Raw genomic sequence first — 57671 nt, forward strand, 5'->3', positions numbered from 1 at the left:
CGTGTGCGGTTTAAGAAACTCATGAAGGAGCGTTTCTTAAACCGAATTTGGGTTAACTGGGTGGAACGACTGAATAGAAGTTATAAGCGCACCTTACTCATGCGTGGAGCGATGCCTTCTCCTGCCTCTGTAGTTTATCTCTTGGGATCTGTTGCCAAGGAGAAAACGGAAGGGACGTATGCAAGACGGCTGCCGTATTTTGGGGAGTGGAAAATATGGTAAAATGGCAAAGAAATATCAACATCACAAATTGCCCTCATGCTTGGGTTTCCCAAGCATGGGGGAAAGGACAAGGAGAATCTTACACACTTTTTCAGACATTACCGAACCTCAATTTTCTTTGATAGTTTAAAATATTCTTATTATATTCTCAAATACAACAAGGATATCAGCTGATGCAATAAAGATATCGGCTAATACAATAAACCCCAATTCGGTTTAAGAAACGCTCTTTCATGAGTTTCCCAAACCGAATTGGGATTTATATTGGATGAAATATTTCTTTCTCAAATCCCTCTGCTATAGTCTAAAAAATCTCAAAAGAGAGTGCGAATGCGTGATGCAGAAATTGTTTCACAACAGTAGTTTTAGAATTTCAGTAATGCTTCAATAATAATGTTAAAAAGAAATCTTAGCGCATCTTATTATTATGCGCAGAATGATACTTCATAAGACCATCTAGAGGAGTTCTATATATACGGCCAATGCGATAACCCAAAGATTTTGCCACTTCTTGAAGTTCAATTCTAAAAAAGAAAGCTATACTTCCCACAAAGTTTACCGGAAGATTGAGACGATGATATTGATCTATATTTCTTCTAAAGAAAAACTTGAATTCTTTAATTATAAAATTATGTATATCAATATTATGCCTGTTCTCACCTATAAATAAAGCAAAAGAGGCTAAGAATCGATTAGGAAAAGGTTCTCTATATACTTTTTGAATAATTTGATCGGGAGTTAGTTGATACCTATCAAAGAATAGTTTGGATATATCTTCAGATATTTGGTGTTTCAGAATATCAGCTATAAGATGCTTTCCCATGACTGCTCCGCTGCCTTCATCACCCAGTATATAACCTAATGGAGATACATTTTCTACAATGATCTTGCCGTCATAAAGGCAACTATTAGAGCCCGTACCTAAGATACAAGCTATGCCAGGTTCGTTACCGCACACACTGCGAGCTGCTCCAAGTAAGTCTGATTCTACTTGAATATTCGCCGTGAGGAAAAGACTTTGTATTGCAGATTTTACAATAGCAGATAACTCTCCTCTGCATCCTGCTCCATAGAAATGAATAGATTCGACATTCGCTGGTAGTTGAGGTAGTTCAGTTGCTAATATAGTCGTTATCTCTGATTCAGTCAGCATAAAAGGGTTGATTCCTTGTGTGCTGAATCTAGAAAGTTCATCTTTGCCTTTTAGTAGCAACCAATCTGTTTTAGTACTGCCGCTGTCTGCAATTAGAACAATGTTGGTATTATTTCTCATCGTTTGATAAATTGACTATTAACTCATCGTTAAAGCCACCAGTAAACAAATTATTTCTATAGTTTTTAAATTTGCTTGAACCATGAGAGAATGAGATAGTACTCCCTTGTTTGTCCAAAGCATAAAGCACTTTTCCTACTGTCAGTAAAGATAGATCAGCTGCAGGAATGAATCCTTGATTAGAAGAATTAACCAATAAGATCTTAGCTGAAATTAATTTGTCCAAAGTGATATCAAGAATAAATGTTGGAACTTTAAACTTTTCTTGAAGTTCTACTATTTGTGGTGCAGTATTTCCATGCTTAAACCTTTGAAAAATAAATATACAAATTGAAATACTTAAATTATCAAATGAGGTCCTATTCCAAATATTATTGCGACTATGGGCATATTCTCCTATGTGTTGATCTGCATAACTTAAAGCCGTACCATAAAGAATGATATACCAAAGAATACGTACCCAAATCATGATGAGTGGCAGAGCTGCCAATGAACCATAAATAGCATTGTAGCTAGTCATCGTCATTTGTAAATAGAAATATCCATATACGCTACATTGTATGAGAATCCCTACCGGTAGGCCTGCAATGAATGCACTACGTAAACGTACACTCGTATTAGGCATAAAACTATAGAGTAGCGTGAAGAAGAGTACCATAAGAATATATGGCACACTCCAAAGAAGTGGAACCTGCTTGATAAAAGGAATATATCCTATTGCTGACTCTAAAGAATTACTTAAGAAGATAGATAATCCTGAACTGATAATCAGGAATATAGCAAGAAAAATAGCTGCAAATATGTAATCTTTGATTTGTGCAAAAATGCTTCGTTCTTGTTTTATTTGCCATATTTGGTTGAAGGTAGTTTCTATACCGCTCATTAAAGACCAAACGGTATAGAGTAGCATAAGAATACCAATACCGACAAAAACACCCTGTTGAGTATTTAATAAATAGCGATTTACAAAAGTTAAGAGAGCGTCAACAACTTGAGGCTGAGAGAAAAAAGTTTCATGTATTTGACTATCAATATAAGTATCTAAGCCGAAACCTTTTGCGATTGCAAAAATAAGAGCTAAAACTGGAACCAAAGCCAAAATAAAAACATAGGTGAGTGCACCAGCACGAAAAGTCATACGTTCGTTCCAGAAGATGCGTCCTGCCAAAAACAAACGTTGAAGCAGAGCCTGCCAATAATACTGAAGACGAGGATAGGATGCAAGCCACATACCGCGCACCAATCGGTTCTCAAAATCTTTCAAATTCACAATGATTTATTAAGATGTAGGTTGGTTTGAGCTGCTAAATTACGAATAAATTTGTAAGTTTGCATTCAAATTTCATAGAACATGCGACAGTTGTATTATTTCATACTTTTGGCAGTATCTATATTCCAGCCGCTTAAAAGTCAAAGTCTTAATTTTTCTCGTACACTTCGTGCAGATTTTATATTTTCAGGCACTGTTGAAAAACAATATATTTCTATTGAAGAACTAAGTACTTTCAATGGTTGGGCTGGGCGTCGTGGCCATTTAAATGCAGTACCTTTGCGAGGAAATGGTCAACTGTGTTTGCAAGATGCACGAACTAAAAAAGTTTTGTATCGACACTCTTTTTCAACGTTATTTCAAGAGTGGTTAACTACAGAAGAAGCAAAAAGGGTAAATAAAGCCTTCCAGAATGTGTTTTTGATGCCTATGCCTACAGACTCAGCTTTGCTCAGTATCGAACTATACGACACACACTCTAAAGTTGTATCAAGTTTTGCAATGACCATCCATCCACGGGATATTCTTATTCGCTCCCTTGATGGATTGCAAGTAGCTCCGCATAAGTATCTATGGAAAGCTGGCGTTCCAGATAAAAAGATCGATATTGCCATTGTGGCAGAAGGATATACAGAGGCAGAGCAAAATAATTTTTATTCCGATGCCATTATAGCGATGAAATCGTTGTTTTCGCATGAACCATTCAAGAGTAGAAAAGATTGTTTTAATATTGTGGCGGTGGCTTTACCTTCACAAAATAGCGGTATTAGTATACCCAAACGGGGATTATGGAAGCAAACGGTCTTGTCTAGTCATTTTGATACATTTTATTCCGATCGCTATTTAACAACATTGAATTTACGTAAACTTAGTGATGCTTTACAAGGTATTCCTTATGAACATATAATTATTTTAGCCAATACGGATAATTATGGCGGTGGTGGAATTTATAACTCCTATACACTGACTACAGCAAAACATAGTGCTTTTCGCTCTGTTGTTGTGCATGAGTTTGGGCATAGCTTTGGAGGTCTGGCAGACGAATATTATAATGATACGCAATTCTCTGATACATATAATGCAGCAACAGAGCCGTGGGAATCAAATATCACGACCCATCCTGACGATTCTAAATGGAAAGACGTGCGAGGTGCAAAGATGTATGAAGGTGCAGGTTATCAAGCTAAAAATGTATACAGAGGTTTTGAAAACTGCCGAATGAAGACAAATGAATATCCTGAATTTTGTGGAGTTTGTCAACGTGCACTGAATCAACTTATAGACTTTTACACGAAATAGAAATCATGGCAAAGAAGCAAGTAACTCGAAAGACTGCCAATAAAAATAAAACAAAAGATGGTAATGTGAATCTCAAGTCTATCTTCAGTCCTGAGGACGGATGGAAAGAACTGTTGCGTGGGGAAAAGCTGAAATTCATATTAGGTTTGATTACCTTTGCTTTGGCGTTGTATATGTTCCTATGCTTTACTTCATTTTTTTATACTGCAAGCGTTGATCAGACACAGCTAGAAAATAATATAGGCAATCAACAGTTTGTTAACTACGGAGGAAAGATTGGAGCATACATAGCAAATTATTTTTTCAACGAAGCCTTTGGAGTGTGTTCCTATTTTTTTCCCATCTTCATGATTGGGCTGAGTTTGAAGTTCATGGATACATATGGGATTCGTCTTCGCAAATGGTTTGTAAACTGTTCGGTACTTATGATTTGGGGGTCCGTTGTACTAACTCTTCTTTCTTCTAAAGAGTTTCTCAACGTTTTTCCAGAGAAACTTATGAAGATCCCTTTCCAGCCAGATTGGGGAGGAGGGCATGGCTATCTTGTTTGTCAATATCTCACAAGTAACATAGGATTGATAGGAACTATCATTTTGATGATAGTGATAGGTATTCTCTATTTGATTTACTTTTCAGGCCAAACGATAGAATTTATTCGCTTGCTCTTTAATCCGTCTAAATATAGAGTAGAACACTCTGTAGCAAACGAAGTTATAAAGGATGATGAAGGAAACGATGAAGACTTTCACGGCGAGTTGCTTGATTTAGACGCTAATAAGGGTGCAGAGAATGAAGGTGACGAAGAAACGATTGAAGATGAAACAGATAATCCATTAGATATTACGGACGAAAATCAGAAAGATGAAGAGCCGAATGGCGTGGCTACTACAATTGATTTAGGTGATTCTGAAACTGAAGTTACTTCTATTGCTGTTACTCCCTCTGTAGATGCATTATCTGTGATTGATACAGATATGAATAAAGAACTGGAAGTAACAAAGGCAGAAGATCCAGAGAAAGGTGCTAGTACTAAGACTGTTGCTTCTCCGTTAGAGGTGCTAGGTCCATATGATCCACGTAAGGATTTAGAACATTATAAGTTCCCCACTCTCTCCTTGTTAAAAAAGTATGAGAATGAAGGTCCAAGTATCGATATGGAAGAACAAAAAAGTAATAAGGATCGTATTGTTACAGTTCTTCATGATTTTGGAGTGGAGATTACTAATATCAAAGCAACAATTGGTCCAACAATTACGCTCTATGAAGTTACGCCAGCTCCAGGTGTACGCATCAGCAAGATTCGTAATTTGGGAGATGATATAGCTCTGAATCTTTCAGCAGAAGGAGTTCGCATTATTGCTCCTATGCCAGGGAAGGGAACAATAGGTATTGAAGTTCCAAATCGAAATAAGAAGATTGTTTCAATGGAAAGTATCTTGAACACAAAAAAATTCAAGGAAGCTGACTTTGCTCTCCCTATTGCGCTTGGTAAAACTATTACTAATGATGTTTATATGGTGGATTTAGCCAAGATGCCTCACTTGTTAGTTGCTGGTGCTACCGGACAAGGAAAGTCTGTTGGCTTGAACGCTATCGTCACTTCTTTGCTCTATAAGAAGCATCCTGCTGAGTTAAAGTTTGTTATCATCGACCCTAAGAAAGTAGAGTTTAGCATTTATGCCCCCATAGAGAAACATTTCTTAGCTAAAGTTCCAGATAATGAAGAACCGATTATCACAGATGTAAGGAAAGTCATTGAAACCCTGAAGAGTCTTTGCGTTGTTATGGATCATCGTTATGATTTACTAAAGAAAGCACGAGTTCGCAACATAAAAGAGTATAACGAGAAGTTTATTAATCGTGAGCTGAATCCTTCCAATGGACATGAATTTATGCCTTATATTGTAATCATTATTGATGAATTCGGTGATTTGATTATGACTGCAGGCAAAGAGGTTGAACTTCCGATTGCACGTATTGCCCAATTAGCTCGTGCGGTAGGAATGCACATGATTATTGCGACACAGCGACCTACAACAAATATCATTACAGGTACGATTAAAGCTAACTTCCCTGCCCGTATGGCCTTTAAGGTATCTTCTGGCATTGACTCTAAGACCATTCTAGATCGTACTGGTGCTCAGCAACTTATCGGTCGTGGTGATATGCTATTCTTGAGTGGTAATGAACCTGTGCGCGTGCAGTGTGCTTTTGTGGATACCCCTGAGGTAGAACGCATCAATGAATTCATTGCAAGTCAACAAGGTTATATTTCTGCATTTGAACTTCCAGAAGTTGCAGAAGAAAGCAATGGAGAAGGAGAAGGAAGTCGTGATGATAGTGGACAACGTGATTCTATGTTTGAAGAAGTTGCTCGCTATATCGTCATGAACCAAGCAGGTTCAACCTCACTCATTCAGCGCAAGTTCTCTATAGGTTATAATCGTGCGGGGCGTCTGATGGATCAACTAGAAAATGCAGGTATTGTTGGACCTGCAAGAGGTGCCAAACCTCGCGAAGTCTTGATACAAGACGAATTCCAACTTGACCAAATGTTAGGTAATTAAGACTATGATATATTCGAAATAAAATAAAAACGAAAGAATATGAAGAAGACGCTTTCTACTTTACTCTTATCCTTTGTGCTATTGCCATGTTTCGCACAGAGTGCTGGGCAGATTCTTAATCAAGTTGCAACTAAATTACAAAAAACGGGAGTTAAGGCTTCCTTTGAAGCTACAACTTTTAAAGGGTTAAGTCCTAATGGTACTGTTCTTGGTACTATTCAAACAGAGGGAAATAAATTTAAAATTCAGTCAGGTAGTATGACAACTTGGTTCAATGGTAAAACTCTTTGGTCCATGATGTCAGGAAGTGACGAAGTAAATGTGAGCACCCCTACTGAAACAGAGATTCAGAAAATGAATCCAACAGCGTTCATAAACCTCTATCGTGAAAACTGCAGCTATTATATGGAATCAGATACTTATGCTGGCAAGACATGCCGTAAGATAACTGTCGTACCTAAGGCACGCGCTTCTTTTCAGCGATTAGTTGTACTTGTCGACACTAATGGTAATCTTATGAACGTTCGATTGAAAGATGCGAAAGGCAACTGGATGCGCTTCCGTATTAGTCAGCTTCAGACGGGGATTAAGTTTAGTAAGAGCACATTTGAATTTAGTAAGAAAGACTATCCCAAAGTGGAAGTAATCGACTTACGATAAACATTTAAAATACATAATTAATGGAAACTATACGTTGCCTAATTTTAGGTTCTGGCCCTGCTGGCTATACTGCTGGAATTTACGCTGGGCGTGCAGGACTCAGTCCTGTTATTTACGAAGGCTTGCAGCCGGGTGGACAACTCACAACTACAAGTGAGGTGGAGAATTTTCCTGGCTTTCCTGAAGGTGTTGAAGCGTATGACTTGATGGATAATATGCGTCAGCAAGCAGAGCGTTATGGTGCAGAAATTCGTTCTAATATAGCCACTAAGGTAAATCTAGATAAAGCCCCCTACTCTGTGACGTTTGATGATGGTAGTGAGGTATTATGCCACACGTTGATCATAGCAACGGGAGCTACTGCTAAATATCTTGGCTTAGCTGATGAAGAAACCTATAAGGGACATGGCGTTAGTGCTTGTGCCACCTGTGATGGTTTCTTTTATCGTAAGAAGACTGTTGCCGTTGTAGGTGGTGGTGATACTGCCTGCGAAGAAGCAAGTTATTTGGCTGGTTTAGCAGATAAAGTCTATTTGATTGTGCGTAAACCTTTCCTACGCGCTAGTAAGACGATGCAGGACCGCATAATGGAGAATCCCAAGATTGAGATTCTCTTTGAAACCAATACAATAGGACTCTTTGGTGAAGGAAAGTTAGAGGGAGCCCATTTGGTTCACCGCAAAGGAGAAGCAGATGAGAAGCAATATGATTTGCCTATTGACGGCTTCTTCTTAGCCATTGGACATAAGCCTAATAGTGACCTCTTTGCACCTTGGGTTAAGACGAATGAGCAAGGGTATATTCTCACTGAAGGTGCTACACCTTTGACGGGGATACCAGGAGTTTATGCTGCTGGTGATGTTGCTGATCCGCTCTACAGACAAGCTGTTACAGCTGCAGCTAGCGGTTGTAAGGCTGCTATTGAAGTTAATCACTACCTCCAAGAAAATTATCTATAACAACCGCTCCATACAAGTCCTCTCCGTCATGGAGGGGGCTTTTGTTCCTTTATCGTGAAAGTTATCTTCCAAGTCATTACCTTTTTTCTGTTACTCGTTACATTTCACTCGTGCAGTACACAGAAGAACTTCTCCAATACCAACTTCCGAGCGTTGGCCTATGCCGATTCTGCTTTGGGTATTCGCATTGAAGAGCACGATGATCATGCACTTTTCTTGGAGGCTGCAACATGGCTAGGTACTCCCTATGTTGCTGGAGGTACTACGCGCAATGGTGTAGACTGCTCTGGGCTGACTATGGCCATTTATGCGCGGATCTACGATAAGCAGCTACATCGACGCAGCGTGGAACAATACGAGTGGGATGTCCAACTCAAAGAACGTTGTCAGTTGCAACAAGGCGACCTTGTATTCTTCCGCACTCCTAATAGTAGTGAGCGATGTGGTCATGTAGGTATTTTTCTGAAGGACGATAAGTTCATCCACGCTGGTAGTCGTGGAGTTGTTGTAGAGAGCCTTGAAGGCTCCTACTGGCAGAAATACTGGCTAGCTGGAGGAAAAGTGTGTGATAAAGAATAAGTAGTCTTTATATAAAGCTTTTATAGTTTATGACAGATAGTATCATTATTCCCATTGAGCGTCACCCGTTTGAACCTTTTTTACCTCCTCATGCCCGCCTGTTGATGATGGGAAGTTTTCCTCCACAGCAGAAGCGATGGAGCATGAATTTTTTCTATCCTAATTTCATCAATGATATGTGGCGCATCTTCGGTATTATATTCAAGGATGATAAGGATTTTTTTGTAGATGTAAAGCAGAAGACGTTCAAACTCAATGAGCTAGTCCCCTTTCTCACTGAGTTAGGGTGTGGCTGCTACGATACGGCCACAGAGGTGCGCCGCTTGCAGGACAATGCGAGCGATAAATTCTTAGAAGTCGTCACTCCCACTGATTTACCGGCACTCTTGCGTCGCTTGCCAGAACTTCAGGCAATCTGCACCACGGGGCAGAAGGCAACGGACACCTTCGTAGAGAACTTCTGTGGAAAGCAACCGGCTGTGGGTGACTACTCCACGTTTCAGTTTGAAGGACGCTCTCTGAGGCTCTATCGTATGCCTAGCAGCAGTCGGGCTTATCCGATGCGCTTAGACAAGAAAGCTGCCATCTATCGCCGTATGTTTGAAGAGTTGGGAATGTGCCCCACTCACTGACGGCGATATTTTTGCTTCTTGCCAAAGTAGAAGCCAGCATAGACATTGAGATAGTTCACAGAGTTCGCTATCGTCAAGTGTCGGCTATGATACCCATAGAGATGCGTGATATACGACACACCGGCAAATTTATCTCCTGTATTCCACACAAAGCCTGCACGACCTATAAAATCTACTGCTACATAACGAATGGCGTTATAGAGCAATTTATCGTACTTCACTTTAGTGCCTTTTTCGGCTCTATACCCCAATGCTGGCGTTGCCGAAATGGACAAGAGACAATTACGAACACACACCCAATTATAGGCATAGCCTGCGCTCAAGCAGAAGTCCTGATAACTAAGGCGTGAGAACTTCAACTCATCGCTCATGACAGATGCCACAGAATGTCTCTCACTCAGCGGAGAGAGTAGCTGAGTGTAATCGAATGTTAGCTTCTGTTTGTCGTAGCGAAAGCCCATGATAACGCTTCCTGCAGAGCGTTTCTGCAACGTACTCTGATTGTACGCTGCTGGATAGGAAAAACGGCGATGATTAAAAATATAATAGGCATTCAAGCTCAGCGTATTGACTTCTAATCCATGGAAGTTGGTGCCACTGAATTGGAACTTATCTACACCCTCGAATCCTTGCGTCTTACGCAGTCTGAACTTTCCGTTGTTATGAATATATACAATGTCTCCTCCCACTTTACTGCTATATACACTGAAATCAAATTCTGTTGATTTGCCAGCACTCGAGGGTCTACTGACATCTACGCTATATCCAAGGAATATCCACCGCCAACCAAGGTATGGTCCAATCTTAAACATGGGTTTAGGGCGGAACGAGAGCGTCTGATAATGCTGTTTCTCCGTTTTAACCGTCATAGTGATCACTTGAAAAAAATTGCTATTTTGTCCCATCACGGTCCAATCATAGTGGTTCGGTTCTATGTAGGTGCTATCTGTCTTATCCAAGAAGCGTATGCCACTCTTAATGCTCATCCTCATTCGTTTCAAGAAGTCGCCAAATGAGTGTTTCGGTGGAAAGAGTTGCTCCTCTGGTATGATGCCGATGAGCGCGGTGTCTGCACATACGCTATCCACCACCTGTTGGGCCTGCAACCCAACAGTCAGTAGCAATAAGCAAAGGATTAGTAAAACTCTTTTCATTCGTTTATTAGAGAATTATATTTTACCCAATATGCGATCCATCACCCAGTTCACTGAGGTTGCACTCACGCAGTCGCAGGTGCACACTCTTTTGCTTTGCAGATGCTCCACCACATTGCGTATCAGTGGCAACTGCACATATTCGGGATTCTCCGGGCTAAACTCTTGCCTACCCTGCGCATCATGCAGCACTATAGGCGCATAGGTAAATACTGAGAAATGCAATTTGCCTTTATCGCCAATGATTTCCACACTGTCCTCACGAGCGGAGTCGTGGGCTACAAAACACCAAGAGCCGCTACCTGGCAGCCCATCGGCAAAGCGGAAGCAAGCACTCACGCTGTCTTCCGTCTGATAGAGTCCACCGCGATTGCCTGTATAGCCTTCGGCATCAATGATAGGGCCAAACATCTCTTGCAGCAAATCGAGCTGATGAGGGGCTAAATCGTAGAAATATCCTCCTCCCGCGATGTCGGCTTGCACGCGCCATGGCAGGTTCTTATCGTTATAGTCGAGATCACGAGGTGGTACGGCAAAGCGTATCTGCACGTTGATAACGCGCCCCACTGAGCCTGCTTTTATCAGCTCTCTCACCTTCTGGAAGTAAGGCAGATAACGCCGATAGTAGGCCACAAAGCAAGGCACTCCCGTCTTCTCTGAAATCATATTCACACGGCAGCAGTCCTCGTAGTTGCTTGCCAGCGGTTTCTCAACATAGCAAGGTTTGCCAGCTTTCATGGCCATGATTGCATAAGTAGCGTGCGTACTGGGCGGTGTGGCAATATAAACTGCATTGACGTCAGGATCATGAATCAAGCTCATCGGATCGTCATACCATTTGGGAATGCCATGACGCAGAGCATAGTCGCGCGCTTTGTCTTTGTTGCGGCGCATAACAGCGACGACCTTCGAGTTCTCTACGAGGCTGAAGGCTGGTCCACTTTTCTTCTCTGTGACTTCGCCACATCCAATGAAGCCCCAACTGATATTTTCCGGCATGATAATGGTGTGTTTTATTCGTTGTGTAATACTTTCGTATAGGTGCTCACCACGTCTTCAAGAATTGTTGCTGGCATCCTCTCTTTCACATTTTCTCCTCGCTGGATTGCAGTTCTTATCTGCGTGCTGCTCCATGGAAACAATGGAGCGTTGAGCACATAGACCTTTGCCTTTTCGTGCCCTTTGAGGGGCTCTACTGTACTTCCTTGCCGGGGATAGACAATGATGTCTGTAGTAGCAAGAATCTCCTCATAATGTGCCCAATGGTCGAAGGATCTCCAATTGTCGCCCCCTATGAGGAGTTGTAGTCTACAATGGGGGTAGACGCTCCGGAGAGCTTCTAAAGTGCGCCATGTAAATGATGGGCGCGGGAGGGAGAATTCAAAGTTGCTTGCCTCAATATGGGGTTCTTCTCTCACGGCCTCAGAAGCCCACCACAGGCGGTCGGCCTCAGGGGCTAAGTCACTCTCCTCCTTCCAAGGATTCTGTGGCGACACCATGAGCAACACTTCATCCGAGAGACGCTGTTCCACCACGGCACGTGCTATGCCGATATGGCCTAAGTGAATAGGGTTAAACGACCCTCCAAAGATGCAGAGTCGCTTCATTGCAGTAGGTATTTGCTCACCACGCGGTAGATGTCGCTTTTTGCCTGTTCGAGGTTGTCGTTGGTCACGATGCAGTCAAACTCTGGTGCGCGACTTATCTCGTATTCCGCACGGGCGATGCGGTCGTTAATCACCTCTGGTGTATCCGTACCGCGTTTCTCCAAGCGTTCTCTCAGAGTTTCGACAGAAGGCGGCTGAATAAATACCGTCAAGGCGCGTTCGCCATAGGCTTGCTTCACATTGAGTCCGCCTATCACGTCCAAGTCGGCAATAACATTCTCGCCTTTTGCCAACTGCTGATCCACTTGGCTGCGTAGCGTGCCATAGAAGCGGTCTTTATACACCTCGCAATACTCCAAGAAATGCCCCTGATCGATGTGTTCTTTAAACTCTTCGGGGCTGAGGAAGAAGTATTCCACACCATGCAGTTCGGCACCACGAGGAGGGCGTGATGTGGCACTGATACTGAAATACAGATTCAGTTCGGGGTGCTGCTCAATGAGGTAGTGTATCAGCGTACTCTTACCCGTGCCTGAGGGGGCACAGAAGATGACCACTCGCCCTGGGCTCAACTGGTTTTCGTTTTTTTCTTGCATAATCTTCTCTGATCTGCCCCAAAAAGAGGGGAAACTGTTTGCGTTTATTTTACTGTTTTACATCACGTTGAGCACCTGTTCTTTGATTTGTTCGAGCTCATCCTTCATCATCACCACGATGTTTTGCATCTCGGCTTGATTCGACTTTGAGCCCGTTGTATTGATTTCTCGTCCCATCTCTTGTGCGATGAAACCGAGTTTTTTTCCCTGCCCTGCATGTCCTCTGTCCATTGTCTCACAGAAGTAGTGTAGGTGGTTTGTCAAGCGTTGTTTCTCTTCGCTGATGTCAAGTTTTTCGATGTAGTAGATCAACTCTTGTTCCAAGCGATTCTTGTCATAGTCCACACCGAGGAGCTCTTCCAGTCGGGCTTCGAGGCGTTCGCGTATTTTCTGCACTCGAGCTTTCTCGAAGGGCTCAATCTCCTTCATTAGCTGTGAGATATTGTTGATTTTCTCCTCAAACTTCCGATAGAGAGCTTCACCCTCCTGCTTACGGAACTCCACCAAATGTTGAAGAGCCTCTTTGATAGCTGAGTTCACCACCGCCCATTCCTCGTCGGTGAGTTCCTCCGAGACTTGTACTGCCGTTGTATCGGGCAGGCGCACCAGTAGCTGCCAAGCCTGGCTATCGTTGAAAGGTAAGCCCACCTCTTCGCTAATGCAGCGCAATTGAGCCATATAGCTCTTCACAGCTTCCGCATTGATAGGAGCAGTTTCAGCAGCAGTTTCCTTTTCGGTCCAGATGCTGAAGTCCACCTTACCACGTTCCACAATAGGCGTTATCATCTTACGAATTTCTATTTCTCGTTCGCGATAGAGTGGTGCAATACGTGCATTCAAGTCGAGCGATTTAGAATTCAGCGATTTGATTTCCACATGGATTTTCTTATCTCCAAAGTGCGCATCGGCCTTGCCATAGCCGGTCATAGATTGTATCATTTCTATAAGCTTTTTATTACTAAGCAAAAATACAACTCTTTCTCCAATTTCCCTATACTATCCCTCTTTTTTTAGCATTCTCACTTTATTCTTATCTTAGTGAATTGGAAAATCTCTCTCTTCTGTAAATACAAGCGTTGCAAAAACATCAAGCTAAGAGAGAATAAAAAACGGCACGAAATTTGCATTTTCTTTCTACTTCTACACATAGTCACATCAACGAAATTAAGATTATGACATACGAACTTTCACCAGGGCTCACACAAGTACTCGCCTTCTGTCGGAAGGCGATGCAGGAGAAAGCATTGAGCGACATCTCCACTGACTGCCTGCTGCTCGGTTTGCTCCACGATGAGAGAAGCCAAGCTATGCAAATGTTGCAGTCGCTATCATGCCCTATAGAAGAGCTGAAACAGCAAATTATGGCTCGTTTGGACTCGCTGCAAAAGTCTCCACTCCCCTCCTCCGAAGCGCTAGTTCTGAGTATAGAGAGCCGTCGTTTGCTGCGACTAACGCTCCTCGAAGCACGCCGCTATGGAGAAGAGATGGCCAACGAACTACACCTGCTCCTTGCCATCCTTCACGATTCTAACAACGCAGCGCGCACCCTCCTTAATACATATAATATAACCTATTCTATCGTGACAGATAACCTCCCCCAAATCCCTCAGATAGAAGGTTCGTTTGGATTCTCCGATGACGAACAGCCCCATCCTCCCATGGACAGTGAAGAGCGTTCGCATAAGTCCCCCAACGCCATGTCAATGCCCAGCGATGGCAGTAGCTCGCCCACCCCGATAATCGACAATTTCGGAACCGATCTCACAGAGAAAGCCGCTCAGGGCGCTTTGGATTCCGTTGTGGGTCGTGAGAAAGAAATTTTGCGTGTGGCGCAGATTCTGTCCCGTAGGAAGAAGAACAACCCCATTATCATCGGTGAACCAGGTGTGGGCAAGAGTGCCATTGTGGAAGGCCTCTCTCAACTCATCGTTTCCCACAAAGTGCCTCGTCTGCTTCAAAACAAACGCATCATCGCCCTTGATATGGCCTCGATTGTGGCTGGCACACAATTTCGCGGACAGTTTGAAGAACGCCTCCGTCGCTTGATGAAAGAGCTCAACGCCCATCCCGAAATAGTAATCTTTATTGACGAGATTCATACCATTATTGGTGCAGGGTCAGCTCCCGGTAGTTTGGATGCTGCAAACATCCTAAAACCCGCCTTAGCACGCGGAGAGGTGCAATGTATCGGCGCCACGACCACAAACGAGTATCGTAAAACAATCGAGAAGGACGGAGCCCTAGCCCGTCGCTTCCAGTCGGTGCTCCTCGAGCCCACGACCGCCGAAGAAACCCTGCAAATCCTCCATAACATAAAAGAACGCTATGAGGAGCATCACAATGTGGCCTACACCCCGGAGGCATTGGCAGCGTGTGTGCACCTAACGGAACGCTATATCACCGATCGCTCACTCCCCGACAAGGCCATCGACGCCCTTGACGAAGCTGGAAGTCAGAAGCACTTACTGAGCCTCAATGTGCCAGCAGACATAGTTGCTATGGAGCAGAAAATAGTGGAATTGAAGCAACAGAAAGACCAAGCCGCTAAGGAGCAGGATTACGAACGTGCTGCCCGCTATCGCGATGAATCCGTACAACTCCAAACGCAGTTGAACGAACGCAATCGCCAGTGGCTGTCAGAACAGAAGACATACCGTCAGACCATCACAGAGGACGACATTGCCAACGTGGTGAGCAACATCAGCGGCGTGCCCATACAGCGCGTGGTACAAAGCGAAGCAACGCGTCTGAAAAGCATGAAAGCCGAACTGGAAAGCCGCGTAGTGGCACAGGATACTGCCATAGAGAAGCTTGTGCGTGCCATTACTCGCAATCGTATGGGATTGAAGGGGCACGACCGCCCCGTGGGGACCTTCCTCTTTGTGGGTCCCACAGGCGTTGGTAAGACCTATTTAGTGAAATGCCTAGCCGAGCAGATGTTTGGCCGCAGGGATTCGCTCATACGCATTGACATGAGCGAATATGGCGAGAAATATTCCACCAGCCGCCTCGTTGGAGCCCCTCCGGGATATGTAGGCTACGAAGAAGGTGGACAGCTGACAGAGAAAGTGCGCCGCCATCCATATTCGGTGATTCTACTTGACGAAATTGAGAAAGCACACTCCGATGTCTTCAACACCCTCCTGCAAGTGATGGACGAAGGGCGCATGACAGACGGCAATGGCGTAACGGTGGACTTCCGCAATACGATTATCATCATGACCTCTAACACCGGCACGCGCCAAATTCGCGAATTTGGACAAGGTATCGGCTTCCATACGGGCGAAGTGGGCTCCAACAGCCACCAATATGCAGAAGCGATAGTGAAGAAGGCCCTACAACACCAGTTTGCACCAGAATTCCTCAATCGCTTGGACGATATCATTATGTTTCATCCTTTAGAAAAGACTGATGCACAGAAGATTGCCAAGATAGAATTAGATCTCTTGTGCAAGCGGATAGCTCCCATGAATCTCCACCTCGATCTCTCCACTGCCGCTCTGGACTATGTGGTGGAAAAAGGCTTTGATGCACAATATGGAGCCCGCTCACTGAAGCGCGCCATACAAACAAATGTGGAAGATTGCCTTTGTGATTTGCTCCTCGAGAGTGCCGACAGTCAAGCAGCTCGCACAGTTCGCTTCGACATGGCCGAAGGCGAGCTAAAGGTTAATATCACCGAAGATTCAGTCCACAAGGATAAATCTGCTCAGGCAATCGAAAGATCGAACGACGAGAAAGGTGCGAAAAATAAGTAGCAGCCCCATCTCAGAAATAGTAGAAAAAATAGGAAACGTGAGTAAAAAGTTGTAACTTTGCTCACATCTACAAACAAACACCTAATAGCGAAAATGGAACATACATCTCAACTTCTTACAGAAGCAGCTGACAATATCCGCGTGCTTGTTGCAGCCATGGTAGAGAAAGCAAAATCAGGACACCCTGGAGGTGCCATGGGTGGTGCTGACTTCATCAATGTTCTGTATTCAGAATTCCTTAAGTTCGATCCCGATTGCCCCTCTTGGGAATGTCGCGATCGCTTCTACCTTGACCCTGGGCATATGTCGCCGATGCTCTATGCTCAGTTGATGCTTTGCGGACGCTTCACAATGGACGAGCTCAAGCAATTTCGCCAGTGGGGCTCTCCCACGGCTGGCCACCCCGAACGCAGCGTGGAACGCGGCATCGAAAACACCAGCGGCCCATTGGGACAAGGCCATACCTATGCCGTGGGTGCTGCCATTGCAGCAAAAGCCCTCTATGCGCGTACAGGTAACCCAGGTTTCAAACGCGAGAAGATCTATGCATTCATTTCTGACGGCGGTATCCAAGAGGAAATCTCGCAGGGTGCAGGCCGCATTGCAGGCCACTTGGGTTTGGACAACCTCATCATGTTCTACGACTCCAACGACATTCAGCTATCGACCCCAACGAGCGATGTTATCAGTGAAGACACCGCGCTGAAATATCAGGCGTGGAACTGGAACGTTATTGAGATTGATGGTAACGACCCCGTACAGATTCGAGAAGCCTTGATAAAGGCCACCGAAGAAAGCCAGCGCCCCACTCTTATCATAGGTCATACGATGATGGGAAAAGGAGCGAGAAAGGCCGATGGCAGTAGCTACGAAAAGTGCTGCCAAACTCATGGTGCTCCCCTCGGTGGAGACAACTACATACAGACACTCAAGAATCTATCCGCTGATGTTGACAATCCCTTCCAGGTGAGACCAGCAGTGGAAAAGATGTATGCCGAACGCCTCGAAGAACTGCGCAAAGAGGTGCGTAGCCTACGCGCAGAAGAACAGGCATGGGCAGCAGAGAATCCAACCAAGGCACAGTTGCAAGCCGACTGGTTTGCTAACCGCCTACCTCAGCTGCCATGGGGCGAAATAGAGCATAAAGCCAACTCGGCAACGCGTAATGGTTCGAAGATTATCCTTGCAATGCTCTCCAAACATGTCCCCAATATGATTGTTAGTTCGGCCGACTTGTGCAACTCCGACAAAACTGACGGTTTCTTGGCATACACTACAGAAATCTCCCGTACCAATTTCGCTGGTGGTTTTTTCCAAGCAGGCGTCAGCGAACTGTCGATGGCATGTATCTGCATCGGTATGATGCTTCATGGCGGTATCATCACAGCAATGGGCACATTCTTCGTTTTCTCCGACTATATGAAGCCCGCCATACGCATGGCAGCCTTGATGGAAATCCCCGTGAAATTCATCTGGTCTCACGATGCCTTCCGCGTGGGAGAAGATGGTCCGACTCACGAACCCGTTGAGCAGGAGGCACAAATTCGCCTAATGGAGAAACTGAAAAACCATCACGGCAAAGATAGCGTACGCGTTCTGCGTCCTTGCGACAACCAAGAAAATACGCAGTGCTGGAAGATGGCAATGGAAAATACAGACACGCCTACGGCTCTCATTTTTAGTCGCCAAGACGTGCGCGATCTTCCGGCAGGAACCGACTACACACAAGCTCAGAAAGGAGCCTTTGAAGTCATCAAAGAAGCCCATCCCGATGTTATCCTTGTGGCTAACGGTTCAGAAGTTGGCACCTTGTGCGACACTCAACAGCTACTTCAAAAGGAAGGCATCAAAGCCCGCGTAGTAAGCTGCCCTAGTGAAGGCCTCTTCCGTCGGCAATCTAAAGAATATCAAGATACTCTGCTTCCCAAGAATGTGAAGACATTCGCTCTGACAGCAGGTTTGCCCGTCACAATGGAAGGCCTTGTAGGCCTGCAAGGCCGCATCCATGGACTGAGCAGCTTTGGCTTTAGTGCTCCATACAAAGTGCTCGATGAGAAATTAGGTTTTACTCCCGAGCATATTTATAAGGAAATCGTCGACTTCGTGAAAAACTAAGTTAGTAGATTCATAAATACAACACAGCACATGGGATAGACCTCCAACGAGGTAATATAACCTCCATGTGCTGTGTTATTTATATAAGGTCGGAGAAAATATAGTCGGAGATAAAAATCCCAGAACGTGTGAGACGTAAATGATTATTGACACATTCCAAAGCCCCATTATCTATAAACGGCTTAGCGCGTAGCAGAAGCAGATGGCGCTTATCAGACGGCACCTCCTCCAGGTTGAGCCCTTGCATCATCCGCATACGCGTGAAGACGAGTTCCTCGAATCTCTCCTCCTCCGTTAAGTTTTCAACCGAATGAGGAGGAAGTCCAGGAGCAGCTATATAAGCCCGCAGATCGGCGTTATTGCTGCGACGGGTACGCCCATCAAAGCTATGTGCCCCAGGTCCGCAGCCAATATATGGCAGGCCTTGCCAATAGCTAGAATTGTGTTGAGAGCGAAAGCCTTCACGAGCGAAATTAGAAATCTCATAGTGCTCAAAACCTTTGTATTCAGTCATTTCTATCAAGGATTGAAACATCGAAAGCTCCATATCTTCCTCCACCTCTTTAACCTGCCCTTTCTCCCAGAGTTTGAAGAGTGCAGTCCCTTCCTCTATCATCAAGCAATAGCTCGAAAGGTGCGTAATAGAGAGCGATAAAGCCAACTGCACATCCTCTCTCCATTCCTCCAGCGTCTCATTAGGGAGCCCATAGATAAGATCAATACTGATATTCTTTATCCCCACACTATTTATCCGCTCAACAGCCTGAATAGCCTCTTGAGCAGTATGACGTCTATTTAAGAATTTCAAACGTTCATCGTTGAATGTCTGAATCCCCAAACTAACGCGATTCACGCCCCAACTGGTAAGCTCCATAGCAAATTCCTGCGTAACATCATCGGGATTAACCTCCATCGTTATTTCAGCATCAGACAACAGAGAGAAATTGTGATGGATTGTTTCAAAAATCTGCGAAAACTGCGAGAGCGTTAACTGTGATGGAGTGCCACCACCAAAGTAGATAGTAGAAAGCTCCTCGCCACGATAGACTTTCAATTCCCGACAAAGAGCATCCGTGTACAGCTGACTCATTTCTATCCCTAAAGTTGTGGAATAGAAGTCACAATAAATGCAGCGTTTACGACAAAAAGGAACATGAATATATAATCCCAGCATGAGTAAATTTTTCGTCTAAATTACAACATTATTTTTAGGTAAAAAGGAAAAACACTAAATTTGCATAAAAGACTTGTGTCATGTATCTAACAGTGAATAATGCTTCTGCTGGCTCTGGAAAGACATTTATATTGTCAGCAGAATATGTAGCCGACTTGATAGCTGAACTTCATACAACTATTGGAGCCGGCAAAATCCCTGCCTATGCCATCAATGCCCATCGTCGCATCTTGGCTATAACCTTCACAAACAAGGCAACAGCAGAAATGAAAGTACGCATACTGCAATATCTGTATGCGCTCTCTCAACAGCAAGACAAAGCCTTCCTCGAAAAAGTAAAGGAAATACTTGCATCGTTCTCCATCAACGTTTCAGACCAACAGATTGCCGTTCTTACACGAAAAGCACTTATAGATGTCTTACACGACTATAACCATTTCCATGTAATCACTATTGACTCCTTCTTCCAAAAACTGCTTTCTTCGTTAGCTCGAGAACTCAACCTACCAGCTAACTTAAAAGTGGATATCAACAATAATGAGGCGATAGGAGAAGCTGTAGACTTACTACTGCGCGATCCTGAGCCTTCAGAACTTGGCTGGTTAAAAACCTATATCAACCAGCGCAATACAGACGCGCAGAACTGGAATATAGCAGAAGAAATAAAGAAGTTTGCTTATAAAAATCTCCTATTAGAAGACTACCAACTACTCCCCGAAGCTGAAAAGTTTTTTATTGCTGATAATGCAAAGATGAATGATTTCATTAAGAGCCTGCGTAAAATCCTTAGTGACATCGGTGAGCAGTTTAACAATACTCTGCAGCAAATAAAAGATGAATTTGAAGCCACCCTTGAAGAGCATAGTAACTCACGTAGCATAAAGCCATATTTTAAGAATATGCCTAAAGCACCGAAAGAGGCCATGGAAAAAATTCTAAATGGCGATGTAAAACTTCTATTGAAGAAAGCGCAAGAAAATGCTGAATTGTGCTCATTAGAAACAAACTTCATCGAACAACTAAATGAGTTAGAAAAGGTTCGAAAGGAATATGAAGAACTTTCTAACACAGTTGCTCTTATGCTGAAAAATCTAAGCCCTCTACGTTTACTAAATGCCATAGAGAAAAAACTTGATATTGTCAATCAAGAGCACAATCGGTTCTTGTTAACAAAGACTAAACTTCTGTTCCATACCTTCATTGACGATCAAGATGCTCCTTTCATTTTCGAAAAAACAGGAAATCAATATAAGCACATCTTGATTGATGAATTCCAAGATACAGCTAAAACTCAATGGAACAATATTTGCCATTTGCTTTTTAACTCCATGTCAGAAGGAAATACCAACTTAATTGTAGGCGATATTAAGCAGAGCATATACCGTTGGAATGGTGGGGATTGGAGACTACTCATGAATATGAGTAAAAATCCTAAACTGGCCTTGCTAGGAGATATAAAAACAGAAACACTAAATGACAACTATAGAAGTAAGAGTAATATTGTACACTTCAATAATAAATTCTTCATTGAAGCAGCAAAACAGCTCGATGAAGAATCTAACACCACCCTTCTAAGAGAGATTTACACAAAAGAAACCACTCATCAAATACCTAAAAAAGGACAAGGTGGATATGTGTATGCATGTATTTCAGAAGAAAGAGAAACTCCAGCATTTTCTGACGAGGATTCCTCTCTGTCTGCTCAAATGCACAAACTCCATCGAGCAGGTGTTGCCTGGAAGGATATGTGCATCCTTATTAGAAAAAGAAACGATGCAGCAAAAATCATAGAAAACATCACTGACATTGAGTTTGTTTCTGATGAAGCCTTTGCACTCGGTAGCTCCCTAGGTGTACAGCTCATCATTCACCTTTTGCGTATCTTGGATAATGAAGAAGATACAGCCGCTATATACTTTGTTATAAAGGCCTATGAGGAGTATATTCTTCAGGCAGAACCATCACATAGCAACAAGTTAGAAGATCTCCCCCAAGATTTCTCTTCTGACATTGACTACCTACGAAAGATGCCTCTCTATGAGCTGATACTTCGCCTCATAGAGATATTCCAACTTGACCAGCTAAAAGAGGGCTCTACCTATATCCTCTCACTCCTCGACCAAATCCTAGATTATATCAGTAATAATCCCCATACTATCAATAGCTTCTTACGAAAATGGGAGAATACATTTCAGAATAAGTCCATCCCATCCTCTAAAGTAGATGCAGTTAGAATTCTGACAATTCATAAATCAAAAGGCCTTGAATTCCATTCTGTCTTTATTCCAGATTGCACATGGGAGTTAGACACAACAAACAGTGATCATCGTTCCTTTCTCTGGTGGGATAATCCCTTTATCAAAAAAGAGGATATGCCACATATCCCCATCAGCCCAAGCTCTCAAGCTAAAACTTCAAAATTCAAAACGCAATACGAAGAAGAAATGAACCAACGTCATGTTGATAATCTCAACTTGGCCTATGTTGCTTTCACGAGACCGAGATACAATCTTTTTCTATGGGCTAATACAAAGGGCAAAAAAACAAAGGATAATATGGGACTCTTGCTAGCTTCCACGCTCAAAGCCTTATATAACACAAATCCAATAGAACTTCAAAATGTCCCTCCCTCCCTAACGCACGAGCAAATAGAATCCTCATCTATCTATACAATAGGAACACCCGAAGTTCCTGAAATGAAGGCAGCAAATAAAGTAGAGAAAAGCGACAACCCTTTTGTTTATACGCCCCAAGAGAAACCCTTTTTCTTTAAGACCTTCCCTGCCCGCCTATCCTTCTGCCAGTCAAATGATTCTTTAGAGTTTATGACTGAGCTACAGGGGGAAGATTCCTCTAAATTTAAGATGATGGATCGTGGAAAGATTTTCCATAGAATCATGCAAGAAATAAAAGTTTCCGAAGATATGCCAAAAGCAATCAAGCACTTATCCAAACTTGGCATAATTTCTGAAGATGAAATAGAGAGGTTTCAAAATATCTTTTCAGAGTATTTATCCGCACATCCAGAATGGTTCGATGGATCGTGGGATGTATTTACAGAAACAACACTTCTCAAAAATGGAAGCGCAGAGCATCGCGCAGACAGAATAATGGTAAGGGGCGATGAAACCATTATTATAGACTTCAAGTTCGCTCAAAAGGAAGAAAAGAAACATATTCTACAGGTGCAAGAGTACATGAAATTACTAATGGATATTCGTCCACATGTAAAAGGCTATCTTTGGTACGTGGACAAAGATTTAACTATCCCTGTTGAATTATAATTCTCGTACCTTTATCATTCAATCAAAAACTAAAGATAATGAAATACTTCCTTGAATTAGTAGCTCAAGACATAATAGCTAAAGCGCAGTACTCTAACGATTTATCACGACTTGTTTTAGTTTTTCCTAATAAACGTGCTAGCCTATTCTTTAATCGCCATCTAGAAAGTCTACTCAAAGGGAAAGCTATTTGGGCTCCACAATATATGACTATCAGTGAGCTTTTCAAATCGTTCTCCCACAAAACTCTAGCCGACGATATTGAAGTCATTTGTCGCCTATATAATATATATGTGTGCAAAACACATTCAAAAGAAAGTCTTGATCATTTTTATAGCTGGGGGGAACGCCTCTTAGCCGACTTTGATGATATCGATAAGAATCTCTCTCTCGAACATGATGCACAGAAAGTATTTTGCAATATCAGTGATCTAAAAAAACTAGAGGACGATGGCTATATCACGCCCGAGCAACGCGCCGAATTATATGCTTTCTTTCATAAACACGTAAAAGGAGATTCCGGTATTCACGCTAAATTCTTTGAAGTTTGGGACCATTTGTACGATATCTATATAACTCTCAACGATGAACTTTCTGCTAAGGGGGAAGCCTATGAAGGAGCACTCTATCGAGACGTAGTAAAGGAACTCAAGCAGGGTGTCATCAAATGTCCCAAAGAAGTAAAACAATATGTTTTTGTAGGTCTTAATGTTCTCGATTATGTGGAACACGAATTACTGACATGGCTTAATCAACAACAAAAAGCACGCTTCTATTGGGACTATGATAACTTCTACGTATCCGAACACAATGAATACGAAGCAGGTATCTTCATCAGAGAAGATCTTCGTGAATTCCCCAATGAGTTACCAGCAGAACATTTCAATAACCTATCTCAACCAAAGGAAGAATTTGAAATCGTACAAGCACCAGGCGAAAATATACAAGCCTTTTCTGTCGCCGATTGGCTACAACTATCACGCGGACATCTCGACTTACAGAATCAGCCTCGTACAGCCATCATTCTCTGTAATGAAGAATTAACCGAACCGGTTCTCCATGCATTGCCAGCGATTGTTGGTGAGAATAAAGACGGAACAGATACAATGGAACTAAAGGTGAATATCACCAAAGGTTTCCAACTGACGCATACTCCTGTCTATACCCTCATTGACCAACTCCTAAATATTGCAGAACATTCGCAACGTAAGCGTTCGCAAAAACACCTGCTACAAATCATTCAATTTGTTATTGAACGAGCATCACGTAATTTATTGCAAAGCAACGAACAAGAAAAAACAGACGCGAGCAACAAGCATCAATTCATATCGCTTCTTTATACTGAAGCATATTACAAAGTTCATACTACGCTTGAACGCTTTATTGTTTTACTTCGTAACAAGACTTTACAAGTCACAACCTTCACACTCCACCGCCTCATCAAACAAGTCTTGAGCAAGCTCTCTATTCCATTCCATGGAGACCCTATTGATGGTATTCAGGTAATGGGACTTCTAGAATCACGTAATCTCGACTTTGACAACGTACTTCTACTATCGGCCAATGAAGGAAATATTCCTAAGCTTGAATCAGAAAACTCCTTCATTCCTTACACCCTACGCAAAGCATTCAATCTGACTTGTTCGGAGAAGAGAAATGCCGTATATGCTTACTATTTCTATCGCCTCCTTCAGAGACCTAGTAAGGTGCGCATACTCTACAATTCTACAACAGACATTGCCACTGCCGAGCCTTCACGTTTTCTCCAACAGATAGTAGTTTCTAAAATCTACGATAATATCCACCACGAAACGTTGGTGGATATTCCCCAAAGAGAGGCATTAAGCGAAGATCCTATTCAAAAGCCCGACAATCTCTTTGATATCCTCAATCCATTGGGAAGAAACGGAGAACGCAGAATGCTCTCCCCTTCTTCCTTGAACGCTTATATCGAATGTCCTCTCAAGTTCTATTACCAAAAGGTAAAAAAACTAAGACTCCCTACCCCTGCTCCTGATGATATAAAAGCCAATAGTTTTGGTAATATTTTTCATACTTCCGCCGAGCTGCTCTATAAGGAAATTTGCGGATACAATAAGGAAAAAAACAAATACAATACTCCTATTATTTCAAAGTCGGATTTAGAATCTTGGCTCTCCTCATCAAAGGAGATAAAACTCCGTCAATTTATCTTTCAGGCATATAAAAAAGAAGGATTATTGCCCAATGCGCTCGTAACAGAAATTGTGCTCACCTATTTGCACAATCTCCTCAAGTTTGACAGTAAATTTGAGTTTCTAAAAATCTTGACACTCGAAGAACCTCATGGGACAAAAATCGATGTGATGGTCAATGGGGTGAAACGCGAGTTTGCCGTTGGAGGTTTCGTAGACCGTCTTGATATTGCTACTCTTCCTAATGAGAATCCCACAGTGAGAATTGTCGATTACAAAACAAGCTCACAGGAGCAAACCGCAAAAGATGTAGAGGAACTCTTTAACACAGACGGCAAAGCACACCCCGGATATTTGTTCCAAACATTGCTCTACGCCTTAGCGGTGAAGGAGAAATTCACGGAAATAAATCAATTTTCCTCAGTCCTCTTCTATCCGCACTTCTCAACAAAAGAAAATTATGACCCAAGAATTATTATTGGAAAAAGTGATAATAAAAACATTCAAGAGCAAATATTTAAAGACTTCGAAGGAAAACTAAAGCATCTCATTGAAGACCTTCTCGACCCGTCTATACCCTTCATTGCTACCCCCTCTAAAGATAGCTGCAAATGCTGTGACTTCTATCGTCTTTGCGGCCAAGCCATAAAAGAAAACATATGATACTCCCCATTATAAGTCCAGAGATTTCAAGCATTATAAACAACTATCATGCTGGAATTATTGAAGCTATTGTGAACAATCAGCCCACATCTTCTCAGCTCTCTGAAGAAATAAGATCATGCTCATCTTGGCTTCAAGAGAACTTCACGACCGATTCCATCAAAGAACGTTCTGGCATTGCTGCAACGCGAGCTGCCTATAAAGCAGCAAGAAAAGATCCTAGCAGATATCGCCCATCGTGCGAACAATTGGCCCGAAGAGTGTTACAAGGTAAAGATCTCTATTCCATCAGTATGTTAGTTGACCTTGGCAACCTCATTTCGCTTCAGAGCGGCTATAGTGTAGCTGTGCTTGATGCAGCCCATATCAAAGGAAATACTATCACCTTTGGCATTGGTCGTGAGGGCGAAGACTATGAGGGCATAGGCCGGGGACCGCTCAATATAGCCCACTTGCCTGTTTGGCGAGATGAACTAGGAAGCTTTGCTACACCAACGAGCGATAGTGTGCGAACGCAGTGTGAGCTAACAACAGAGAAGATTCTCATCATCATCAATGGTTTTGATGGAGACGTTAAACATCTTACAGAAACTATGGTTTACACAGAAAAACTACTTTTACACTTCTGTGAAGCTGAAGAAATATATTCAGCTATATATCCCTAAAACTGTATATCTATCAGCTCATAACAAATAATTATTCAACCTAATAACATCTCTATTCGGAATGATACCCAATCTAAAAGAAGTTGTATTTCGCGATACCCCCTTTGCAGAACTCATGCACAAACGCATCTACAATGTCCTTCTAATAGCAACAAAATATGATGCTTTTATGCTGGAAGATGATGGACGTGTAGACGAACAAATTTTCAATGAGTACAATTCTTTGGGCTTACGCTATCCTCCTCGCTTTACACAGGTAACATCAGAAGAGGAAGCGCTCATAGAGTTAGCAGATCGCCATTTCGAACTCGTCATCGTTATGCCGAATATGGATAACCGAGACACTTTCGCGTCAGCAAAGGACATAAAACAACAGTATCCTGATATTACTATTGCAGTGTTAACTCCTTTTTCAAAAGAAGTAACACGAAGAATGGCTAAAGAAGATCTCTCAACAGTTGACTATGTATTTTCGTGGTTAGGAAATGCAGACCTCCTTCTTGCAATAATCAAACTTATAGAGGATAAATGGAATGCTGAGCATGACACGCATGAGGCTTCCGTACAGAACATTCTTTTGGTAGAAGACAGTGTTAGATTCTATTCGGCAGCTCTCCCACTTCTCTATCATTTTGTATTAGAACAGAGTTTGGAGTTTTCTAAAGAAGCTCTCAACGACCAACTCAAGACTATGAGAATGCGTGGTAGACCTAAAATTCTATTGGCGCGCTCCTACGAAGAGGCTCAAGAACTTTTAGAAAAGTTTGATGATAACATCCTTGGAGTTATCTCTGATATGAGCTTTATGCGTAATGGAGAAAAAGATCCTATTGCAGGAGCGCATCTTGGAGAATACATTAAGAGTAAAGACCACCACATTCCACTGATATTAGAATCGAGTGAGGATAGCAATATACAATATGCTCACAAACTTGGGGCTTCTTTTATCAGTAAAAACTCTAAAAGCTATCCTCAAGACCTCCGCTCTGAAATAACAAAGCATTTCGGCTTTGGTGATTTTATCATTATAGACCCCAACACGCATCAGCCCATACATCGTATCAAATCGCTTCATGATTTACAACTCTATATTTGGAAAATTCCTGAGAAATCTCTGCGTTATCATCTAAGCCACAACCACTTTAGCCGCTTCTTCTTTAGCCGTGCTATGTTCCCGCCAGCAGTGGTACTAAAACACATAGATGTGGAAGAATACACAAATATGGATGAAGCCCGTCAGCTTATCTTCGATTTGATTGTAGAATACCGACACATGAAGAACGAAGGAGTAGTAGCAATCTTTCAAAAAGATCGCTTCGACGAGTATGCTTCCTTTGCGCGCATTGGCCATGGCTCATTGGGTGGTAAAGGACGTGGCCTAGCATTTATGTCAGCAATGGTACGTCGGTATCCGCGATTGTCTACACAAACTTTTACCGTAAACATCCCTAAGACGGTTGTTGTTTGTACAGATATCTTCGATGCTTTTATGGAAGAGAACGAGCTCTATCCTCTTGCGCTAAGCAATGCTAGCGATGAAGAAATACTAGCCACTTTTGAGCAGGCCACACTGCCAAATCAAGTGTTGGAAGACTTGCTCTCTTTGCTGAATATAGTACATGGACCTATTGCTGTTAGATCTTCTTCATTGTTGGAAGATTCTCATTATCAGCCATTTGCTGGCATCTATTCTACATATATGATTCCGCATATCGAGGATCAAAAAGAAATGATGCGACTCTTGAGAGGTGCTATAAAGGCTGTGTATGCAAGTGTCTTCTACCGTGCGAGTAAAAACTATCTCACAGCTACTCAGAATCTCATAGACCAAGAAAAGATGGCGATTGTTATTCAAGAAGTAGTTGGAACAAAACATAACAATCTATTCTATCCTACGATGAGTGGTGTAGCTCGCTCTCTTAATTTTTATCCTCTTGGACATGAGCAAGCAGAAGATGGTATTGCCAACATTGCTTTTGGGTTAGGAAAGTATATTGTCGATGGTGGACAGACACTTCGCTTTTCTCCAAAACATACAAATCATATACTTCAACTCTCTACACCTGAATTGGCATTAAAAGAAACGCAAACTCATTTTTTTGCACTTGATTTGGACAATCTAGCTCCAAAATTTAGTACCAGTGAAGCGTTTAATCTTCTCAGCCTAAAAGTTACTGATGCACGAGAGAATATGAGTCTGCAACAAGTGGCATCAACTTATGATTTCAATGACCATCGAATTATTCCTGGGGCTCAAAAAACAGGACGCCTTCTCATAACCTTCGACAGATTACTCCATTATTCTCCTTTTCCCGTTGCTAAGACCATAGAAAGTCTACTTAACATTGGACGCAATGAAATGGGGCGACATGTAGAAATAGAATTTGCTCTTGATGTCTCCAATTATGAAATAGCACATTTCTATCTTCTACAGATTCGTCCCATTGTAGACAATCGAGAAGATCTTGGAGAGGATATTATTATAAAAAATGAAGATTTTTTATTGATTTATTCAGAGAATGTCCTAGGTAATGGCATTGTTTCAGATATACAAGATATAGTCTATGTGCCATCAGCCAATTTTGATGCAGCAAAAAATCAAGAGATAGCACAACAAATTGCAGAAATCAACGAACGACTAGCTGCAGATGGTAAAGAATATGTTCTCATTGGTCCAGGACGCTGGGGCTCTTCTGACCCTTGGTTGGGTATTCCCGTACAATTTTCACAAATCAGTGCAGCAAGAACAATTGTAGAGTGTGGTCTCCCCAATTATAGAGTAGATCCTTCTCAGGGTACACACTTCTTCCAAAATCTTACAAGCCTGGGTATTGGTTATTTCACCATCACTCCCTCCACTGGCGATGGATCATTCGATGAAGAATGGCTTACCCAACATCCAGCTTTATTTGAAACTCCTTTTGTACGCCATGTCCATTTGCCAGTACCTTTGATAATCAAAATGGATGGTCATCACAGCAAAGGAGTAATTTTGAGAGGACAAAATAAACCAGATCTTCTATCGAACATCTCAAAGTAGTTAACCCAAACTCAATAATTAGAATAATATATTAAAGCTTTTTTCTATTACAACGATCTATTTGTTTTTTTATCAACTAATCAATGAGTGTTTTTCTTAAAATTATTTATAAATCACTATTTTTTATGCAGTTTATTAGCTGTCAATAACTTCTTTCTGTATTTTTGCGAGCATAGAAGTTCAGATGTCACATGAAGAAGTCTACCATTTGGGCCATTGCCTCAGTTATGGGAATTTCATTTCTTTCCCTACTCTATCTGCAAACACGGTATTTGCAAGAGGTTATCGATATACGCCGAGAACAAATTGAGGCGGTTGTCACCCGATCTATGGCACAAGCGGCACGCGATATCGAAATTGATGAGACGCAAGAACGTCTCCGAAAACAAAGTGAAATTCCAGAAGATTCAACTCAAGCAAAATCTCTTGATGATGTAGAAAAGAAATTTGCTAATTTCCACACTTCGTCAGGCATTCCTAAGGCCTTCCTCCCAGAAAATTTCAATGATAGTTCTTCAACTGATGAATTTAAGGCAAAAATTCGCGAAGCATACTTATATAAAAAAGGATTGCTTGATGAAGTGGCTTATGCTGCATTATATAAATCTAGCGACGAACCTCTAGCCAAGCGTGTAGCAAATATAGATTCAAAGTTGAAACAAGCATTTATTAATAATGGCCTTAGACTAAATAACGATTTCACATACCACTATGTGGTTCTCAATGCCAACGGAGATACAATTATAAAATGCCCCGACTATGACCCGCAAGGATCAGAGAATAGTTATAGGCAAGAACTCTTTGAACACGATCCGCGCCCTAAGATGGGAGTTCTGTATGTGCACTTTCCCAATATGCAGAAATATATATTTCTGAGTGTACGCTTTATCATTCCTGCCATTATCTTCACGCTAATATTGTTATGTATGTTTGTATTTACAATTTACACCATCTTCCGACAAAAGAGACTGACAGAAATCAAGAACGATTTCATAAACAATATGACGCATGAGTTTAAAACACCAATTTCAACAATATCTCTTGCTGCACAAATGCTCCAAGATCCATCAGTTACAAAGAGTGGAGATATGTTAAAGCATCTCTCAGGTATTATCAATGATGAAACAAAACGCTTGCGTTTTCAAGTGGAGAAAGTACTTCAAATGTCAATGTTCGATGAAAAGGGAGGTACATTCAAGCGAAAAGAGGTTGACATTAACAACCTATTGAAGGATGTAACAGATACGTTCCGATTAAAAGTAGAAACTAATGGAGGCAGTCTAAAAACTCATTTAGAGGCTGCAGATACCATAGTGTTTGTTGACCAGATGCACATGACAAATGTTATCTTCAATTTGCTTGACAATGCAATAAAATATAAATCAGCGGACAAAAAGATCGAATTGACGATAGATTCGTATAATAAAGGAGATAAAATTTATATAAGTATCCAAGATAATGGCATCGGCATAAGAAAAGAAGATTTAAAAAAAATATTTGAAAAGTTCTATCGTTCACATACAGGCAACCGACACGATGTTAAGGGATTTGGCCTAGGACTAGCTTATGTAAAAAAAGTGATAGACTATCACAAAGGAAATATCCACGCAGAAAGTGACTATGGTAGAGGAACAAAATTTATAATAAGTCTCCCTATCATCAAAAAATCATAAATCAATAAATATAAACCCGCCGGCCTAATTTAGGCAAGCACAAAAAATAAAAAACTATGGAAGAGAAAAACAGAATCAGAATTCTCCTCTGCGAAGACGAAGAAAATCTTGGACCGCTGCTCCGCGAGTACCTACAAGCTAAAGGCTTTGACACAGAACTGGCAGTGGATGGAGAAGAAGGGTATAAGATCTTTATGACTGAAAAATTTGATCTGTGCATTTTAGATGTTATGATGCCTAGAAAAGATGGGTTTACACTTGCTAAAGAAATTAGATCTATCAATGAATTCATTCCAATTATTTTCTTAACGGCCAAGACGCTGAAAGAAGATATCCAAACAGGTTTTAAAATTGGTGCTGACGACTATGTTACCAAGCCATTCTCTATGGAAGAACTTCGTCTCAGAATTGAGGCTGTAATGCGTCGGGTGAGCAACAAACAAAATCGTGCACTTTCCTTCTATAAAATTGGTTCTTATGAATTTGACACAAAGAAGCAGACACTAGTGCGCGGTGATAAAGTTCAAGATCTCACCACTAAAGAAAGTGAACTTCTAAATCTTTTATGCGCACACGCAAATGATGTCCTCTTACGTGACGATGCTTTAAAAGCAATCTGGCTGGACAACAACTATTTCAACGCTAGATCTATGGACGTATACATCACACGCCTCCGTAAGCATTTACAGGAAGATGAGAATGTGCGCATCATCAATGTACATGGAAAAGGCTATCGCTTGATTATGCCAGATGGAGAATAACTCCTAGGATAAAATCAATAAATACTGGATTTAACGATTTGGTTGGGAATAAGGTTCTACAGATAGAGAAAAATCGTTAAATCCATCTTTTTTTGATGACTTCAAACTACCTTTGTACACAAAACGACTGAATATGAGACAAAGAATATATAGTATCCTGCTCGTGATTGTAGTAATGAGTAGCTTTTTCCAATCTTGTAGCGATAATGATTCGTATGCAGAAAAACGAGAACAAGAGAAAAAGCAGATCCAAGCTTTTCTAAAAACTGGAGCTTTGGTTGTAGATAAAGATTCAGGTGATTCCTTGATATATGTCCCACCCATCAAGACTATCACAGAAAGTCAATTCTATGCCAACGATTCAACGACTGATGTATCTAAGAACGAATATGTGCTCTTCGCAGGTACAGGTGTATACATGCAGATTGAACGTAAAGGAACAGGAAAGAAACTTGAATCGGGAGAAACCGCAACGGTTATTTGTCGCTATACAGAATTTAATATAGCCACAGATAGTATCCAAACTTCCAATAATGTTCTTACTTATGAAGGTCATCCAGACATCATGATTGCACAGAACACTTATGGGACACTTTCTGGAACTTTTGCAAGTGGTGTTATGAAAACTTTCTATGGTAGTTCGGTACCTTCCAGTTGGCTAATTCCTTTACAATTCATTAATCTAGGACGCCAGATTTCAGACACATCAGAAATAGCTAAAGTACGATTGATTGTCCCTAGTACACAAGGGCAATCCAATGCGGCACTTTATACTAATATTTATCCATGCTATTACGAAATAACTTATCAGCGTGGCCGATAAATTGCACTAAGACAGACTAAGGAGATTGCAAAATCATGAAATCACGCGTTTCTGATTTTGCAATCATTTTTTTAACAGAGACACAAATTCTTGTGGCAGAAAAGAAATATATGCGATGCGAAAAATAGAATTACTAGCCCCTGCAAAAAATGCAGAAATCGGAATCGAAGCCATACGGCACGGAGCAGATGCAGTTTATATAGGACCACCAGCTTTTGGTGCTCGGGCTGCTGCAGGAAATAGCATCGAAGATATTAAGCGTTTATGTGATTTTGCACATCTATTTGGAGCGGCTATTTACATAACGTTTAACACTATATTATACGATGACGAATTAGCTGAAGCTGAAAGAATGATTTATCAACTTTATGAAGCAGGGGCCGATGCTTTGATCGTGCAAGATCTCTCACTGCTAAAGATGAATCTACCTCCTATTGCGCTTCATTCCTCAACACAAATGGATATGACAAATGTAGAGAAAGCACAATTCATGGAAAAGATGGGATTTTCTCAGATTGTTTTAGCTCGTGAGTCATCAATAGATGAAATCAAAAAGTTTTATGACGCGGTAGATATTCCTCTTGAAGGTTTTATCCATGGAGCATTATGCGTAAGCTATTCTGGGCGTTGCTATGTATCAGAATCATGTTTTGGGAGAAGTGCAAACAGAGGACATTGTGCACAATTCTGTAGATTATCCTTCAATCTTATTGATGCCATGGGGAATATCATCCAAAAGGACAAGCATCTTTTGTCCTTACAAGATATGAACAGAAGTGCTTCTATCGAAGAAATGATGGATGCAGGTATATCCTCTTTCAAAATTGAAGGACGACTTAAAGATCTTAACTATGTAAAGAATGTGACTGCATTCTATCGGCAAGCAATTGATAAGGTAATTGATAAGCGCCAAAACGATTATTGTCGTACCTCTTATGGCATTTCTACCTACACCTTTACACCCCAGTTAAGTAAAAGCTTCAATCGAGGATTCACAGAATACTTTCTTCATGGGCGCTCTAAAGTGCACAATTTTTCAACCCCTAAAGCACGAGGAGAATTTGTGGGTACGATTGAGAGGTCAAATAGAGATGCTTTCTACCTAAAAGAAGATAGCAATATTGCGGCAGGTGATGGACTGTGCTTCCTGAATAGTTTTGGAAAACTAGAAGGCTTCCGCGTCAATAAAGTTGTGAATAGTGCAATTTTTCCAGGTCGCTCTATACGCATCTCTCGAGGGACTAAAATTTTCAGAAATCTCGATATAAAATTTGATACAATACTGCAGAAGACTTCTGCGGAACGCAAGATTCAAATAGAGATGATACTTAATGAAACTCCAGAAGGATTTTCCATAACTATTACAGATGAGAAAGGATACAAAATAGCAAAAGATTTTATCATAGAAAAAATAATGGCGAATACTCCGCAACGCGAAAATATCATTAAGCAATTATCCAAATGGGGCAATACCATCTTCGCCGTTAAAACATTCAGCTTGAATACAGAAAAGTATTTCATCCCTTCCTCTATTCTTTCAACTTGGCGACGAGAAATGGAACAGCTGCTAATTGAAGAATATCAAAAAATGTATCAACGACAGCAGCGAAGACAAGTAGCAAAAGATTCTAGCTATTATATACAAAAATTGGATTATACAGCCAATGTGGCCAACCATCTTGCTAAAGATTTCTATACAGAGCACGGTGTCAATCATATTGCTCCTGCATTTGAAATAAAACCTCCACAGTCGCCCATTTTGATGACCTGTAGACATTGTATTCGCTATGCACTTGGACATTGCCCACAAAAGCATAGCGCTCCTCTTCCGTGGAAAGAACCATTGTACTTGCAATCATCTGATGGTAGACGTTTTCGTTTAAAATTTGACTGCGCGAAATGCGAGATGCAGGTCCTTCATTCATAATAGAATAGTGCTATATAAATATCCTTACTACGTCAATCGTAGCACTTAGTGTATTTTTATTTTGACCTCTTCATTAATAGGATTCATTGATTAGAATATATCCTTGCTCAGGCTTTTGTAATATAGATACATAACTTTCATAAAGTTTTTTGCATATAATACGAGATATATAAAATCCTGTTATTTTGCTGCAGTCAATGTATAGCCCTAAAATGTATATTACTTTCTAGTATAACATTACTCATTTTCTAGATTTAGATAGATAGGATGCGACAGATTATTCATTCTCTTTTCTTTCTCGTGATAGCTTCACTATTGTCCAGCTGTTACTATTCTCATCCTAATAAATTGGATCATTGGGTTTCCACAGATGATCAATATGTAGATTCTGTAAACTTTATGATAGCTCATCACTATTGGGAAGGATATAACTTTGAGACGACAGATTCTCTTCAATTAGCTCCGACACTTCCAGGAGCGGACGGAGAAAAAGGAATTTCTCATCTCATAGTAAAAGCCAAAGAACACCTTGTTGTTGCTGACATCCAATATGTTCCAACAGATACTATTGATTCTGTGTGGGTTAAAGTGGCAAGTGAACAGTTTACACAAGGATGGGTACACGAAAAAACATTATTAAGTAAAGCCACTCCTAGTGATCCAATTTCTAAGTTTATCAACAATTTCAGCAACAGCCGAACACTTATATTTATGAGCCTCTTGGGATTATTCATCTTACTTTTCGTACTCCAAATGATATGGAAAAACAAAAGTCAGCAAAGCTTCTCTCGCCTGTTCTATCATTCAACAGGATTGCTGGCTCCAGGAGGCTGGAATGGAGCTTTTAGAAGCATATATCCAACGCTGCTGTGCATTACAATCTCTGGAGCAGCTACATTATACGGAAGTATTCAAAAATTTGTCCCAACAACATGGGTAGAGTTTTACTTCCACCCCACTATCAACCCATTCTCTCTAGAACTCCCGCCCATCTTAGTTCTTTTTATAATCAGCGTTTGGTTTATCTTTATTATCTGGTGCACGGTAGTTATAGATTTGTGGCATCATGAACCGTTTCAACAAGTAGTTATTCATTCTATAGGACTTGCTTGCATCTGTGTGATTCTTTATCTAATCTTTACCATTACTGTTCAAATTTATGTAGGCTTTCCTCTCCTCTTGACTTATTGGATTTATGCTATTTTGCGGTATCGCAATCAACACTATATAACACTGCATTGTGGCAATTGCGGAGCAGAAATACCTCAGCTAGGAATCTGCCCATATTGTGGCGCAATCAACAAATAGTTGCTCACTCTCGATAACATTATTGAGTAATGATATATTATTTAATGAGGAATTAGCAGAATATATTTTATTTTCTTGTTTCAATCTGAAAGAATACATAACTTTGACCTCAGAATTTTGAATATATATGTTCATGACTCAGAAAAGCAGTTTAGTATCCATTGCTCATCTCTCTAAGTCTGATTTGACTTACTTGTTAGAGATGGGGAAGGAGTTTGAGAGACATCCTAATCGCAAAATTCTGGATGGAAGAATTATTGCCACCTTATTTTTCGAACCTAGCACACGCACAAGGCTCTCTTTTGAGACGGCAGCAAATCGACTTGGCGCAAAGATTATAGGATTCTCTGATCCAAAAGTTTCGAGTTCCACAAAAGGAGAAACATTAAAGGACACAATAATGATGGTGGCCAACTACTCCGATGCTATTGTGATGCGTCACCATTTAGAAGGTGCAGCACTGAGAGCTAGCGAAGTTTCACCCGTACCCATAGTAAATGCAGGAGATGGGAGTCACCAACATCCATCCCAAACATTGCTTGACCTTTATTCCATTCAGCAAACACAAGGCTCTTTGGAAAATCTCAACATATTTTTGGTAGGTGATTTAAAATATGGACGTACAGTTCACTCTCTAATTATGGCTATGCGTCATTTCAATCCTACTTTTCATTTCATTGCTCCAAAAAGTTTAGAGATGCCCGCAGAATACAAATACTACTGCAAAAAGCACGGTATAAGATATACAGAAACAGAAGAATTTAATGAAGATGTTATATCAAAGGCTGACGTCCTTTATATGACTAGAGTTCAAAAAGAACGCTTTACAGATCTTATGGAGTACGAAAGGGTAAAAGACACTTACATACTACAACGCCGGATGCTTTGTAAAGCAAAAGAGAACATGAAGATTCTTCATCCACTACCTCGCGTGAATGAAATTTCGCAAGATATTGACGATAATCCACACGCTTACTATTTCCAGCAGGCTAAGAATGGGCTTTATATGCGTGAAGCAATCCTCTGTCATGTTCTTGGCATAACATTAAACGATATAAAGTCTGATAAAACGATTCTTGATATTTAACTATGAAAAAGGAACTACAGGTTGCAGCGTTAGATAATGGGACTGTTATTGACCATATTCCTAACAATAAACTTTTTGAAGTTGTTCGCATACTCCATTTAGAGAGATGTCCGGAATCTTGTATTATTGTGGGTTTCAATCTTGATAGCAAAAAGATGGGGCACAAAAGTCTCATCAAAGTAAGAAACCATTTCTTTACTGATGCTGAGCTAAATCAGCTCAGTATTATTTCTCCGAACTTTACACTTTGTATCATTAAAAATTACGAAGTTGTGGAGAAGAAGACTATAGAATTACCAGAGGTTATAGAGAGGATAGTAAAATGCCCAAACCCCAAGTGCATCACGAATAATGAACCGATGCCAACATTATTTACGATTTCTGACGAGAACAAAGGTATTCTGCAATGCCACTATTGTGAAAAAGAAATCAATGTCGAAGATGTAAAGTTTACATAAGAAGAATACAAATAATTAATGACCATCAAATAAGACCTAATTTTCAATAACTAAAACATGCTTAGAGACAACGAAATCTTCAACTTAATTGAAGAAGAACACCTACGTCAAATGAGAGGCATCGAGTTAATTGCTTCTGAAAATTTTGTCAGTGACGAAGTAATGAGAGCTATGGGCTCTTGTCTTACAAACAAGTACGCTGAAGGTTATCCTGGCCACCGTTACTATGGAGGGTGCCAAATCGTTGATAAGACGGAAACGATAGCCATTGAACGTCTAAAAAAACTTTTTGGAGCTGAATATGCAAATGTTCAACCTCATTCAGGAGCACAAGCTAACGCTGCTGTTTTGCTCACAGTTCTCAAACCAGGAGATACTTTCCTAGGATTGAATCTTGACCACGGTGGTCATCTCTCCCATGGTTCTATGGTCAATACTTCTGGAATCCTTTATCACCCAGTAGGTTATAATCTCTGCAAAGAAACAGGACGCGTTGACTACGACGAAATGGAACAACTGGCACACCAGCACAAACCGAAACTTATCATCGGCGGTGGCTCTGCTTATAGCCGTGAATGGGAGTATGCTCGTATGCGTAAAATTGCAGACGAGGTAGGTGCTCTCCTCATGATAGATATGGCACATCCTGCAGGCCTTATCGCAGCAGGAATCCTCGACAATCCTGTAAAATATGCTCATATCGTAACATCTACCACTCATAAGACGTTGCGTGGGCCTCGTGGAGGAATTATACTTATGGGTAAAGATTTTGAAAATCCTTGGGGACTCAAGACAAAGAAAGGCGAACTTCGTATGATGTCAAGTCTGCTCAATTCTGCCGTATTTCCAGGTCAACAGGGTGGTCCGCTAGAACATGTTATTGCAGCTAAGGCTGTGGCTTTCGGAGAGGCTCTCCAGCCTGAATTCAAGACATACCAAACTCAAGTAAAACTCAATGCAGCAGCTTTGGCAAAAGAATTATCAAAGAGAGGCTTTGAGATAGTTAGTGGTGGTACTGATAACCATTCTATGCTTGTTGACCTTCGTAGCAAATATCCAGATTTAACTGGTAAAATTGCAGAGAATGCGCTTGTTGCTTCTGATATTACGGTCAATAAGAATATGGTTCCATTTGATACTCGTTCTGCTTTCCAAACGTCTGGTATTCGCTTAGGAACTCCAGCTATAACGACGCGTGGAGCAAAAGAGGACTTTATGGCAGAAATTGCCGAAATGATTGAAACTGTACTTAACGCACCCGAAGATCAAGAGGTAATTGCAAAAGTACGAGCAAGAGTCAATGCTACAATGGCTCACTACCCCATCTTTGCTTGGTAAATAGTATAATCTCATAAGAAAGTGACGAGTTCGCGGTATCCACGAACTCGTCACTTCAACTAATCAGTATTTTTTGTAATGAATCACAAGAAACTGTACATTCTTTTAAGTTCTTTATTTGGACTTTTTCTCGTAGTGTTTTGGATGTTTTTCGCCAATTATACTTTGAAGAAAGACACCTATCTATATATTGATCATGACGACACTATTGATTCTATCTATACGAAATTGGATAAAGAAGCTTCTCTAGGGCATTATTCTGCATTCCGCCTCCTTGCCTTTCTCTTTAACTACCCGAAACATATACATCATGGTCGCTATAAACTGAGCTATATTTCACCGCTTAATTTACTTCGTAATATGCGAAATGGAAAGCAAGGACCTGTAACGCTCACTATTCCCATCCTCCGCACTACAGATGATTTATCTGAATTCTTAGGTAAAAACTTTGAACCCTCTGCCAAAGAATTCAAAGAAACCTTTGATAGTGAAAAAATATGTAGAGAATTTGGGGAGACACCAAACACAATCATTTGTTTGTTCATACCAAATACCTACGAAATTTATTGGAACACGACTCCGAAAGAGTTATTGAGCAGAATGCAAAAGGAGAGTGAAAAATTTTGGACATCTTCACGCAAGCAGCAAGCAAGTGAAGCTGGTCTGACTCCTCAGCAAGTCATTACTATTGCATCAATCGTTGAACAAGAAACAACTAATAACGATGAGAAACCTATGATTGCAGGAATGTACATCAATAGATTTCGTCAAGGAATGAAACTTCAAGCAGATCCCACAGTTAAATTTGCAACAAAACAGTTCTCGCTCAAACGAATCAGTGGAAGTATCTTACAAACAGATAGTCCGTACAATACCTACAAATATGTAGGTCTTCCCCCAGGGCCCATCTGTATCCCCTCACAAGCCAGTATAAAAGCAGTGTTGAATTATACGCATCACGACTACATTTATATGTGTGCCAAGGAAGATTTTAGCGGAACTCATAATTTCGCAAAAACTTATACTGAACATCAAGCTAATGCTAAGCGCTATACAGACGCTCTAGATAAACGTAACATTAAGTGAAAGAAGTTCTAAATCATTATCATTATTATTCTTATCTATCTAGCTTTTTATCATATAGCTAAGTAGCCCAATAAGGCTGTCAGCTGACAGTCTTATTCTATCGATTGATATCCTTATTGTAATTACAATTGCAATAAGGATATTTATGCATACTTTTAGATGTAAATACCCTTATATTTTAGATGTTAATGAATCTCTGAAATACCGTTATCTGGGCGGACAATAACAGTACCTTTCGTAAAACGGTTTGGTTTCCTAGGTATATTATGATATTCAGAAGGAGCCATTATTGGAGAGGCAAAGTCTGCACGTCCACCATATCCTCGCCATCTTTCAATAATATCTTCCACATACCTACTAGTTTGTGAACCAATCATATAACCGTATTTTACTACTTCATCTGTATAATATTTAGATGTCGATAATGCTTGTACAAAAAATGAAACATCATTCCACGAATCTGGGTTTTTTCCATACTTTCTAGCCAACGCTTGCGCATCCTTAATATGGCCAGAACCAGCATTATAGGCGGCAAGAATAAAGTGGATTCGCTCATACCTATCTCTTATGCTCGCGAAAGAACGCTGCAAGACTTTAATATAGCGTGCAGCAGCCTGAATATTCTCTTTGGGTGCATAAACATCTGTTAGTCCAACGCTAGCTGCTGTTGCAGGCATCAGCTGCATAAGTCCTTGTGCACCTGCACCGCTTTGTGCATTTGGATCAAAGCCACTTTCTTGATAACACTGAGCTGCAATAAGACGCCAGTCCCATCCTGTTGTTCGTGCTGCATCGCGGAAATAATCATCGTAAACAGAAATAATTCCTTTTTCTCGAGAAAGATATGGCGATCTTACATGCCGATGCACAATGAATCGCTGCTCTATTCGTTGTCGCTCATCTTTCTGTACTTTTTCCTCAAGCCCCTTCTGATACCAATGCTTCAAGGCTTCGGCCAAATCTTCATTCTGAGAGGCAACAGCCCAGCTGGTACCAGCCTTCACATTTAGAACTCCAGCAGCGGTAAGTTTGCTTTGGATAATCTCTTTCATTTTCAAAGGGTATACAGCGATATCTATATCCCTTCTCAATAGTAGCTGACAAAGTTCTTGTGTATTTTTTGCCAATTCGATCCTTATATGCAATCCGTTCTCTTGAGCAAAATTTTGTGCTAGAGCGAATTGCAGCCCCATAGGAGCTCCATTATAATCGAAATAGGTATCCGGTCCAGAGATTGTACCAACAATAAGTTCCCCAGACTCTTGTATGTGATCCCAGTCATAGCCATCAACGTTCATCTTATTCGTTTTAGAGAAGAGTGTAGACTTTTCATCCTTTGCCGTCTTTTTACAAGAAGAAAAACAGCAGAAAATAAACAAAAATACTATTAGGTTTCTCCACATTTCCTTAATTTTGCAACAAAATTAGTAATTTTTTATTGTCCATGTATAGACACATTGTTTTGTTCAAGTTCCGCGATGATATAGATTCCCTGAATCGTGAGAAAGCCTTCCTTTCTTTCAAAGAAGGAATTGAAGCTTTGCCAGCAATTATTCCTACAATTAAAGAAATTGAGGTAGGAGAAAATAAGAATGAGAGCGAGGTGTGGGATATCTGCCTGAATAGTTTGTTTGAAAGCCTTGAAGACATTAAGACTTATGGACAACATCCTACACATCGAGAGATAGCAGCAAAACTAAAGCCTTTGCTGGCCTCACGCTCTTGTGTTGATTATAAGACATCGATAGATTAGGGTAAGTAGTGAATCTTTGACGAACTAATGATGCCTTTAGAGACCCCTCCTTACCTTTTCTTTTACAAAGAACATCATTGAGGAAGCCTTTATAGGCTTTCCTCCTAGTTTTGTTTTGAAGTTCCTTGTCATTATTGTATTTTCGCATAAAATTAAATAATTCTATTTCACACAGCATGGAAACAAAGTACATCTTCGTGACGGGTGGCGTTGCCAGTTCTTTAGGTAAAGGCATCATTGCGGCCTCTATTGGCAAACTGCTTCAAGCACGTGGCTTTAACATTACTATCCAGAAGTTCGATCCCTATATCAATGTTGATCCTGGAACTTTAAATCCATACGAGCATGGCGAGTGCTATGTGACAGATGACGGCCGCGAGACCGATTTAGACCTCGGTCACTACGAACGCTTCACAGGAATTCGAACAAGTGCGGCTAATAACGTTACAACAGGTAGAATATACCAAAGTGTTATTGAAAAAGAGAGACGCGGAGATTATTTGGGAAAAACAGTGCAGGTGGTTCCCCATATCACTGATGAGATTAAGCGTGCAATGCTCTTGAATGGTAAAAAATACCACTTCGATTTTGTCATTACTGAAGTAGGCGGAACAGTAGGTGATATTGAGAGTCTTCCGTTCTTAGAAGCTATCCGAGAACTCAAATGGGAATTAGGACAAAATGCTTTATGTATACATTTAACATTTGTCCCCTACTTGGCTGCTGCCAAGGAGTTAAAGACGAAACCTACGCAACATAGCGTAAAAGAACTGCAAAGCCTTGGTATTCAGCCAGACATCTTGGTCCTACGCACAGAGCATACACTAAGCGACAGTCTCAAGAAAAAAGTTGCTAACTTCTGCAACGTAAGTCCTGATGCCGTTGTACAAAGCCTTGATCAACCTACCATTTATGAAGTTCCATTGCGCATGCAAGAACAACATCTTGATGCTACGATAATGAAGAAGATGGGAATGCCCGTAGGTGAAACTCCCGAACTTGGCCCTTGGCGCTCTTTTTTGGAACGTCGTCATAGAGCAACCGAAGTAGTTAATATCGGTCTAGTAGGTAAATACGATTTGCAAGATGCATATAAAAGTATTCTTGAAAGCCTCTCACAAGCAGGTACTTATAACGACTATAAGGTTAGAACTACTTTTATCAACTCCGAAAAAATTACAGATGCCACTGTTGCTGACATGCTGAAAGGAATGCATGGATTGGTAATCTGCCCAGGTTTTGGCCAACGCGGTATTGAAGGAAAACTTGTTGCAACACGCTATAGTCGAGAACACGATATCCCAACCTTTGGTATCTGCCTCGGTATGCAAATGATGTGTATCGAATTTGCAAGAAATGTTCTCGGCTATGAGGATGCAAACTCTGTTGAGATGGATCAGCAAACCAAACATGGCGTTATCGACCTCATGGAAGAACAAAAAAACATCACGAACATGGGCGGCACCATGCGCCTAGGCGGCTACGAATGTATGTTGCGTGAAGGAAGCCGAGCTAGAGAAATCTACCAGAAGGAAGAAATTCGCGAACGCCACCGCCATCGCTATGAGTTCAATAATTTATATCGCGAAGAATTCGAAAATGCAGGAATGAAATGTACGGGAATTAATCCTGAAAGCGACTTAGTAGAAATTGTAGAAATTCCAGAAAAGCGATGGTATATCGGTGTCCAATTCCATCCTGAATATACTAGCACTGTACTACACCCGCACCCTCTTTTCCTCAACTTTGTAAAAGCAGCAATAGCAGCAAGCAAGAATCAAAAATAAATGGATAAAAATACTCTTACAGGATTATTCCTTATAGCATTAGTACTGATAGGATATAGTTACTTTGCAAAACCGCAAGAAGCTCAATCACAAGGCACAGAGCAGATACAAGCTAAACAAAGAACTCCTTCAACAGATACAAAGCCCCAACAAGCTATCCAACCTCAAAAGGTTGACAGTAGCGATGTTTTTCACACGGCTTTGGCAGATAGTCAAGCAGCACCCCCCTTTGTTCTTCACAATGAGAATGTTGCTGTTACTCTTTCCCCGAAAGGTGGTGTCGTGAGTGAAGTTCACCTGCTCAATTTTAAATCATATAAAGACTTCCATGAACAGAGCAATAAGAACCTTACACTATTTGATGCAAAAACGGCGCAAATGGAGTTTCAATTGGAAACGACAAAAGGTCTTTACAACCTCCAGAGCTACACATTCCAAACTATAGCAAAAACAGATTCGTCTGCAACACTTGCACTTGGAGCTACAACAGGAGACACCCTCTATATTGATTACACACTACTCCCCAATACCTACATGGTCAATGTTGCATTCCGTTCAAAGGGACATTTGTTTACAAACAAACCTCTTCAAATTGCATGGAACGACAAAGTGCGCCAGCAAGAAAAAGGGCTCTACTTTGAGAATATGTACTCCACCTTGACCTATAAGACGAAAGATGGTAATACAGAAAAGCTCAATGAATACAAATCTACAGAAGAAAAGCCCGAAGGAGCAGTGTCATGGGTAGCATTTAAGAACCAATACTTCAGCGCTGTTATCATTGCAGGAAAAAACGCATTCAGTAATGTTGCTTTAAAGAGTGACACCTGCGGTGAAAATAGTGGCTTTGTGAAAGACTATAGTGCACAGCTTGCTATGCCTTTTGATCCGTCAGGAAAGGAACTCACACAGATACAGTTCTACTTTGGTCCGAATAAATATCGTTACCTCCAAAGTATGGAACAATACCGTATTAGTCAACAAGAATTAGGACTACAAGATTTAGTATATCTTGGTTGGCCTATAATCCGTTGGATTAACAGATTCTTCACTATCTACGTTTTCGACTTCTTTACAGGTTTTGGCATGAATATGGGCATTGTCTTACTCATTATTACACTCCTTCTCCGTATTCTTGTCTACCCTACTACAAGAAAGAGCTATATGAGTAGTGCCAAGATGCGCGTTCTCAAGCCAAAAGTAGACGAGCTACAAAAGAAGTATCCCAATAAGGAAGATGCTATGAAACGTCAGCAAGAAATGATGACGCTCTACAGTCAATATGGGGTAAGTCCCATGGGAGGCTGTTTACCTATGCTTATTCAGATGCCTGTGTGGATTGCAATGTTCAACTTCATTCCCAATGCTTTCGAGTTACGCCAGCAATCTTTCCTTTGGGCAGATGACCTCTCTACCTATGATGACCTTATTAATTGGGGCAGCAATATTTGGCTTTTAGGTGACCACCTTAGTCTCTTCTGTATTCTTTTCTGTGGGTCAAACCTTTTGTACTCTTGGCTTATGATGCGTCAGCAACAAGAGAGCATGAGTGGTGAGCAAGCACAACAAATGAAACTTATGCAATGGATGATGTTCCTTATGCCAGTCTTCTTCTTTTTCATGTTTAACAAGTACTCTAGCGGTTTGAACTACTACTATTTCATATCGCTGCTAACGAGTGCTTTAACAATGTGGTATCTTCGTCGCACAACAGACGATGCACAACTTTTAGCTAAACTTGAAGAAAACTTCAAGAATAACAAGAACAATCCCAATAAGAAAATGGGTGGTTTTGCTGCACGTCTACAAGCTCTTCAAGAGCAACAAGAAGAATTACGCAAGAAGCAAGAAGCTTTACGTAATCGTCCTAACAAATAAATTCACAACCAGCTGATACGTTCTCTTTTAGAATAATTAAAGAGACGTATCAGCCTTTTTAATACTAAGCACAGATGATAAAGTCTATTTTAATTGCAACAGCTCTTGCTGCCACAACAGTTAGTGCTGATGGTTTTATTGGGAAAGTAACTCCAAAACTCTCTTCAGACATTATGACCCCCGAAGTTTTATGGCAGATGGGACGCCTTGGAAGTGTTAATCTCGCACCCAATGGAAAAACAGCTGTCTATTCTGTTAGCTACTATAGTAAGGAGCAAAACAAGAGTCATAGCGTCCTGTATCTTTTGGACATGAAAAGTAAGGCCATACAGCAACTCACAACAAGCGAAAAAAGCGAAGGCGGTGCTACCTATATAAATAATGGGAAACATATTGCTTATCTCTTTGGAGGACAAGTGTGGATGATGAATGCAGATGGGAGTAATCGTGTGCAAATATCTCATGAGAAAGATGGAGTTATCGACTTTCTCTTTTCACCTGACAGCAAGAGAGTTATTCTTATCAAAACTGTTTCACAGAATACAAGTATTCAGCAAAATGACGCTGACTTAGATAAAGCTAGCGGCATGGTTATTAATGATCTAATGTATAAACATTGGGATCACTATGTAACAACGGCCCCTCATCCTTTTGTAGCCACTTTCAATGGTAACTCCATTACTGGTGCTGAAGATATTATGAAAGGCGAACCTTACGAGTGTCCCATGGAACCTTTTGGAGGAGTAGAACAGCTGGCTTGGAGCCCAGACGGAACCCAAATAGCATATACCTGCCGCAAAAAAGCAGGAATAAAATATGCTATTTCTACGGATAGTGATATTTATCTTTATAATTTGTCCAACAAGACCACACGTAATCTTTGTAAACCAGATGGATTTGTAGCGCCAGAGGTAAAAGTGACAGAAAGCTTAGAAGGACAATCTATCAACTCGCCGCATTCTACAGATGATTACAATATGGGGTATGATCAAAATCCCCAATTCTCGCCAGATGGGAAATATGTTGCTTGGAGCAGTATGATGCGTGACGGATATGAAAGCGATCGTAGCCGCCTCTGTGTTTACGAACTTGCTACGGGGAAAAAGACCTACGTTACAGAATCCTTTGAAAGTAGCGTCAACGAGTTCCTATGGCAGCCCGACAGTAAGAGTTTCTATTTTACAGGCTGCTGGCATGGTAAGACAAACATCTATTCTACCACCCTCCAAGGACATGTAAAACAGCTGACAAATGAAACGGCCGACTACGTTTTAGTATCTCTCAATGCAACGGGCAAAGGAGTCTTGACAAAACGCCATAGTATGTCTCATCCAGACGAACTCTTTGAGATTATTCCCCAAGGTAAGTCTGTTTCCATACAGCAACTAACAAACGAAAACAAGCCCATTTTCGATCAACTCACTATGGGAGAAGTAAAAGAGAGATGGGTAAAGACAATTGATGGTAAGAAAGAACTCGTTTGGGTTATTTATCCGCCTCACTTTGATGCGAATAAGAAATACCCCGCCCTACTCTATTGTGAAGGTGGACCACAGAGTCCTGTATCTCAATTCTGGAGCTATCGTTGGAACTTCCAGATGATGGCAGCCAATGGATATATCGTTGTTGCTCCTAATCGTCGAGGACTTCCAGGATTTGGTATGGAATGGCTCGAAGAGATTAGTGGTGACTACACAGGTCTTTGTATGCAGGACTACTTAAGTGCTATCGATGATGTTGCAAAAGAATCCTATGTCGATAAAGAACGCCTTGGTGCTGTAGGTGCCAGTTTTGGAGGCTTCAGTGTTTACTGGTTGGCAGGTCATCACGAAGGTCGCTTCAAAGCTTTAATAGCACATGACGGCATTTACAATACTCAACAGCAATACGTGGAAACTGAAGAAATGTGGTTTCCTAATTGGGACCTTGGAGGTGCTCCCTGGGAACGACCAAATGGAGAAATCCGCAAGGCTTATGCTGAAAGTCCTCATCTCTATGTTGATAAATGGACGGCTCCTATACTGTGTATTCACGGACAGCGCGACTTCCGTATTGAATACACACAAGCAGAAAGTGCTTTTGCAGCAGCTCGACTGCGCGGAATTCCTGCACAAATGTTACTTTTCCCGGATGAAAACCATTGGGTGCTCCAACCCCAAAACGGAATTCTTTGGCAACGCACCTTCTTCCGTTGGCTTAATCGCTGGTTGAAAAAATAAGAACCATCTATGCATATTATATAAGAAATAATTATAAAAATAAATTATGACAGAAAAAATTAAAACTACTCTGAGAGATTCAGCTGGAATGCGCTGGACCGCTCTTCTCCTCTTGGCCTTAGCCATGTTCTGTGCCTACATCTTTGTAGATATTCTCTCCCCTATCAAAGAATTGATGCAGGAGCAAAGAGGATGGGATTCCACAGCTTTTGGAACGATGCAAGGTTCAGAAACCTTTTTGAACGTATTTATATTCTTTCTCATCTTTGCTGGTATCATTCTCGACAAAATGGGGGTACGCTTCACTGCAGTACTCTCAGGAGCGGTTATGCTAGCAGGTGCACTTATTAAGTATTACGCCATCAGCGACAGCTTTGCAGGAAGTGCACTTGATGTTTGGTTCACGAACAACCTCAACCATATTCCCGTCTTTGAACAATTGGGCGTTTCTCCTTTCTATGAAGGCATGCCTGCCTCTGCCAAGGTTGCAGCTTGCGGCTTCATGATTTTTGGCTGCGGTGTGGAAATGGCAGGTATCACAGTTTCTCGTGGTATTGTAAAATGGTTTAAGGGACGCGAAATGGCATTGGCAATGGGTTCTGAAATGGCACTTGCACGCCTTGGTGTTGCCACTTGCATGATTTTCTCTCCGTTCTTTGCCAAATTGGGTGGTCAAGTCAATGTATCTCGTTCAGTAGCATTTGGTGTAGTGCTTATCTGTATTGCTTTGATCATGTTCATTGTCTACTTCTTTATGGACAAAAAACTCGATTCTCAAACTGGTGAAGCAGAAGAAAAGGATGAGCCTTTTAAAATTAGCGATTTGGGTAAAATTCTCACAAGTATGGGCTTTTGGCTTGTAGCTTTACTTTGTGTGCTGTATTACTCTGCTATCTTTCCTTTCCAGAAGTATGCTGTAAATATGCTTCAGTGTAACCTAACATTCACTGAATTACCCAAAGATTCTTTTTGGGCATCCTCAAGTGTAACAATAGTCCAGTATGTTATCATGCTCTTAGTAGCAGCTTCTGCTTTTATGTTCAATTTCATGAAGAAAAAAGCACTTAAGTATACCATGCTAACTATCTCTATTCTTAGCCTAGTTATCTATTGTTATATGGGCTACATGCGTCAGTCAGCAGAATCAATCTTTGCAGTATTCCCACTTTTGGCCGTTGGTATCACTCCGATTCTCGGTAGCTATGTCGATCACAAAGGAAAAGCTGCATCTATGCTCGTTTTAGGTTCACTACTCTTGATTTTCTGCCATCTCACTTTTGCCTTTGTTCTCCCCGAGTTCAAGGATAGCCAAGTTGGTGGAGTTATCGTGGCATATATAACAATCCTAGTTCTCGGGGCTTCCTTCTCTTTAGTCCCGGCATCACTTTGGCCCAGTGTTCCAAAATTGGTAGATGCAAAAATCATTGGATCTGCTTATGCTCTTATCTTCTGGATTCAGAATATTGGTCTTTGGCTATTCCCCTTGCTCATTGGTAAAGTTCTCGACAAAACCAATGTTGGTGTAACAGATCCCACTCAACTCAACTATACAGCTCCGCTGATTATGCTTGCTGGTCTTGGAGCAGTGGCTCTTGTCATTGGCCTGATCTTAAAAGTTGTAGACAAGAAGAAAAACCTCGGTTTGGAAGAACCCAATATCAAGGAATAATCGAGAATACTCTAAAATAAATAGGTTGGGAAATCATACAGATTTCCCAACCTATTTATTAAAACTTCTTTGTTATTTCATCTACACGAAAAATAGCAAAAGGTAGCATCTAAAAAGTGTGTAAGCTTTATTTCCTCTTAATCTTCCTCTGGAACATGTCTCAGAGAGAAAGAATAAAGCAGCCTTACACACTTTTTCAGACATTACTAGACAAAGTATACAGTTGGTATTCTTTGCCATATATCATCATTTCATCTCTTCCGAAAAGTTGTCCCACTCATTGCTGAATCTTTCCCATGTAATAGGAAAATTCTTTTTTACATCCTCTATGAGTTCTTGAACAAACGTCTCATTCGAGATAAGTAATACTCCGTTTCTTGTTCGAATTCTTGAAATACTTCTTCTCTTTGTTTGGAAGTAAAGCCATAGAACGAGGTGTGCCAAAGACAACAAGCGGCTATTTCGGATAATGAGGCCGTCACTTCAGGTTCTACTACTACTTCTTTAGATAAAGCCTCTTCCCAGTCGCAGCCTTCAATATTATAAGCATCTAAAAAAGGAGTTTCATTCTCTTCCCATTTCGTCATTGTAATGATACAAGGTTCTTCCGACTCAGCTACCCGTGGAATGAGCCGACATAGCAACTTATAATGAGAACGAAACAACTCGAGTATTCGAGGAGTAGCCATATCGGGATAAAACAGCGCTATATGTGGTTCTATCTTTTCAAAAGGAATAGTACAAAGTAGTTCTTTAAGCGTCATTGAGAATATAATTATTTACATCGACCTTGATTCTTATTTCAAAATCTCTCACATAGATAAAGTCTGTAATCGCCCAATAGGTGTAGTCAAAAATGTGATTGAATTGACAGATTAAGTGTAAACCCTCTGTGAGTTTGGAATCCAACCCTTCGTTCCAATTGGGAGGAGGACAATCCATTCCTATGAATGATTCAAAACTTTCTTTGTTGTCACGTGGAAAAGTAAGCGTCTGCAAAGAAACTCCACCTGCATAAAGAGTATTCAATTCATCGTCACAAAGAGCATTCCATAGATCTTGCCTGTCTTCCCCCTGTAATGGATGTCTCGCGGGATGCACCGGGCCTAAATAGCATTCGGCTGTAAGTTCTATATCGTCTTCCCAATCCCGAAGTTTTTGAAAGTCGATCCATATATGATATGCCTTATCGTACATTTTCTGCAAGGTGTTGTGTAGGGTTTCGTTGAACTCGACAATTTCAGGAATAAGGTCTTCTTGAAACTTCAGAACCTTCTTATTAATCAAGTCTTTTCGTATCTCCAAAAGACAGGCAAAATTGGAATAATCTTTGTTGCGATAGCGAATCCCTATTCCTTTATGAGCATTAATAATCTCTCTTTCTATGCGCTGTATGTCGTCAGAAAGTAAAATTTCTTTAATCTTCATATTTTCGTACAGATAAAATATCCTGTATTTATTTTTGACTTATCAAAACTCATCCCATACTTTGTATTAAAAAATTGAGCTATTGTCTCTTGATATTTCACCTGTCCCAAGGTGGTGTGGTCGTAGGAGTTGGAAATTCTACGAACATCCTTTTGATAAGTTCTTTCCCCTTACCCCAATTCCAATTGTTTTTAGCTTCAATTTTCCAGAGTGTCATAAGATTCTATTTTAAGTGATACTTCATTTATTCTATGGTGCAAAAATAAAAGCCACCTATGCCTAATCGGTGCATAGGTAGCTAAGACATGAATGAATTTTCTTTTTAGTCTTTTGTATTGGAGGAAATAAAGATAGTCTTGAGGACATGGGCAATTACTCCCCAATCATCATGATTATGCAAGCCAGATGGATGCTGAATACCGATAATAGGGATCCCTTCCCACAATCCCATTCTGATAACTTGTTTACATTGGTAGGTTTTGCCATTGATGGTGTGTGAGGGTGAGAAAGAAACAATAGCGTCAAACTTAAATTTTATATTCAGTCTATCAAAACAGTCAGGAATAGAAATGCAAACAATTACTTTTGGACGGAATATATCAGTGACTACATCTCTTGTAAATTCCAAACACTTGTCAATAGCGGGCTGGATATCAGGAATACGTTATAATTGCCGAATTTTGCTACTGCCGAAATAGACCGCATTCATGAAAACAAAATTGCCGTCTTCCATCGGTTTGGTATAATTGGCAAACTTCATGGCATTATAAGGGCGATACCACACCTTCCTGGGATCTTTATATCTTGCTCCTTCCTCATAAACAGACAGATTTCCCTCCCAAAATCGTTTTCGTTCTATGCCCGCATAGCCATAGTCTTCATTGGCATTATAACCTAAAAACAAGATATCTGGTTGCTTATCTAATACAGGCTTAGACTGGAAGACGCTGCAATGGCGTCCTCCTTCTCCGAGATAGGGAGCAGTTGTTTTTAAGAAAGCACAAACTTCGTCTACCCACCGTTGGTAGCAGATTTGAGGTTTTACCCCTACTTCAAACACTCGTCTTTGTACTTCTGTCTATTTGGTTTCCATATAATTAAAAATTAGGTGTAATTTCCAACAATATAACTTGTTTCAAAACCGATTCTATGATATTAAAGTTCAATACCATATCATCAGGAAATGTTTCTATAAAATTATGGTTATTGACCAATCATAGTCTTTTCTATTTGTCGGAAAGCATTGATATCTAATAGGATAATGCGCCTTGGCTGCAAAATTTTAATTAACTCTAATGTACTTTTTAAGCCTTCTTGCATCAATTCTCTTTTGAGATCGTTATTGCCTTGTTTTGATTCAAAGGGAGATAGATTGGTCCATACAATGTTCTCGTTATTATCGATACTCTCGGGATGATAAAAGTTATCATAACCCAAAAAGAAACGTACACCCTGATTGAACCTCCAACAGATTTTCTCTTCTGCATTAAATCTTTCCTCCCAAGAGGGATTACCTTTAAGATATTGTTCAATGCTCATTTTTCGTCCACCTATCCCAGCATTTCCTTTCGGATTGATTCCAATAATCATCAGGTCTACCGGCTGACTAATTATGTCTAATGGCGATTGTGTATAATACGGAGTTTTATGCTATTCCGATAACTCATTAAACTTGGGTATATACTTATTAGCCCATCTGACAATTTGCTCTTGAATTGTGTCCATATTCTATATGTTTATTGATTATACTTTTCGTACATGAGTTTTACCGTATTGCCTATTTGTTCTCTCAACCATTGGGGAGAAAGTACTTCCACAAATGCACCCATCGAGAGAATTTCCTGCTGAAAATCTAGAGTCGGACAGATGTGATATTCAAACGTGCAATATCCATTTGATGAATCTTTTTCTGTTTGGGTGTGATGCAAGGGCAAGGAACGGAGGTAATGTGCATGCCAATCGGTCACTCTCAATACAACAGTTTCCTCTGGAGTTTCATCTCCTGTAATAATCCCATAAGCAGTAGCAAAATGTTCTTTTGCTGAGAAATAAGAGGGTATTTTGAACTTCATACTTTCCTCTTTTTCTATCTCCAATATCCGGTCAAGTGCATAAATCAAAAGTCTGTCTGCTTGCACATTTCTTCCTAACAAATACCACCGTTGCTTAAACTGCTTGATGCAATATGGTTCCAATAAAATGACTTTCCTCGTATCCTGCCAAAACGCCTTATACTTTAATCGCAATGTTTTACCTTCTTTCATTGCTGAAATTATCGTTGGTAAGAAATCTTTTGATGGAGCATATTCTAATAGTATTCGTTCATGAAGAGATATACTATTCATCATCAGATTCCCAAGAGAGAAGGTCTCTATCAACCAGCTGTAAAAAGGATTATTGTCGATTCCATATGAAGTACTGATGTAGTATCTGTATTCTCCTCGTCCTTCATTCTCTATGTTAATTGCGAATAAATCTTCAATGGCAATACGCCACTTATGAAATGTACGTATGGAAAGCTCTATTCCTTCGCTGATTTCATCATTGAGCCATAATTCATTCAGTTCTTTAAATGTTAGCTTTTTATTCCTGCGAAGAGCATCCAGTAGCCAAATATATTTCCTAACCTGGTTGATAGCCATATATTGCCTCCTTTTATATTTTGCAAATATACAAAACTATGTATCTTCGATGCGTAAGTTTTTTATTTTCTCAGTAATAACGTGTGTACTCGAAGCGAATCAGATGATATAATCTCTCCATTTTATGACTATATATACGCTCTCTATAGAAATACTTTTGGCAGAAAGAATCTTTTTCACGACTATGCAGTTCCTCGTTATTTTTTTGAAGAGCAGGCTTAATCAACAAGTTTTTCTATATTTCTTAGATTCATAAGCTCTATTTGTTCTTCTCATCACCAAGAACATATTTCAAGAGAGTGATGCACAAGCAAAGCCTTTTCTAGCCAATGTCATTACCATTGCTGTCTGCTACTCCTGATTGGAGAATCTTACACACTTTTCAGACATTACCCATTCTCTTTGTCTTAATTTTTCACTACAAATATAAGAACTTTGGAACTTTAGAATAGTATCGCTTTATTTGACAAAAATGTGTTTAATTTAAGGAGCAGAAAAAACTTTTGAAAAAAAGAAGGTAGACTCCTTACTGAACTTCTTCCTCTATTCTGTGGAAACGAAAGGAAAATGTTGAGATTTTCTATAAAAATTATGATTAAAAAAATGGGAAGTGAGCTTTTTTCCGCTTATTCTGTTTAGAAATATAATAAAGATGTCGAGCTAGATCCTTATGGTATCTGATAATTTCTTTATTGTATTTTTATTTTCTCAGGAGGAAAATAAAATTTGTAGTATAGAAAATAAAATTTCTCCTTGAGAAATTAAAAAGCACCTTTTGAAGAGGTGCTTTTATTTTGCGTTATTTCCACGCGCAGATAATAATTTTATTTTTACGCGATTCTCATGGCTCTTAAAAAGAGAAAATTATAGACAAAAGTAGAGGTTTCTGCAAATATTAATCCATACGCGTGAACTATATTTATCTAATAACTTTTTACCACTTTCGATTTTTCCACAAATTGTTCAAATGTTCCCTCTGTTTTTCTTCTTGAGAGTTATCAGCAGGATGCCAAAATTGTTCAGATTTAATCGTATCTGGCAGATACTGTTGCTCTGCGAAATGATGTGGATAATCGTGCGGATATATATAGCCGTCATGATAGCCCAATTCAGCCATGAGCTGTGTAGGGGCATTACGAATAGGGAGAGGTACTGAACAATTTCCTGTTTCGTGAACTTTTGCAATGGCAGCATCTATAGCCAAATAAGCAGAGTTCGATTTTGGTGAATTGGCCAAATAGATGGTCGCTTCAGCCAAGGGGATACGTCCTTCAGGCCACCCTATTTTTGCCACAGCATCAAAAGCTGCATTAGCAATTAACAAAGCATTGGGATTGGCCAAGCCAATATCCTCAGCTGCACTAATGACAAGGCGTCGAGCAATAAATTTGGGATCTTCACCACCAGCTATCATGCGTGCCAGCCAATAGGTAGCTGCATCAGGATCACTTCCTCTGATGCTTTTTATAAAGGCAGATATTATGTCATAGTGCATCTCGCCAGCTTTGTCATAAGCCAGTGGGTTTTGTTGCAGGCGTTCTTCAATAACTTTATTATTGATGACAACTTTTCCATGGGGTTGTGCAGAACTTGTTACAAGATCTAGGATATTGAGAAGTTTTCGTGCATCTCCCCCACTATACCTTAGCAGAGCCTCTGTCTCCTGCAAATGAACGTCTAAATCTTGCAGATAGCTATCTGTTTGTAACGCTTGATGGATCAGCTGTAGGAGTTCTTCTTGTGAGAGAGTGTGAAGAACATATACTTGGCAGCGAGAGAGCAAAGGGCGAATCACTTCAAACGACGGGTTTTCTGTTGTAGCTCCAATCAGTGTGATGTCTCCTTGTTCCACAGCTGCCAACAAGCTATCTTGTTGTGATTTAGAAAATCTATGGATTTCGTCGATAAATAGTATAGGACTTTGTCCACCAAAAAAGCGATTTTTTTTGGCACTTTCAATAACCTCTCTCACATCCTTAACGCCAGAACTAACAGCTGAAAGAGTATAGAAAGCTACGTCTATCTTATTGGCAATAATCTTTGCTAAGGTGGTTTTTCCAACTCCTGGAGGTCCCCAAAGGATAAAAGAAGCAATATGCCCAGCTTCAATCATTTGACGAAGTATGGCTCCCTGTCCTACAAGATGTTTCTGTCCGATATAATCGTCCAACGTTGTTGGACGCAGACGTTCTGCTAATGGTTTCATTGCTCTATTTCAGATAATTCCAGCCATCTCATTTCTTTTTCTTCCAATTCCGTCTCAAGCTGTGGGAGGCGTTTGGACTTCTCTGTGAGTTCTTCAACACTCAATGTGCCACTACAAAGTGCGGCCTCTATATTATTTTTCTCTTGTTCAAGACATTTCAAGTCATGCTCAAGTTTTTCTAATTCTTTTTTTTCCTTGAATGTGAGTCTGCGACGATGAACACTTACATATTTCTTATTTGTTGTGATCTGTTCAGCTACTTGCTCTGGGGCATTCTCTGGCAATGCGGCCCATTGTCGATATTGAGAATAATTACCAGGAAAGTCGTCAATGATACCTTCTCCTTTGAAAACAAGCAAATGGTCCACTACCTTGTCCATAAAATATCGGTCGTGGCTTACAACAATAACGCATCCTTTAAAATTTTCAAGATATTCTTCTAAAATTTGCAATGTGGCAATGTCGAGATCATTAGTCGGTTCATCCAAAATAAGAAAGTTTGGATTCTGCATGAGAACAGTGCAGAGATAGAGTCTCCTGCGTTCGCCACCACTTAATTTGTAGACATAATCTTGCTGACGTTGTGGAGGAAATAAGAAGTGCGTAAGGAACTGCAAGGCTGAAAGTTTACGACCCCCGCCTAAATCAATATATTCCGCATATTGACGAACGGAATCAATGACCTTCATCTTGGAGTCAAACTCCATCCCTTCTTGGCTAAAATAGCCAAAACGAACTGTCTCTCCAATGCTAAAGCGTCCACTATCGGGTTTAACTTTACCTAAGAGCATTTTGATGAAGGTTGATTTACCTGTCCCATTATTTCCTATAATACCCATTTTCTCATACCTAGAGAAATTATAGTAGAAATTGTTTAGAATAACTTTAGGAGTAGGTTTCTCTGGTGTTCCTTCAAAAGTTTTTGAAACATATTCTGCTTCAAAAATTTTAGAACCTATATATCCGCTCTTTACTTCTAAGCGTGTGGCCTTTTCTTCTTGTCGGCGTTTTGCTTGTTGTTCTAATTCATAAAATGCTTCTTTACGATATCTAGCCTTTCCTCCTCGCGCTTGAGGCATTCGCCGCATCCAATCTAATTCTTTTCGGTAGAGATTCTGTGCTTTAGCAATATTTGCATTCGTATTCAATACTCGAGCATCTCTTTTCTCAAGATAATACTGATAATTACCATGATAAGTGTACATAGTTTCATCATCCAGTTCTAAAATGATAGAGCAAATACGATCCAGGAAATATCGGTCGTGAGTTACCATGAGTAGTGCTTTGGTATTACGTCGCAGATAATTCTCTAACCACTCAATCATATCTAGATCCAAATGGTTAGTTGGTTCATCTAAAATAAGCAAATCAGGATCTTCTAGAAGAACAGCTGCCAGTGCAACACGCTTTATCTGTCCACCGCTAAGTAATCCTATGGGCTTGTCGATTTCTTCAAGTTTTAATTGAGTGAGAAGTTGCTTTGCACGCAGTTCTGGATTCTCCAATGTCAGAGGAGCTTGAGAAAGGCATGATTGCAAAACAGACAGATTTGGGTCAAAATGAGGCGTTTGTTCAAGATAGCCCACTTTTATATCGTTACGATAAACAAGTGTGCCATCATCATAGTCTTCTTTTCCGCTTAATATATTGAGGAGTGTTGACTTTCCTGTTCCATTCTTGGCTATAAGTCCAACATGCTGTCCCTCACCTATAGAGAAACAAACATCATGGAAGAGTATGCGATCGCCAACAGACTTCTGCAAATTTTGGACATCAAGATATGTTATCATTTACGTATCTATTTGAAAAAGAAACACAGGAAAAGGATACTTAAAATCTGACGACAATCGTATTTCCTTTTCCCGTGTCTATATTAGCACAGTGCAAGATCTTAAAATAAAGTGTGATAAGATTGTTGACTCTGCGATTATATTCTT

The 57671-nt window shown here is 40.7% G+C and carries 43 protein-coding genes and 1 pseudogene; 27 read left to right on the forward strand and 17 right to left on the reverse strand.

Annotation, left to right across the window (positions count from 1 at the left end; genetic code table 11):
* Window positions 1-222: pseudogene (locus tag ACO4R2_RS04250) on the forward strand (hypothetical protein); the annotation flags it as partial.
* A 409-nt stretch (window positions 223-631) separates the two neighbouring features.
* Here the strand turns inward: ACO4R2_RS04250 and ACO4R2_RS04255 are convergent.
* Together ACO4R2_RS04255 and ACO4R2_RS04260 are read right to left on the reverse strand one after the other, a co-directional pair.
* Window positions 632-1477, reverse strand: a complete 846-nt coding sequence (locus ACO4R2_RS04255) for an ATPase (RefSeq protein WP_347719042.1) — start codon at window positions 1475-1477, stop codon at window positions 632-634.
* Between the two features lie 7 nt (window positions 1478-1484).
* Window positions 1485-2765 carry a YihY/virulence factor BrkB family protein gene (locus ACO4R2_RS04260; protein ID WP_484769319.1) on the reverse strand — a complete coding sequence of 427 codons (1281 nt, stop codon included), beginning with the start codon at window positions 2763-2765 and terminating at the stop codon, window positions 1485-1487.
* 81 nt (window positions 2766-2846) lie between these two features.
* Here ACO4R2_RS04260 and ACO4R2_RS04265 point away from each other — a divergent pair, with 81 nt between their 5' ends.
* Genes ACO4R2_RS04265 through ACO4R2_RS04290 form a run of 6 tightly spaced genes read left to right on the forward strand, consistent with a single transcriptional unit; the run spans window position 2847 to window position 9461 of the window.
* Complete coding sequence (locus ACO4R2_RS04265) at window positions 2847-4064, forward strand: M64 family metallopeptidase (protein WP_484769320.1); 1218 nt, start codon at window positions 2847-2849, stop codon at window positions 4062-4064.
* 5 nt (window positions 4065-4069) lie between these two features.
* Complete coding sequence (locus ACO4R2_RS04270; protein WP_484769321.1) at window positions 4070-6631, forward strand: FtsK/SpoIIIE family DNA translocase; 2562 nt, start codon at window positions 4070-4072, stop codon at window positions 6629-6631.
* A 39-nt stretch (window positions 6632-6670) separates the two neighbouring features.
* Window positions 6671-7291 carry an outer membrane lipoprotein periplasmic chaperone LolA1 gene (gene lolA1, locus ACO4R2_RS04275; protein WP_347719011.1) on the forward strand — a complete coding sequence of 207 codons (621 nt, stop codon included), beginning with the start codon at window positions 6671-6673 and terminating at the stop codon, window positions 7289-7291.
* A 20-nt stretch (window positions 7292-7311) separates the two neighbouring features.
* Window positions 7312-8250: a thioredoxin-disulfide reductase gene (gene trxB / locus ACO4R2_RS04280; RefSeq protein WP_484769322.1), complete on the forward strand. Its 939-nt coding sequence runs from the start codon at window positions 7312-7314 to the stop codon at window positions 8248-8250.
* Between the two features lie 54 nt (window positions 8251-8304).
* Entirely contained in the window at window positions 8305-8829 is a 525-nt protein-coding gene (locus tag ACO4R2_RS04285; RefSeq protein WP_484769323.1) for a C40 family peptidase, read from the forward strand.
* A gap of 29 nt (window positions 8830-8858) precedes the next feature.
* Window positions 8859-9461, forward strand: coding sequence for a uracil-DNA glycosylase family protein (locus ACO4R2_RS04290; protein ID WP_311489963.1), 603 nt, complete (start codon window positions 8859-8861; stop codon window positions 9459-9461).
* Here the strand turns inward: ACO4R2_RS04290 and ACO4R2_RS04295 are convergent.
* From ACO4R2_RS04295 to ACO4R2_RS04315, 5 genes are read right to left on the reverse strand one after another with little or no spacing between them, the layout of a single operon-like run.
* A complete protein-coding gene (locus tag ACO4R2_RS04295; protein WP_484769324.1) occupies window positions 9455-10615 on the reverse strand; it encodes a DUF4421 domain-containing protein in 1161 nt (386 codons plus the stop codon). The genes ACO4R2_RS04290 and ACO4R2_RS04295 overlap by 7 nt on opposite strands.
* A 15-nt stretch (window positions 10616-10630) precedes the next feature.
* Window positions 10631-11614, reverse strand: coding sequence for a Gfo/Idh/MocA family protein (locus ACO4R2_RS04300; RefSeq protein WP_484769325.1), 984 nt, complete (start codon window positions 11612-11614; stop codon window positions 10631-10633).
* Between the two features lie 14 nt (window positions 11615-11628).
* Window positions 11629-12222: a nicotinate (nicotinamide) nucleotide adenylyltransferase gene (nadD, locus tag ACO4R2_RS04305; RefSeq protein ID WP_311489965.1), complete on the reverse strand. Its 594-nt coding sequence runs from the start codon at window positions 12220-12222 to the stop codon at window positions 11629-11631.
* Entirely contained in the window at window positions 12219-12818 is a 600-nt protein-coding gene (gmk, locus tag ACO4R2_RS04310) for a guanylate kinase (RefSeq protein ID WP_484769326.1), read from the reverse strand. Before gmk ends, nadD begins: the two co-directional genes overlap by 4 nt.
* Before the next feature lie 57 nt (window positions 12819-12875).
* Window positions 12876-13757 (reverse strand): YicC/YloC family endoribonuclease, encoded by an 882-nt coding sequence (locus tag ACO4R2_RS04315; RefSeq protein ID WP_484769327.1) that lies wholly within the window; start codon window positions 13755-13757, stop codon window positions 12876-12878.
* A 233-nt stretch (window positions 13758-13990) separates the two neighbouring features.
* Between ACO4R2_RS04315 and ACO4R2_RS04320 the strand changes: the two genes are divergently transcribed.
* Entirely contained in the window at window positions 13991-16576 is a 2586-nt protein-coding gene (locus ACO4R2_RS04320) for an ATP-dependent Clp protease ATP-binding subunit (protein ID WP_484769328.1), read from the forward strand.
* Window positions 16577-16669: 93 nt separating this feature from the next.
* Window positions 16670-18691, forward strand: coding sequence for a transketolase family protein (locus tag ACO4R2_RS04325; protein WP_484769329.1), 2022 nt, complete (start codon window positions 16670-16672; stop codon window positions 18689-18691).
* A 79-nt stretch (window positions 18692-18770) separates the two neighbouring features.
* On the opposite strand, the gene hemW is transcribed toward ACO4R2_RS04325, so the two are convergent.
* Window positions 18771-19865 (reverse strand): radical SAM family heme chaperone HemW, encoded by a 1095-nt coding sequence (gene hemW / locus ACO4R2_RS04330; RefSeq protein ID WP_484769330.1) that lies wholly within the window; start codon window positions 19863-19865, stop codon window positions 18771-18773.
* An 80-nt stretch (window positions 19866-19945) separates the two neighbouring features.
* On the opposite strand from hemW, the gene ACO4R2_RS04335 reads away from it, so the two are divergent.
* The 13 genes from ACO4R2_RS04335 to mltG all read left to right on the forward strand — a co-directional run bounded on the left by ACO4R2_RS04335 (window position 19946) and on the right by mltG (window position 40152).
* Window positions 19946-23149 (forward strand): UvrD-helicase domain-containing protein, encoded by a 3204-nt coding sequence (locus ACO4R2_RS04335; protein WP_484769331.1) that lies wholly within the window; start codon window positions 19946-19948, stop codon window positions 23147-23149.
* A 38-nt stretch (window positions 23150-23187) separates the two neighbouring features.
* A complete protein-coding gene (locus tag ACO4R2_RS04340; protein WP_484769332.1) occupies window positions 23188-25986 on the forward strand; it encodes a PD-(D/E)XK nuclease family protein in 2799 nt (932 codons plus the stop codon).
* Window positions 25983-26651 carry a B3/B4 domain-containing protein gene (locus ACO4R2_RS04345; RefSeq protein WP_484769333.1) on the forward strand — a complete coding sequence of 223 codons (669 nt, stop codon included), beginning with the start codon at window positions 25983-25985 and terminating at the stop codon, window positions 26649-26651. The genes ACO4R2_RS04340 and ACO4R2_RS04345 overlap by 4 nt, the downstream gene beginning before the upstream one ends.
* A gap of 61 nt (window positions 26652-26712) precedes the next feature.
* Window positions 26713-29691, forward strand: coding sequence for a PEP/pyruvate-binding domain-containing protein (locus tag ACO4R2_RS04350; RefSeq protein ID WP_484769334.1), 2979 nt, complete (start codon window positions 26713-26715; stop codon window positions 29689-29691).
* Between the two features lie 191 nt (window positions 29692-29882).
* On the forward strand, window positions 29883-31364 hold the full coding sequence (locus ACO4R2_RS04355) for a sensor histidine kinase (protein ID WP_347719554.1): 1482 nt from the start codon (window positions 29883-29885) through the stop codon (window positions 31362-31364).
* Window positions 31365-31420: 56 nt separating this feature from the next.
* Entirely contained in the window at window positions 31421-32125 is a 705-nt protein-coding gene (gene rprY / locus ACO4R2_RS04360) for a response regulator transcription factor RprY (RefSeq protein WP_315090881.1), read from the forward strand.
* A gap of 133 nt (window positions 32126-32258) precedes the next feature.
* Entirely contained in the window at window positions 32259-32948 is a 690-nt protein-coding gene (gene bamK, locus ACO4R2_RS04365) for a BamK family beta-barrel-assembly machinery protein (RefSeq protein ID WP_311489977.1), read from the forward strand.
* 106 nt (window positions 32949-33054) lie between these two features.
* A complete protein-coding gene (locus ACO4R2_RS04370; protein WP_484769358.1) occupies window positions 33055-34875 on the forward strand; it encodes a peptidase U32 family protein in 1821 nt (606 codons plus the stop codon).
* A 399-nt stretch (window positions 34876-35274) separates the two neighbouring features.
* On the forward strand, window positions 35275-36183 hold the full coding sequence (locus ACO4R2_RS04375) for a zinc ribbon domain-containing protein (RefSeq protein ID WP_311489978.1): 909 nt from the start codon (window positions 35275-35277) through the stop codon (window positions 36181-36183).
* Between the two features lie 133 nt (window positions 36184-36316).
* On the forward strand, window positions 36317-37270 hold the full coding sequence (gene pyrB / locus ACO4R2_RS04380; RefSeq protein WP_311489979.1) for an aspartate carbamoyltransferase: 954 nt from the start codon (window positions 36317-36319) through the stop codon (window positions 37268-37270).
* Window positions 37271-37272: 2 nt separating this feature from the next.
* Window positions 37273-37728, forward strand: coding sequence for an aspartate carbamoyltransferase regulatory subunit (gene pyrI / locus ACO4R2_RS04385; protein WP_311489980.1), 456 nt, complete (start codon window positions 37273-37275; stop codon window positions 37726-37728).
* A gap of 57 nt (window positions 37729-37785) precedes the next feature.
* Complete coding sequence (gene glyA / locus ACO4R2_RS04390) at window positions 37786-39066, forward strand: serine hydroxymethyltransferase (RefSeq protein ID WP_347719551.1); 1281 nt, start codon at window positions 37786-37788, stop codon at window positions 39064-39066.
* Between the two features lie 78 nt (window positions 39067-39144).
* On the forward strand, window positions 39145-40152 hold the full coding sequence (gene mltG / locus ACO4R2_RS04395) for an endolytic transglycosylase MltG (RefSeq protein ID WP_484769335.1): 1008 nt from the start codon (window positions 39145-39147) through the stop codon (window positions 40150-40152).
* 185 nt (window positions 40153-40337) lie between these two features.
* Here the strand turns inward: mltG and ACO4R2_RS04400 are convergent, their stop codons facing one another.
* A complete protein-coding gene (locus ACO4R2_RS04400; RefSeq protein WP_347719550.1) occupies window positions 40338-41555 on the reverse strand; it encodes an MltF family protein in 1218 nt (405 codons plus the stop codon).
* Window positions 41556-41596: 41 nt separating this feature from the next.
* On the opposite strand from ACO4R2_RS04400, the gene ACO4R2_RS04405 reads away from it, so the two are divergent.
* From ACO4R2_RS04405 to ACO4R2_RS04425, 5 genes are all read left to right on the forward strand, one after another.
* Complete coding sequence (locus tag ACO4R2_RS04405) at window positions 41597-41905, forward strand: Dabb family protein (protein ID WP_311489984.1); 309 nt, start codon at window positions 41597-41599, stop codon at window positions 41903-41905.
* Between the two features lie 176 nt (window positions 41906-42081).
* Complete coding sequence (gene pyrG / locus ACO4R2_RS04410) at window positions 42082-43692, forward strand: CTP synthase (protein WP_315090892.1); 1611 nt, start codon at window positions 42082-42084, stop codon at window positions 43690-43692.
* Window positions 43693-45570 carry a membrane protein insertase YidC gene (gene yidC, locus ACO4R2_RS04415; protein WP_484769336.1) on the forward strand — a complete coding sequence of 626 codons (1878 nt, stop codon included), beginning with the start codon at window positions 43693-43695 and terminating at the stop codon, window positions 45568-45570.
* A 74-nt stretch (window positions 45571-45644) separates the two neighbouring features.
* Window positions 45645-47789 carry a dipeptidyl-peptidase Dpp5 gene (gene dpp5 / locus ACO4R2_RS04420; RefSeq protein ID WP_311489987.1) on the forward strand — a complete coding sequence of 715 codons (2145 nt, stop codon included), beginning with the start codon at window positions 45645-45647 and terminating at the stop codon, window positions 47787-47789.
* A 46-nt stretch (window positions 47790-47835) separates the two neighbouring features.
* Entirely contained in the window at window positions 47836-49458 is a 1623-nt protein-coding gene (locus ACO4R2_RS04425; protein WP_311489988.1) for an MFS transporter, read from the forward strand.
* A gap of 326 nt (window positions 49459-49784) precedes the next feature.
* Here the strand turns inward: ACO4R2_RS04425 and ACO4R2_RS04430 are convergent, their stop codons facing one another.
* From ACO4R2_RS04430 to abc-f, 8 genes are all read right to left on the reverse strand, one after another.
* Window positions 49785-50222 (reverse strand): DUF6557 family protein, encoded by a 438-nt coding sequence (locus tag ACO4R2_RS04430; protein WP_484769337.1) that lies wholly within the window; start codon window positions 50220-50222, stop codon window positions 49785-49787.
* Window positions 50212-50886: a hypothetical protein gene (locus tag ACO4R2_RS04435; RefSeq protein WP_484769338.1), complete on the reverse strand. Its 675-nt coding sequence runs from the start codon at window positions 50884-50886 to the stop codon at window positions 50212-50214. Before ACO4R2_RS04435 ends, ACO4R2_RS04430 begins: the two co-directional genes overlap by 11 nt.
* Window positions 50887-51208: 322 nt before the next feature.
* Window positions 51209-51514, reverse strand: coding sequence for a hypothetical protein (locus ACO4R2_RS04440; protein ID WP_484769339.1), 306 nt, complete (start codon window positions 51512-51514; stop codon window positions 51209-51211).
* A gap of 36 nt (window positions 51515-51550) precedes the next feature.
* Complete coding sequence (locus ACO4R2_RS04445; RefSeq protein WP_484769340.1) at window positions 51551-51946, reverse strand: hypothetical protein; 396 nt, start codon at window positions 51944-51946, stop codon at window positions 51551-51553.
* 143 nt (window positions 51947-52089) lie between these two features.
* Entirely contained in the window at window positions 52090-52476 is a 387-nt protein-coding gene (locus ACO4R2_RS04450; protein WP_484769341.1) for a hypothetical protein, read from the reverse strand.
* A gap of 146 nt (window positions 52477-52622) precedes the next feature.
* Window positions 52623-53528: a helix-turn-helix transcriptional regulator gene (locus ACO4R2_RS04455; protein ID WP_484769342.1), complete on the reverse strand. Its 906-nt coding sequence runs from the start codon at window positions 53526-53528 to the stop codon at window positions 52623-52625.
* A gap of 934 nt (window positions 53529-54462) precedes the next feature.
* Window positions 54463-55734 (reverse strand): replication-associated recombination protein A, encoded by a 1272-nt coding sequence (locus ACO4R2_RS04460; protein WP_484769343.1) that lies wholly within the window; start codon window positions 55732-55734, stop codon window positions 54463-54465.
* A complete protein-coding gene (gene abc-f, locus ACO4R2_RS04465; RefSeq protein ID WP_484769344.1) occupies window positions 55731-57524 on the reverse strand; it encodes a ribosomal protection-like ABC-F family protein in 1794 nt (597 codons plus the stop codon). Before abc-f ends, ACO4R2_RS04460 begins: the two co-directional genes overlap by 4 nt.
* Window positions 57525-57671 lie beyond the last annotated feature (147 nt).

This window comes from Alloprevotella sp., from assembly GCF_057240785.1.

Bases quoted from the DNA above. Each gene is read 5' to 3' on its own strand.
- ACO4R2_RS04265 (WP_484769320.1), top strand. From the start codon at position 2,847: ATGCGACAGTTGTATTATTTCATACTTTTGGCAGTATCTATATTCCAG.
- ACO4R2_RS04270 (WP_484769321.1), top strand. From the start codon at position 4,070: ATGGCAAAGAAGCAAGTAACTCGAAAGACTGCCAATAAAAATAAAACA.
- lolA1 (WP_347719011.1), top strand. From the start codon at position 6,671: ATGAAGAAGACGCTTTCTACTTTACTCTTATCCTTTGTGCTATTGCCA.
- trxB (WP_484769322.1), top strand. From the start codon at position 7,312: ATGGAAACTATACGTTGCCTAATTTTAGGTTCTGGCCCTGCTGGCTAT.
- ACO4R2_RS04290 (WP_311489963.1), top strand. From the start codon at position 8,859: ATGACAGATAGTATCATTATTCCCATTGAGCGTCACCCGTTTGAACCT.
- ACO4R2_RS04295 (WP_484769324.1), bottom strand. From the start codon at position 10,615: ATGAAAAGAGTTTTACTAATCCTTTGCTTATTGCTACTGACTGTTGGG.
- ACO4R2_RS04300 (WP_484769325.1), bottom strand. From the start codon at position 11,614: ATGCCGGAAAATATCAGTTGGGGCTTCATTGGATGTGGCGAAGTCACA.
- nadD (WP_311489965.1), bottom strand. From the start codon at position 12,222: ATGAAGCGACTCTGCATCTTTGGAGGGTCGTTTAACCCTATTCACTTA.
- gmk (WP_484769326.1), bottom strand. From the start codon at position 12,818: ATGCAAGAAAAAAACGAAAACCAGTTGAGCCCAGGGCGAGTGGTCATC.
- ACO4R2_RS04315 (WP_484769327.1), bottom strand. From the start codon at position 13,757: ATGATACAATCTATGACCGGCTATGGCAAGGCCGATGCGCACTTTGGA.
- ACO4R2_RS04320 (WP_484769328.1), top strand. From the start codon at position 13,991: ATGACATACGAACTTTCACCAGGGCTCACACAAGTACTCGCCTTCTGT.
- ACO4R2_RS04325 (WP_484769329.1), top strand. From the start codon at position 16,670: ATGGAACATACATCTCAACTTCTTACAGAAGCAGCTGACAATATCCGC.
- hemW (WP_484769330.1), bottom strand. From the start codon at position 19,865: ATGCTGGGATTATATATTCATGTTCCTTTTTGTCGTAAACGCTGCATT.
- ACO4R2_RS04335 (WP_484769331.1), top strand. From the start codon at position 19,946: ATGTATCTAACAGTGAATAATGCTTCTGCTGGCTCTGGAAAGACATTT.
- ACO4R2_RS04340 (WP_484769332.1), top strand. From the start codon at position 23,188: ATGAAATACTTCCTTGAATTAGTAGCTCAAGACATAATAGCTAAAGCG.
- ACO4R2_RS04345 (WP_484769333.1), top strand. From the start codon at position 25,983: ATGATACTCCCCATTATAAGTCCAGAGATTTCAAGCATTATAAACAAC.
- ACO4R2_RS04350 (WP_484769334.1), top strand. From the start codon at position 26,713: ATGATACCCAATCTAAAAGAAGTTGTATTTCGCGATACCCCCTTTGCA.
- ACO4R2_RS04355 (WP_347719554.1), top strand. From the start codon at position 29,883: ATGAAGAAGTCTACCATTTGGGCCATTGCCTCAGTTATGGGAATTTCA.
- rprY (WP_315090881.1), top strand. From the start codon at position 31,421: ATGGAAGAGAAAAACAGAATCAGAATTCTCCTCTGCGAAGACGAAGAA.
- bamK (WP_311489977.1), top strand. From the start codon at position 32,259: ATGAGACAAAGAATATATAGTATCCTGCTCGTGATTGTAGTAATGAGT.
- ACO4R2_RS04375 (WP_311489978.1), top strand. From the start codon at position 35,275: ATGATAGCTCATCACTATTGGGAAGGATATAACTTTGAGACGACAGAT.
- pyrB (WP_311489979.1), top strand. From the start codon at position 36,317: ATGACTCAGAAAAGCAGTTTAGTATCCATTGCTCATCTCTCTAAGTCT.
- pyrI (WP_311489980.1), top strand. From the start codon at position 37,273: ATGAAAAAGGAACTACAGGTTGCAGCGTTAGATAATGGGACTGTTATT.
- glyA (WP_347719551.1), top strand. From the start codon at position 37,786: ATGCTTAGAGACAACGAAATCTTCAACTTAATTGAAGAAGAACACCTA.
- mltG (WP_484769335.1), top strand. From the start codon at position 39,145: ATGAATCACAAGAAACTGTACATTCTTTTAAGTTCTTTATTTGGACTT.
- ACO4R2_RS04400 (WP_347719550.1), bottom strand. From the start codon at position 41,555: ATGTGGAGAAACCTAATAGTATTTTTGTTTATTTTCTGCTGTTTTTCT.
- ACO4R2_RS04405 (WP_311489984.1), top strand. From the start codon at position 41,597: ATGTATAGACACATTGTTTTGTTCAAGTTCCGCGATGATATAGATTCC.
- pyrG (WP_315090892.1), top strand. From the start codon at position 42,082: ATGGAAACAAAGTACATCTTCGTGACGGGTGGCGTTGCCAGTTCTTTA.
- yidC (WP_484769336.1), top strand. From the start codon at position 43,693: ATGGATAAAAATACTCTTACAGGATTATTCCTTATAGCATTAGTACTG.
- dpp5 (WP_311489987.1), top strand. From the start codon at position 45,645: ATGATAAAGTCTATTTTAATTGCAACAGCTCTTGCTGCCACAACAGTT.
- ACO4R2_RS04425 (WP_311489988.1), top strand. From the start codon at position 47,836: ATGACAGAAAAAATTAAAACTACTCTGAGAGATTCAGCTGGAATGCGC.
- ACO4R2_RS04430 (WP_484769337.1), bottom strand. From the start codon at position 50,222: ATGACGCTTAAAGAACTACTTTGTACTATTCCTTTTGAAAAGATAGAA.
- ACO4R2_RS04435 (WP_484769338.1), bottom strand. From the start codon at position 50,886: ATGAAGATTAAAGAAATTTTACTTTCTGACGACATACAGCGCATAGAA.
- ACO4R2_RS04450 (WP_484769341.1), bottom strand. From the start codon at position 52,476: ATGATTATTGGAATCAATCCGAAAGGAAATGCTGGGATAGGTGGACGA.
- ACO4R2_RS04455 (WP_484769342.1), bottom strand. From the start codon at position 53,528: ATGGCTATCAACCAGGTTAGGAAATATATTTGGCTACTGGATGCTCTT.
- ACO4R2_RS04460 (WP_484769343.1), bottom strand. From the start codon at position 55,734: ATGAAACCATTAGCAGAACGTCTGCGTCCAACAACGTTGGACGATTAT.
- abc-f (WP_484769344.1), bottom strand. From the start codon at position 57,524: ATGATAACATATCTTGATGTCCAAAATTTGCAGAAGTCTGTTGGCGAT.